Origin of the sequence: Streptomyces sp. NPDC021019 (assembly GCF_044333295.1) — a bacterium.
Taxonomy (GTDB): domain Bacteria; phylum Actinomycetota; class Actinomycetes; order Streptomycetales; family Streptomycetaceae; genus Streptomyces.
Window position 1 is genome coordinate 2,159,263 of sequence record NZ_JBIRQR010000001.1, and the last position, 54,776, is coordinate 2,214,038.

54 protein-coding genes, 5 tRNA genes and 1 pseudogene (1 of these 60 running past the window's edge) are annotated in these 54,776 nt (G+C 70.4%); 35 read left to right on the plus strand and 25 right to left on the minus strand.

What is annotated here, in order from left to right; translation table 11 throughout:
- Window positions 1-184: 184 nt before the first annotated feature.
- Window positions 185-441, plus strand: a pseudogene (locus ACH4RG_RS09925) (NAD(P)-dependent alcohol dehydrogenase); the annotation flags it as partial.
- 30 nt (window positions 442-471) lie between these two features.
- On the opposite strand, the gene ACH4RG_RS09930 reads toward ACH4RG_RS09925, so the two are convergent.
- A complete protein-coding gene (locus ACH4RG_RS09930) occupies window positions 472-1,059 on the minus strand; it encodes a TetR/AcrR family transcriptional regulator (protein ID WP_397924072.1) in 588 nt (195 codons plus the stop codon).
- Between the two features lie 145 nt (window positions 1,060-1,204).
- Between ACH4RG_RS09930 and ACH4RG_RS09935 the strand changes: the two genes are divergently transcribed.
- The 3 genes from ACH4RG_RS09935 (at window position 1,205) to ACH4RG_RS09945 (ending at window position 3,535) form a co-directional block, all read left to right on the plus strand.
- A complete protein-coding gene (locus ACH4RG_RS09935; RefSeq protein WP_397928795.1) occupies window positions 1,205-2,086 on the plus strand; it encodes an NAD(P)-dependent oxidoreductase in 882 nt (293 codons plus the stop codon).
- 139 nt (window positions 2,087-2,225) lie between these two features.
- Window positions 2,226-3,098 carry a GyrI-like domain-containing protein gene (locus tag ACH4RG_RS09940; protein WP_398539339.1) on the plus strand — a complete coding sequence of 291 codons (873 nt, stop codon included), beginning with the start codon at window positions 2,226-2,228 and terminating at the stop codon, window positions 3,096-3,098.
- Window positions 3,099-3,292: 194 nt separating this feature from the next.
- Window positions 3,293-3,535: a hypothetical protein gene (locus tag ACH4RG_RS09945; protein WP_018960109.1), complete on the plus strand. Its 243-nt coding sequence runs from the start codon at window positions 3,293-3,295 to the stop codon at window positions 3,533-3,535.
- Between the two features lie 85 nt (window positions 3,536-3,620).
- Here ACH4RG_RS09945 and ACH4RG_RS09950 read toward each other — a convergent pair whose 3' ends face one another.
- Entirely contained in the window at window positions 3,621-3,890 is a 270-nt protein-coding gene (locus ACH4RG_RS09950; RefSeq protein WP_398539340.1) for a DUF397 domain-containing protein, read from the minus strand.
- Window positions 3,887-4,723 (minus strand): Scr1 family TA system antitoxin-like transcriptional regulator, encoded by an 837-nt coding sequence (locus tag ACH4RG_RS09955; protein WP_398539341.1) that lies wholly within the window; start codon window positions 4,721-4,723, stop codon window positions 3,887-3,889. Before ACH4RG_RS09955 ends, ACH4RG_RS09950 begins: the two co-directional genes overlap by 4 nt.
- 113 nt (window positions 4,724-4,836) lie before the next feature.
- Here ACH4RG_RS09955 and ACH4RG_RS09960 point away from each other — a divergent pair, with 113 nt between their 5' ends.
- Together ACH4RG_RS09960 and ACH4RG_RS09965 are read left to right on the plus strand one after the other, a co-directional pair.
- Entirely contained in the window at window positions 4,837-5,250 is a 414-nt protein-coding gene (locus tag ACH4RG_RS09960) for an ATP-binding protein (RefSeq protein ID WP_398539342.1), read from the plus strand.
- 75 nt (window positions 5,251-5,325) lie between these two features.
- Window positions 5,326-6,309 carry an NAD(P)/FAD-dependent oxidoreductase gene (locus ACH4RG_RS09965; protein ID WP_397928785.1) on the plus strand — a complete coding sequence of 328 codons (984 nt, stop codon included), beginning with the start codon at window positions 5,326-5,328 and terminating at the stop codon, window positions 6,307-6,309.
- Window positions 6,310-6,319: 10 nt separating this feature from the next.
- Here ACH4RG_RS09965 and ACH4RG_RS09970 read toward each other — a convergent pair whose 3' ends face one another.
- Window positions 6,320-6,490 carry a hypothetical protein gene (locus ACH4RG_RS09970; RefSeq protein ID WP_361326252.1) on the minus strand — a complete coding sequence of 57 codons (171 nt, stop codon included), beginning with the start codon at window positions 6,488-6,490 and terminating at the stop codon, window positions 6,320-6,322.
- Between the two features lie 341 nt (window positions 6,491-6,831).
- Between ACH4RG_RS09970 and ACH4RG_RS09975 the strand changes: the two genes are divergently transcribed.
- The gene (locus ACH4RG_RS09975) at window positions 6,832-7,098 is read left to right on the plus strand and encodes a GlsB/YeaQ/YmgE family stress response membrane protein (RefSeq protein ID WP_397924060.1); all 267 of its coding nucleotides are present in this window, start codon (window positions 6,832-6,834) and stop codon (window positions 7,096-7,098) included.
- Between the two features lie 142 nt (window positions 7,099-7,240).
- The gene (locus ACH4RG_RS09980; RefSeq protein ID WP_397924058.1) at window positions 7,241-8,764 is read left to right on the plus strand and encodes a catalase; all 1,524 of its coding nucleotides are present in this window, start codon (window positions 7,241-7,243) and stop codon (window positions 8,762-8,764) included.
- 153 nt (window positions 8,765-8,917) lie between these two features.
- Here ACH4RG_RS09980 and ACH4RG_RS09985 read toward each other — a convergent pair whose 3' ends face one another.
- On the minus strand, window positions 8,918-9,391 hold the full coding sequence (locus ACH4RG_RS09985; protein ID WP_398539343.1) for an NUDIX hydrolase: 474 nt from the start codon (window positions 9,389-9,391) through the stop codon (window positions 8,918-8,920).
- Window positions 9,392-9,631: 240 nt separating this feature from the next.
- Here ACH4RG_RS09985 and ACH4RG_RS09990 point away from each other — a divergent pair, with 240 nt between their 5' ends.
- Complete coding sequence (locus ACH4RG_RS09990) at window positions 9,632-10,246, plus strand: GNAT family N-acetyltransferase (RefSeq protein ID WP_397924054.1); 615 nt, start codon at window positions 9,632-9,634, stop codon at window positions 10,244-10,246.
- Between the two features lie 137 nt (window positions 10,247-10,383).
- Here the strand turns inward: ACH4RG_RS09990 and ACH4RG_RS09995 are convergent, their stop codons facing one another.
- Both ACH4RG_RS09995 and ACH4RG_RS10000 read right to left on the minus strand, forming a co-directional pair.
- Complete coding sequence (locus tag ACH4RG_RS09995) at window positions 10,384-10,839, minus strand: hypothetical protein (protein WP_398539344.1); 456 nt, start codon at window positions 10,837-10,839, stop codon at window positions 10,384-10,386.
- A 163-nt stretch (window positions 10,840-11,002) separates the two neighbouring features.
- The gene (locus ACH4RG_RS10000) at window positions 11,003-11,575 is read right to left on the minus strand and encodes an MSMEG_1061 family FMN-dependent PPOX-type flavoprotein (RefSeq protein ID WP_397924050.1); all 573 of its coding nucleotides are present in this window, start codon (window positions 11,573-11,575) and stop codon (window positions 11,003-11,005) included.
- 248 nt (window positions 11,576-11,823) lie between these two features.
- Here ACH4RG_RS10000 and ACH4RG_RS10005 point away from each other — a divergent pair, with 248 nt between their 5' ends.
- The 4 genes from ACH4RG_RS10005 (at window position 11,824) to ACH4RG_RS10020 (ending at window position 16,044) form a co-directional block, all read left to right on the plus strand.
- Entirely contained in the window at window positions 11,824-12,891 is a 1,068-nt protein-coding gene (locus ACH4RG_RS10005; RefSeq protein WP_397928776.1) for a FecCD family ABC transporter permease, read from the plus strand.
- On the plus strand, window positions 12,888-13,976 hold the full coding sequence (locus tag ACH4RG_RS10010; RefSeq protein ID WP_397924046.1) for a FecCD family ABC transporter permease: 1,089 nt from the start codon (window positions 12,888-12,890) through the stop codon (window positions 13,974-13,976). The genes ACH4RG_RS10005 and ACH4RG_RS10010 overlap by 4 nt, the downstream gene beginning before the upstream one ends.
- 106 nt (window positions 13,977-14,082) lie before the next feature.
- Window positions 14,083-14,934 carry an ABC transporter ATP-binding protein gene (locus ACH4RG_RS10015; RefSeq protein WP_397928965.1) on the plus strand — a complete coding sequence of 284 codons (852 nt, stop codon included), beginning with the start codon at window positions 14,083-14,085 and terminating at the stop codon, window positions 14,932-14,934.
- 81 nt (window positions 14,935-15,015) lie between these two features.
- The gene (locus tag ACH4RG_RS10020; protein WP_397924044.1) at window positions 15,016-16,044 is read left to right on the plus strand and encodes an iron-siderophore ABC transporter substrate-binding protein; all 1,029 of its coding nucleotides are present in this window, start codon (window positions 15,016-15,018) and stop codon (window positions 16,042-16,044) included.
- Between the two features lie 116 nt (window positions 16,045-16,160).
- Here ACH4RG_RS10020 and ACH4RG_RS10025 read toward each other — a convergent pair whose 3' ends face one another.
- The 3 genes from ACH4RG_RS10025 to ACH4RG_RS10035 all read right to left on the minus strand — a co-directional run bounded on the left by ACH4RG_RS10025 (window position 16,161) and on the right by ACH4RG_RS10035 (window position 19,296).
- Window positions 16,161-16,781: a YceI family protein gene (locus ACH4RG_RS10025; protein WP_397924042.1), complete on the minus strand. Its 621-nt coding sequence runs from the start codon at window positions 16,779-16,781 to the stop codon at window positions 16,161-16,163.
- A 333-nt stretch (window positions 16,782-17,114) separates the two neighbouring features.
- Window positions 17,115-18,278, minus strand: a complete 1,164-nt coding sequence (locus ACH4RG_RS10030) for a DNA gyrase subunit B (RefSeq protein ID WP_398539345.1) — start codon at window positions 18,276-18,278, stop codon at window positions 17,115-17,117.
- Window positions 18,279-18,789: 511 nt separating this feature from the next.
- A complete protein-coding gene (locus tag ACH4RG_RS10035; protein WP_397924038.1) occupies window positions 18,790-19,296 on the minus strand; it encodes a DinB family protein in 507 nt (168 codons plus the stop codon).
- 239 nt (window positions 19,297-19,535) lie between these two features.
- Between ACH4RG_RS10035 and ACH4RG_RS10040 the strand changes: the two genes are divergently transcribed.
- Window positions 19,536-20,060 carry a hypothetical protein gene (locus ACH4RG_RS10040; RefSeq protein ID WP_397924313.1) on the plus strand — a complete coding sequence of 175 codons (525 nt, stop codon included), beginning with the start codon at window positions 19,536-19,538 and terminating at the stop codon, window positions 20,058-20,060.
- Between the two features lie 78 nt (window positions 20,061-20,138).
- Here ACH4RG_RS10040 and ACH4RG_RS10045 read toward each other — a convergent pair whose 3' ends face one another.
- Window positions 20,139-20,816 (minus strand): peptidoglycan-binding domain-containing protein, encoded by a 678-nt coding sequence (locus ACH4RG_RS10045; RefSeq protein ID WP_397924036.1) that lies wholly within the window; start codon window positions 20,814-20,816, stop codon window positions 20,139-20,141.
- A 155-nt stretch (window positions 20,817-20,971) separates the two neighbouring features.
- The gene (locus ACH4RG_RS10050) at window positions 20,972-22,183 is read right to left on the minus strand and encodes a glycoside hydrolase family 64 protein (RefSeq protein WP_397924311.1); all 1,212 of its coding nucleotides are present in this window, start codon (window positions 22,181-22,183) and stop codon (window positions 20,972-20,974) included.
- Window positions 22,184-22,569: 386 nt separating this feature from the next.
- Between ACH4RG_RS10050 and ACH4RG_RS10055 the strand changes: the two genes are divergently transcribed.
- From ACH4RG_RS10055 to ACH4RG_RS10065, 3 genes are all read left to right on the plus strand, one after another.
- Entirely contained in the window at window positions 22,570-26,439 is a 3,870-nt protein-coding gene (locus ACH4RG_RS10055) for an endo-alpha-N-acetylgalactosaminidase family protein (RefSeq protein ID WP_398539346.1), read from the plus strand.
- A gap of 263 nt (window positions 26,440-26,702) precedes the next feature.
- Entirely contained in the window at window positions 26,703-28,286 is a 1,584-nt protein-coding gene (locus ACH4RG_RS10060; protein WP_397928766.1) for an acyl-CoA carboxylase subunit beta, read from the plus strand.
- A 71-nt stretch (window positions 28,287-28,357) separates the two neighbouring features.
- Window positions 28,358-28,561: an acyl-CoA carboxylase subunit epsilon gene (locus ACH4RG_RS10065; protein ID WP_030076048.1), complete on the plus strand. Its 204-nt coding sequence runs from the start codon at window positions 28,358-28,360 to the stop codon at window positions 28,559-28,561.
- Window positions 28,562-28,631: 70 nt separating this feature from the next.
- Here ACH4RG_RS10065 and ACH4RG_RS10070 read toward each other — a convergent pair whose 3' ends face one another.
- The 8 genes from ACH4RG_RS10070 to ACH4RG_RS10105 form a co-directional block, all read right to left on the minus strand.
- Window positions 28,632-29,213, minus strand: coding sequence for an ATP/GTP-binding protein (locus tag ACH4RG_RS10070; protein ID WP_014048542.1), 582 nt, complete (start codon window positions 29,211-29,213; stop codon window positions 28,632-28,634).
- Window positions 29,194-29,844, minus strand: coding sequence for a DUF742 domain-containing protein (locus ACH4RG_RS10075; protein ID WP_397924030.1), 651 nt, complete (start codon window positions 29,842-29,844; stop codon window positions 29,194-29,196). The genes ACH4RG_RS10070 and ACH4RG_RS10075 overlap by 20 nt, the downstream gene beginning before the upstream one ends.
- Before the next feature lie 89 nt (window positions 29,845-29,933).
- A complete protein-coding gene (locus tag ACH4RG_RS10080) occupies window positions 29,934-30,347 on the minus strand; it encodes a roadblock/LC7 domain-containing protein (RefSeq protein WP_006127847.1) in 414 nt (137 codons plus the stop codon).
- Between the two features lie 10 nt (window positions 30,348-30,357).
- A complete protein-coding gene (locus tag ACH4RG_RS10085) occupies window positions 30,358-33,594 on the minus strand; it encodes a nitrate- and nitrite sensing domain-containing protein (protein ID WP_397924028.1) in 3,237 nt (1,078 codons plus the stop codon).
- 361 nt (window positions 33,595-33,955) lie between these two features.
- On the minus strand, window positions 33,956-34,537 hold the full coding sequence (locus ACH4RG_RS10090; protein ID WP_397924026.1) for a GTP-binding protein: 582 nt from the start codon (window positions 34,535-34,537) through the stop codon (window positions 33,956-33,958).
- Window positions 34,518-34,925 (minus strand): DUF742 domain-containing protein, encoded by a 408-nt coding sequence (locus tag ACH4RG_RS10095; RefSeq protein WP_003966010.1) that lies wholly within the window; start codon window positions 34,923-34,925, stop codon window positions 34,518-34,520. The genes ACH4RG_RS10090 and ACH4RG_RS10095 overlap by 20 nt, the downstream gene beginning before the upstream one ends.
- Before the next feature lie 135 nt (window positions 34,926-35,060).
- Complete coding sequence (locus ACH4RG_RS10100) at window positions 35,061-35,474, minus strand: roadblock/LC7 domain-containing protein (RefSeq protein WP_006127850.1); 414 nt, start codon at window positions 35,472-35,474, stop codon at window positions 35,061-35,063.
- A gap of 9 nt (window positions 35,475-35,483) precedes the next feature.
- The gene (locus ACH4RG_RS10105) at window positions 35,484-39,287 is read right to left on the minus strand and encodes a nitrate- and nitrite sensing domain-containing protein (RefSeq protein WP_398539347.1); all 3,804 of its coding nucleotides are present in this window, start codon (window positions 39,285-39,287) and stop codon (window positions 35,484-35,486) included.
- A 584-nt stretch (window positions 39,288-39,871) separates the two neighbouring features.
- On the opposite strand from ACH4RG_RS10105, the gene ACH4RG_RS10110 reads away from it, so the two are divergent.
- The 9 genes from ACH4RG_RS10110 (at window position 39,872) to ACH4RG_RS10150 (ending at window position 43,809) form a co-directional block, all read left to right on the plus strand.
- Window positions 39,872-40,054 carry a hypothetical protein gene (locus ACH4RG_RS10110; protein WP_361326304.1) on the plus strand — a complete coding sequence of 61 codons (183 nt, stop codon included), beginning with the start codon at window positions 39,872-39,874 and terminating at the stop codon, window positions 40,052-40,054.
- Between the two features lie 94 nt (window positions 40,055-40,148).
- A complete protein-coding gene (locus ACH4RG_RS10115) occupies window positions 40,149-40,934 on the plus strand; it encodes a fumarylacetoacetate hydrolase family protein (protein ID WP_215104283.1) in 786 nt (261 codons plus the stop codon).
- Window positions 40,927-42,411: a glutamate--tRNA ligase gene (gene gltX, locus ACH4RG_RS10120; RefSeq protein WP_398539348.1), complete on the plus strand. Its 1,485-nt coding sequence runs from the start codon at window positions 40,927-40,929 to the stop codon at window positions 42,409-42,411. The genes ACH4RG_RS10115 and gltX overlap by 8 nt, the downstream gene beginning before the upstream one ends.
- A gap of 97 nt (window positions 42,412-42,508) precedes the next feature.
- The gene (locus ACH4RG_RS10125) at window positions 42,509-43,228 is read left to right on the plus strand and encodes an HAD family hydrolase (protein ID WP_397924020.1); all 720 of its coding nucleotides are present in this window, start codon (window positions 42,509-42,511) and stop codon (window positions 43,226-43,228) included.
- Between the two features lie 88 nt (window positions 43,229-43,316).
- Window positions 43,317-43,388, plus strand: a tRNA-Gln gene (locus tag ACH4RG_RS10130).
- Window positions 43,389-43,426: 38 nt separating this feature from the next.
- Window positions 43,427-43,499: transfer RNA gene (locus ACH4RG_RS10135), tRNA-Glu, on the plus strand.
- 60 nt (window positions 43,500-43,559) lie between these two features.
- Window positions 43,560-43,632: transfer RNA gene (locus ACH4RG_RS10140), tRNA-Glu, on the plus strand.
- A 12-nt stretch (window positions 43,633-43,644) separates the two neighbouring features.
- Window positions 43,645-43,716, plus strand: a tRNA-Gln gene (locus ACH4RG_RS10145).
- Between the two features lie 20 nt (window positions 43,717-43,736).
- Window positions 43,737-43,809 (plus strand) — tRNA-Glu (locus ACH4RG_RS10150).
- A 206-nt stretch (window positions 43,810-44,015) separates the two neighbouring features.
- On the opposite strand, the gene ndgR is transcribed toward ACH4RG_RS10150, so the two are convergent.
- Complete coding sequence (gene ndgR, locus ACH4RG_RS10155; protein ID WP_003966003.1) at window positions 44,016-44,732, minus strand: IclR family transcriptional regulator NdgR; 717 nt, start codon at window positions 44,730-44,732, stop codon at window positions 44,016-44,018.
- 174 nt (window positions 44,733-44,906) lie between these two features.
- Between ndgR and leuC the strand changes: the two genes are divergently transcribed.
- The 4 genes from leuC to ACH4RG_RS10175 all read left to right on the plus strand — a co-directional run bounded on the left by leuC (window position 44,907) and on the right by ACH4RG_RS10175 (window position 48,079).
- A complete protein-coding gene (gene leuC, locus ACH4RG_RS10160; RefSeq protein ID WP_397924018.1) occupies window positions 44,907-46,334 on the plus strand; it encodes a 3-isopropylmalate dehydratase large subunit in 1,428 nt (475 codons plus the stop codon).
- A 2-nt stretch (window positions 46,335-46,336) separates the two neighbouring features.
- Complete coding sequence (leuD, locus tag ACH4RG_RS10165) at window positions 46,337-46,930, plus strand: 3-isopropylmalate dehydratase small subunit (RefSeq protein WP_397924016.1); 594 nt, start codon at window positions 46,337-46,339, stop codon at window positions 46,928-46,930.
- 104 nt (window positions 46,931-47,034) lie between these two features.
- Window positions 47,035-47,262, plus strand: a complete 228-nt coding sequence (locus tag ACH4RG_RS10170) for a hypothetical protein (protein WP_026291031.1) — start codon at window positions 47,035-47,037, stop codon at window positions 47,260-47,262.
- Window positions 47,263-47,404: 142 nt separating this feature from the next.
- Window positions 47,405-48,079, plus strand: coding sequence for an HU family DNA-binding protein (locus tag ACH4RG_RS10175; protein WP_397924014.1), 675 nt, complete (start codon window positions 47,405-47,407; stop codon window positions 48,077-48,079).
- 112 nt (window positions 48,080-48,191) lie between these two features.
- On the opposite strand, the gene ACH4RG_RS10180 is transcribed toward ACH4RG_RS10175, so the two are convergent.
- Window positions 48,192-48,395 (minus strand): hypothetical protein, encoded by a 204-nt coding sequence (locus ACH4RG_RS10180; RefSeq protein ID WP_397924013.1) that lies wholly within the window; start codon window positions 48,393-48,395, stop codon window positions 48,192-48,194.
- 10 nt (window positions 48,396-48,405) lie between these two features.
- On the minus strand, window positions 48,406-49,092 hold the full coding sequence (gene cofC / locus ACH4RG_RS10185; RefSeq protein ID WP_397924309.1) for a 2-phospho-L-lactate guanylyltransferase: 687 nt from the start codon (window positions 49,090-49,092) through the stop codon (window positions 48,406-48,408).
- Between the two features lie 147 nt (window positions 49,093-49,239).
- Between cofC and ACH4RG_RS10190 the strand changes: the two genes are divergently transcribed.
- The 3 genes from ACH4RG_RS10190 to ACH4RG_RS10200 are packed head-to-tail and all read left to right on the plus strand — an operon-like array spanning window position 49,240 to window position 52,209.
- Complete coding sequence (locus ACH4RG_RS10190; RefSeq protein WP_397924011.1) at window positions 49,240-49,992, plus strand: lysophospholipid acyltransferase family protein; 753 nt, start codon at window positions 49,240-49,242, stop codon at window positions 49,990-49,992.
- On the plus strand, window positions 49,989-50,999 hold the full coding sequence (locus ACH4RG_RS10195; protein WP_215104298.1) for an NAD(P)H-dependent glycerol-3-phosphate dehydrogenase: 1,011 nt from the start codon (window positions 49,989-49,991) through the stop codon (window positions 50,997-50,999). The genes ACH4RG_RS10190 and ACH4RG_RS10195 overlap by 4 nt, the downstream gene beginning before the upstream one ends.
- A gap of 34 nt (window positions 51,000-51,033) precedes the next feature.
- Window positions 51,034-52,209 carry a D-alanine--D-alanine ligase family protein gene (locus ACH4RG_RS10200; protein ID WP_397924009.1) on the plus strand — a complete coding sequence of 392 codons (1,176 nt, stop codon included), beginning with the start codon at window positions 51,034-51,036 and terminating at the stop codon, window positions 52,207-52,209.
- A gap of 19 nt (window positions 52,210-52,228) precedes the next feature.
- Here ACH4RG_RS10200 and ACH4RG_RS10205 read toward each other — a convergent pair whose 3' ends face one another.
- Window positions 52,229-52,717 carry a DUF3515 domain-containing protein gene (locus ACH4RG_RS10205; RefSeq protein ID WP_397924007.1) on the minus strand — a complete coding sequence of 163 codons (489 nt, stop codon included), beginning with the start codon at window positions 52,715-52,717 and terminating at the stop codon, window positions 52,229-52,231.
- A gap of 20 nt (window positions 52,718-52,737) precedes the next feature.
- Entirely contained in the window at window positions 52,738-52,971 is a 234-nt protein-coding gene (locus ACH4RG_RS10210; protein WP_397924005.1) for an Lrp/AsnC family transcriptional regulator, read from the minus strand.
- A gap of 219 nt (window positions 52,972-53,190) precedes the next feature.
- On the opposite strand from ACH4RG_RS10210, the gene ACH4RG_RS10215 reads away from it, so the two are divergent.
- Both ACH4RG_RS10215 and thiD read left to right on the plus strand, forming a co-directional pair.
- The gene (locus tag ACH4RG_RS10215; protein WP_018960758.1) at window positions 53,191-54,171 is read left to right on the plus strand and encodes a thiamine-phosphate kinase; all 981 of its coding nucleotides are present in this window, start codon (window positions 53,191-53,193) and stop codon (window positions 54,169-54,171) included.
- A 36-nt stretch (window positions 54,172-54,207) separates the two neighbouring features.
- A protein-coding gene (thiD, locus tag ACH4RG_RS10220) for a bifunctional hydroxymethylpyrimidine kinase/phosphomethylpyrimidine kinase (RefSeq protein WP_397928750.1) crosses the window boundary here: on the plus strand, window positions 54,208-54,776 show its 5' portion. The gene runs 253 nt beyond the window's last position; 569 of the gene's 822 nt are visible here — the first part of the coding sequence; it begins with the start codon at window positions 54,208-54,210; its stop codon lies off the right edge, out of view.

Consider the following 54,776-nt stretch of genomic DNA (forward strand, 5'->3'; position numbering starts at 1 on the left):
AGCCCCCCCAGTGGGCGGGGGCCCGGGGGGCGGGGGGGGGGGGGGGGGGGGGGCCCCGGGGGGGGGGGGGGGGGGGGGGGGGGGGGCGGGGGGGGGGGGGGGGGGGGGCCCCCGCGGGCCCCCCCCCACCCCCCTTCCCCGTTCCCGGCGCCCCGCCGCCGGGCCAGGCCACGGGTCAGGTCGCGGCACCCTCAGCCTCCTCGGGCGCCTGGGCCCCGTCACTGTCGAGGTCATGGACCTGCTCATCGGCCGCAGGAAGCTCAGCGCCGCGGGGAGCGGAGGGCGCCGGGCGACAGGCGAGAGGCTCCAGTTCTGCGCCCACGACGGCATCGCCGCCGACGTCGAGGCCTCCCGTCCTCGCAGGTGGACACGGCACTCGACCGCCTCCGGCGAAACGACGTCCGCTACCGAATCGTGCTCGACCCGTGCGACCTGGACTGAGAAGACGGCCGGAGCTGTACCGGTCAGGCCTCAGCGGCCGGGTGCGTCGACCTCGTACGACCTGACCAGCCGGGCCAGCTGCCGGCCCGCCGCCAGGAGGGGTTCCTCGGTCCGGTTGACCTGGGCGGTGACCTCGGCGCCCTCCATGGCGCTGATGACCGTGGTCGCCAGCTCGCGGGCGTCCTCCGCCGGGAATCCGCAACCCAGCAACTTGTCGTGGACGAGCCGCTCCCAGCCGTTCAGCGCGTCGGCGCAGACCTGCTGGAGCTCCGAGTCGGTCCCGAGCGTTTCCAGGGCCGCCGCCGTCACCGGGCAGCCGTCGACCCACCCCGACTCCTTGAGCCCGGCGGCCAACTGGCGGGTGCAGGAGAGCACCGCCTCCGCCGGGTCGGGTTCGCTGTCCAGGGCTTCCTTCAGGAGTGTCGCGAACTCCTGCGCGCTGTACCGGATCGCGGCGACCGCGACGGCCTCCTTGCCGCCCGGGAAGAAGTGGTAGATCGAGCCGAGCGTGGCCTGCGACTCCGCGGCGATCTGCTTGATGCCGGTGCCGACGTAACCCTGCCGCTGGAGGAGGCGCGCGGTCGCCACGACGATCCGGTCCCGGGTGCTGGTCTGCATGCCGTCACTGTAGCGGGCGCTAAGTAGAGCGTTCGTTCTAGAGCTGTGCTAGCTTTTCGGCGTGCTCTGAATAGAGCGATCGTTTTAGTCGGGGGGAGAGGTCTGCTCTGGCTCTCTGCCCCGACCGACTTGTCGGAGGCAGGCAATGAACAGCGCACGGAACGCGGTCACCGTCATCGGACTGGGCCCCATGGGCCGGGCGATGGCCGCGGCCTTGCTCGACCGCGGATACGCGGTCACCGTCTGGAACCGCACCGCGTCCCGCGCGGGCGACCTGGTGACCCGAGGGGCGACCCTCGCACAGAGCCCCGCCGACGCCGTCGCGGCGAACGAGGTGGCCATCATCAGCCTCACGGATTACGCCGCGGTCGACGCCGTGCTGGAGCCCGCGACGCAGGCCCTGGACGGCCGGGTCCTGATCAACCTCACCTCCGCCACGCCCGAGGAGGCCCGCGCCGGAGCCCACTGGGCGGCCGGGCACGGTGCCGTACAGCTCACCGGCGGTGTCAACTCGTCGCCCACGGGGATCGGGCAGCCCGAGTCGTACGCCTTCTACGGCGGGCCGCGCGAGGCGTTCGACCGGCACCGGCCGGTGCTCGAAGCGCTGACGGGCCGGGTCGACCACAAGGGCGAGGACCCGGGGCTCGCCGCGCTCCACTACCAGATCGGCATGGCCGTGTTCTGGACCTCGCTGCTGAGCTTCTGGCAGGCGATCGCCCTCGCCCGCGCGAACGGTCTGACAGCGGCCGACATCCTGCCCAGCACCGCAGAAACGGCGAACTCGCTCTCGGAGACCTTCGCCTTCTACGCCGAGCGCATCGACGCCGGAGTCCACCTGGGTGACGTCGACCGCCTGGCCATGGGGCTGGCGAGCGCCGAGCACGTCCTGCACACCAGCGCCGACGCGGGCGTCGACACGGTCCTCCCGGCCGCCGTCGTCGACCTGTTCCGGCGGGGTGTGGCGGCGGGGCGCGGCGCGGACAGCTGCTCAGCTCTGGTGGAGCTGATGGCGAAGCCCGGGAAGTAGCCCTGCGCCGGACCCGAGCGACCTGACCGACCCGACCGACCCGACCGACCCGACCGACCCGACCGACGCGGGCACGGACGGTCGGGTCCGGCACCCTGGTTCCTTCCTACGGTGAACGAGCAAGGGAAGGAGTCAGCGGTTGCTGGAACGACTGAACGACGCGATGGAGTACATCGAGGCACGCCTCGGAGAGCGCATCGAGGCGGCGGAGCTGGCCCGTATCGCGATGACGTCGGAGTACCACTTCCGCCGGATGTTCTCCGCACTCGCGGGGCTCCCGCTGTCGGAGTACATCCGTCGCCGCCGCATGACGGTCGCGGGAGCCGAGGTGCTCGGCGACCCCGACCGGACGCTGCTGGACGTGGCGGTGCGGTACGGCTACGACACGGGGGAGGGCTTCGCACGGGCCTTCCGGGCGGTGCACGGCATCGGCCCCGGCGAGGCACGGCGAAGCGGCGCGGTTCTGCGGTCCCAGCAACGGCTGACCTTCCGGCTCGTCGTCGAAGGGAGTACGGCCATGCAGTACAAGCTGGTGGAGAAGGACGCGTTCCGGGTGGTGGGCAGGAAGGCCCGCGTTCCCCTCATCCACGAGGGGCCGAATCCGGCCATCGCGGAGTTCATCCGGGGGATCGGCCGGGAGGAGCTGGACCGCATCGAGGCCCTCTCCGACCAGGACCCGGCCGGGATCGTCGGGGTGAGCGACCAGCTCGACCCGAGCCGCGCGGAGGGCACCGAACTCGACTACTACCACGGGGCGGTGAGCGGCGCGGAGCCTCCGGAGGACCTGGACGCCCTGGCCGTACCGGCAGGGACCTGGGCGGTCTTCGAGAGCGAGGGCGAGTTCCCGCAGGCCCTCCAGTACCTCTGGCGGGACGTGTTCACCCAGTGGTTCCCGTCGAACCCGTACGCCTCCCGGCCCGGCCCGGAGATCCTGCGGGTGCGGCTGACGGAGGAGGGGAAGCGGGCGGAGGCGGAGCTGTGGATCCCGGTGGAGCGGACCTCCGAGGGCTGAGCGAGCCGCACGAAATATGCGGCACGGCAGAGGTTTACGGCCATGGGGCATATGCGATGCCTTATTGGTCCAGACCTATTGTGTGGCGGGGCTCCGCTCGCTAGCTTTTCCCTGGCGGCGCGCGCTGATCGGCTCGGTTCTACCCATTCGCTGACGCACGGTCATGTGCGTTGACTGGAAACGGAGTTAACGGCATGCGTAGACGTATCACCACCATCGCGGTCACTGCTGTGGCGGCGGCCGCGATGGCTCTCGGCACTGCCTCCACCGCCTCCGCGGTGGGCTCGGGCTACACGATCCGTGGCCACTACGAGTCGCAGGCGGCCTGCCAGGCCGCCGGGGCGGCCGGCGCCGCCAACCACATCTGGAGCCCCCTGTTCATCTGCAAGCCGTTCGCGGCCAAGCCGAGCGTGTACGAGCTGTGGGTGCGCTACTGATCCCGCAGCGCACAGACGGGACCGCCCCGCTTCCGGCCGCGTTGGCGGCCGGGGCGGGGCGGGCTCTTTCGTGTGCGGGTACGGCTCAGGCGGCCGCGCTGCCGTGGACGAAGGCGCTCCAGGCGGCGGGCTCGACGGTGAGGACGGGGCCGTCGGTCACCTTGGAGTCGCGGATGTGGACGGCGGCGGGGTGGGCGGCGACCTCTACGCAGTCTCCGCCCTGGTCGCTGCTGTAGCTGGACTTGCGCCAGTGGTAGGCGATCTCTACGCAGTTGCCGCCCTGGTCGCTGCTGTAGCTCGACTTGAACCAGTGGAGGGCGGCGGAACGGGAGACGGGGAGGGCTGCGCGGTTCATGTCTCTCCAAGCAGGGCTGCGAGCAGTGCGTCCAGTAGCCGGGCGCTTTCCTCGGCGGTCAGCGCCTGCGTTCGCAGCATCCCATATTTCTGCATGAGCGAGCTGACGTCGGCCGGATCGTCGTACAGCTCCGCCCGCAGGTGCATCTCGACGTATGCGAGCTGATCGTGATCGGGGGTCTCCAGCAGGACCAGCGGTCCCGCGAGCCCCGCGTGCTTCGGCGTCTTCCGCGGCATGATCTGGATGCTGACGAAGGGCAGATCCATGCAGCGTCGCAGGTGGAGGAGTTGCTCGCGCGTGACCTGGGGATCGCCCAACTCCGCGTACAGGATGCTCTCCTTCAGGATGAAGTGGAGGATGGGGCGGGGCTTGCGCTCCAGGATGCGCTGCCGATCGAGTCGGGTCGTTACCCGCTTCTCGATTTCCTCCTCTTCGAGTGGCGGGTAGTGACTGGAGAAGACCAGTCGCGCGTACGCCTCCGTCTGTAGCAGCCCCGGGATGAGCTGGGATTCATACGAGAACAGGCTCACCGCGCCCTGCTCGTACTGCACGAAGTCCTTGACCAGTGCCTGATACCGCTCCTTCTTCGGCACCCGCTCCACGGCGACCTTCAGCGCCCCTTTGGTATCCAGAAGTTCATCGAGTTGAACGGCCAGGTCCAGCTGGAGGGCCCGCCGTCCCTGCTCGATCGAGGCGATCGTGTCCTCACCCACCCCGAGGTGTTCGGCGAGGGTGGCCTGTGTCAGCCCGGCGAGCTTGCGGAAGTGGCGCAACTGCGCGCCGATCAACTGCCATGAAGTGACTCGCCTGATGCTGTGTGTTCCCGGTTGCATGACGTGCCTATCCCCCCATTGACCCTGCTGTCTACCCGTCAGAACCCGTACAAAAGCTTTTGTACGTCTCTCGGCTCTGCTGAAGCCTAGTAACAGCGTGTGAGCGTGGAAGCATGAACGAGACAACTCAACTCCCCTACTACCGCGCCGCCTTCTACTGCCGTGAGCGCAGGTCGATCCCGGTCGTACGCAAGTTCACCCGCAAGGCGCTGGTCGAGTGGGAGTGCGAGAAGCGCACGGACGATGTGCTGCTCTGCGTAACCGAGCTGGCGACCAACGCCCTGCGTCACGGTGTCCCGTCGGGGCGTGGCTTCAAGGTCCATATCTACCTGGAGCGGATCGAGAACGCGCTCCGCGTCGAGCTGCACGACAGTGGTGACGGCGAGGTGTGCCCGGCGGGCGAGCTGCCGGGGGCCGACGACGAAGGCGGGCGCGGGCTGCTGCTGGTCGCGGCGCTGGCGGACAAATGGGGGGTGGGGGAGCGGAACCCCGGCAAGATCGTGTGGTGCGAGTTCGACCTCTCCTGACTTGCCGTTTCGGCAAGGATGTTTGTCGTTTCGGCCCCGTGCGCGCACTCTCTTCATCAACGGGAGGTGATCCGCATGGAGAGCAGGAGCGACGACATGAAGCAGCAGCGGTACGACGTGGTGATCGTGGGCGGCGGAGCGGCCGGCCTGAGCGGGGCGCTGGCCCTGGCGCGGGCCCGGCGCTCGGTCCTGGTGATCGACGCGGGCGAGCCCCGTAACGCGCCCGCGTCCCATGTGCACAACTACCTGGGCCGCGAGTCGACCCCGCCCGGCGAGCTGCTGGCGATCGGCCGGGGCGAGGCCGCCGGGTACGGGGCGGAGATCGTCGCGGGCCGGGTGGCCTCGGCCGAGCGGCTGCCGGGGGAGCGAGGCTTCCGGGTGGCCACGGAGGACGGCCGGAGCGTCGAGGCGCGCAGGCTGCTGGTCACGACGGGGCTCGTCGACGAGCTGCCGCCCGTGCCCGGCCTGGCGGAGCGCTGGGGGCGCGAGGTGCTGCACTGCCCGTACTGCCACGGCCACGAGGTGGCGGGCCGCCCCATCGGCGTGCTCGCCACCGGGGCCCTCGCCGTGCACCAGGCGCTGATGTGGCGGCAGTGGAGCGAGGACGTCACCCTCTTCCGCCACACGGGCCCGGAGCCGACGGACGAGGAGTACGAGGAGCTGGCGGCCCGGGGCGTGGCCGTGGTGGACGGCGAGGTGACGGGTCTGGAGGTGGCGGACGACCGGTTCACCGGCGTACGGCTGGCCGGCGGCCGCGTGATCCCGCGCGAGGCTCTGGTGGTCCAGGCCCGCTTCGTCGCGCGTTCGGCCGTACTGGAATCGCTGGGGCTGCTTCCGGTCGCGCAGGAGATGGGCGGCGAGGTGATCGGCACGTACATCCCCTCCGGTCCGACCGGCGCGACGGAGGTCCCCGGAGTCTGGGCGGCGGGCAATGTCACCCGCCTCGCCGAGCAGGTCATCGGATCCGCCGCGGCCGGCCTAGTGGCGGCAGGGGCGCTCAACGGCGACCTGATCGCCGAGGACACCCGTGACGCGGTGGAGGCGCGGCGGCGCGGCTGAGCGGGCGCCGCTACGAGATCAGGGCCCCGAGGAGGTCGCGGGCCCACCCGAAGAACGTGTGCACCAGCACCGCCAGCAGCACCAGAACCCCCAGGATCACGGCGGTGACCCAGGAGCAACTGCCCCCGGGGCCCGCCGATGGCTCGTCCCGCCCGCCCAGCTCCGCATCGAACAGATCCATGGTTCCGTCCCCATCCCGCCCCGTCACCCGAGACCGGTGACCGGAGCCCCCCGGCTCCGTGGGTGAAGACTCGCACGGTCGGGAGCGGCCTGAGCAGGCGGTGCCGTACTCGGATGCGGGAGGGGAAAGTACTCAGTCGGCTCGACCGCTCTCGATGCTCACGCCCGTCTCGGTCCACGTCCGTGCCGTGCCCGTCCGGCGTAACGCAGGCAGGTCAATCGTGGAGCCCCTGGGGTGATGGGCGGGGCCCGGTGGATGTGTGAATTCCGGTTGAGGGGATACGCGGAGGGGCCCGGCACCACGAGGGTGCACGGGCGTCGGCAACGTAGAAGGAGATTTCCGTGGGCATCATCGCCTGGATCCTCATCGGCCTTTTCGCGGGGCTCATCGCCAAGGCGCTGACGCCCGGCAGGGACCCCGGCGGCTGCCTCATCACGATGGTCATCGGCATCGTGGGCGGGCTGCTCGGCGGCTGGCTGGGCAAGGTGATCTTCGGCGTCGACTCGATCGACGGATTCTTCAGCCTCTCGACGTGGATCGCCGCAGTCGTCGGCTCGGTGATCGTCCTGCTCGTCTACCGACTGGTCGCGGGACAGCGATCGCGCTGACGCGGCGCGGAGGACCGGCGGAGGCGACTTCTCGACGAGTCAATTCGTCCACGTTTGCCTACATTGGCAGAGGGCAGCAGGGCAGCCGTAGCAGGAGCATCGCCGACACGTCTGCGGAAGACGAACAAGAGGAAACGACGACATGACCGACACCTCGCGCAAGCCGACCACCTCCGACTCCGGCGCCCCGGTGGAGAGCGACGAGCATTCGCTCACCGTCGGCCCGGGCGGGCCGATCCTGCTCCAGGACTCCTACCTGATCGAGCAGATGGCCCAGTTCAACCGCGAACGCATCCCCGAGCGCCAGCCGCACGCCAAGGGAAGCGGCGCCTTCGGCACGTTCGAGGTGACCGCGGACGTCTCCCGGTACACGAAGGCAGCGCTCTTCCAGCCCGGCACCACGACCGACTTGGTCATCAGGTTCTCCACCGTCGCGGGGGAGCGGGGAAGCCCGGACACCTGGCGGGACCCGCGCGGCTTCGCGGTGAAGTTCTACACCAGCGAAGGCAACTACGACATGGTGGGCAACAACACCCCCGTGTTCTTCGTGAAGGACCCGATGAAGTTCCAGCACTTCATCCGGTCCCAGAAACGCCGCGCGGACAACAACCTCCGCGACCACGACATGCAGTGGGACTTCTGGACCCTCTCGCCCGAGTCGGCCCACCAGGTCACCTGGCTGATGGGCGACCGGGGCATTCCGCGGACCTGGCGCCACATGAACGGTTACACCTCGCACACGTACATGTGGATCAACGCCGAGGGCAAGCGGTTCTGGGTGAAGTACCACTTCAAGACCGACCAGGGCATCGAGACGTTCACGCAGCACGAGGCCGACCAGATGGCCGCCGCGGACACGGACTACCACACGCGCGACCTCTTCGAGCACATCCGCGACGGGGAGTTCCCGAGCTGGACGCTGAAGGTCCAGATCATGCCGTACGAGGACGCGAAGGACTACCGGTTCAACCCGTTCGACCTGACCAAGGTGTGGCCGCACGGCGACTACCCGCTGATCGAGGTCGGCCGGATGACGCTGGACCGCAATCCCACGGACAACCACGCCGAGATCGAGCAGGCGGCCTTCCAGCCGAACAACTTCGTCCCCGGCATCGGCCCGAGCCCGGACCGCATGCTGCTGGCCCGGCTGTTCAGCTACGCGGACTCGCACCGCTATCGCATCGGCGGCAACTACCAGCAGCTCCCGGTCAACGCCCCCGTCGTCCCGGTGCACACGTACTCCAAGGACGGGGCGATGGCGTACCGGAAGACCACCGACCCGGTCTACGCCCCGAACTCCAAGGGGGGCCCGGCGGCCGACACGGAGCGGTACGGCACCCCGCCGAGCTGGTACGCCGACGGTGACATCACCCGGGCCGCCTACGTCGATCACGCCGAGGACGACGACTGGGGGCAGGCGGGCACCATGGTCCGTGAGGTCCTGGACGACGCTGCGCGGGACCGGCTGGTGGACAACATCGTCGGCCACCTGCTGAACGGGGTGACCGAACCGGTGCTGAAGCGGGCGTTCCAGTACTGGACGAACGTGGACGCCACCCTGGGCAAGCGCGTCGAACAGGGCGTGCGCGCGAAGGCGGGCGAGAAGGACCCCAAGGCGGCGGAGCAGAGCAACCCCGCACGCTCCTCGATGCAGCGCAAGGCCTGAGTCGGGCCCGGCCGGCCGTTCGGCGAGCCCCCCGCCCCGTCGGACCTGCGGGCGGGGGCCTCGCCGTTCACTTCCCGGACCGGGGGCGGAGCGCTCGGGGCGCAGGCGCAGCGGCCCGCCAATGTGCTCCGGCCCCTCTCCCCACGGCATCGTTCAGTGCTGGATCGGGCCGCCGACCGGAACGGGCGCGACGTGCCCGGAGGGCGGAAGGGTCCGCGCCAGGGCCAGCCCGACGTCCACCAGCGACGACCGGTGCAGCCGGGCGACCTCGGGCAACGGGGTCCAGACCGACGCGGCGGTGTCGCCGTTCGGCTCGGGCCGCAGTCGGCCGCCGGTGACGCGTACGCGGTAGAAGACACCGACGTTCTGCAGCTCGGGCGCACCGGGCCGACGGCGTTCGGCCGCCGGAACCACCCGTGAGTCCACGCCGAGCAGGCGCTCGACCACGGCCTCCAGACCGGTTTCCTCGGCGACTTCCCGGATCACCGCGTCGTACGGGTCCTCCGCGTGCTCGACCCCGCCGCCCGGGAGGGTCCACGTCCGCTCGCCGCCCGGAACCACGGCGAGCGCGAGCAGCACCCGCCCGTCCTCGATGCACACCGCGTACGCGGCCAGTCGTCGATCCATGCGGGGAGGCTATGCCTCGGCGGGCACGGTCGGCCATGGCCGGTCCGGCTCCGGGCGTCCGTCGTCCAGCGGGCCCACCTGGATCCCGCCCAGTACCAGGAGAAGGCGGGCCACGTTCCGGCCCGCGCGGGCGGTGCAGCGAGACGGGGCATCGGCGGCGTACGCAGGGACGCACAGGCCTGGCCGCACGCCCGTCGTTCTTGCCACCCCCCTCACCGCTCAAGATCATCGCCGTGCAGAATGACCTGTATGTCGATAAAGAACACGCCTCAGGCGGCCACGCTCGACGATGCCCCGTCGATCAGCCGCACCCTGGCCCGCGCTTTCGCCGACGATCCGATGATGGGGTGGTTCTTCCCCGGCGGGGCCTCGCGCGAGCCCGACCTGGTCCGTTACTTCACCACGATCTTCACCCGGCAGTACGGCCGCCACGGGGTGTGCGAGCGCACCGCGTCGGCGGCCGCGTTCTGGGTGGCGCCGGAGGGGCAGGAGAAGGCCGTTCCCGACGCCGGGACCGTCGCGGAGCTGGAGGAGATCCTGGGCGACCGGGCGCCCCAGTTCCGGGAGGCCGTCCAGGCCGCCGCCCAGCAGGGTCCGAAGGAACCGCACTGGTACCTCGCGGTCGTCGGCGCGGACCCGGCCGCCCGGGGCCAGGGCCACGGGGCGGCGCTGCTGCGTTCCGGGCTGGCCAAGGCGGACGCGGCGGGCCTGCCGGTCTACCTGGAGTCCTCCAAGCCGGACAACCTGCCCTTCTACGAGCACTTCGGCTTCACCGTTCTCGGCGAGGCGGCACTGCCCGGCGGCGGCCCGGTGCTGTGGGTGATGCGGCGCGAACCCGTCTCCGCCGGCCGATAGCCGGACGACGGCAGCGAGAAGCCCCGGGATTCGCCTCGGGGCTCCTCGCCGTGTGGCGCTGGACCGGGTGATCTCGGCCGAGGCCCCGTCCGCCGGCAGCCATGTCGCCCTCTACGTCAGGCGCGTTGCCCTCTACGTCAGGCGCGAGCGCTGTGCCAGGACGTGCACCCGTAGCTCTTGCTCCCCTTCATGACGCATCCGCGGACCTTGAGCTTCGCATTCTCCTTGAGGTTCTTCGTCTTCTGCTTCTTGGCGGGAGCCGTCTTCCCCGCCGTGCTGATGTCGATGACGATCTTGCCGGTGGATACCTGCTTCACCTGGCCGCGAATGGCATACCCGTCCCTGACGAAATCGTTCAGGTACAGCGTGTCGCCGAGGTGGCTGCCCGGCGCGAGGTCGTTGGACCAGAACACGGTGCCGATGTCCTCGACGCCGTGATAGAGCCTGAGGAGCCGGTCGTTCTTGTCCTTGAGGCCTTCGCTCTTCCATGTGAGCTTGGGAGCCGCGTGGGCGGCGGGGGCGGTGAGGGCGAAGCCCGACAGTGCTGCGACGGTCACGGCGGTCACGGCGGTGGCACGTCGGGTGGCCTTCATTTTCCGCATGCTGTTCCTCTCGTGCTCCAGGGGAATTCACCCCTGCGCCGAGGCGCTCAAGTCCCCTCCCCGCACAGGGGTGTTGAGTGTGAGTTTGCCAAAACTTTACGTACGGGGCAACGGTGACATGCCGTACCGGCTCACCCGGCCGCGACCGCGGACCTCACTCTCCGTCGAGAGGCGCCCCCGCCCACGTCTCGGGCGCCCACACCCCCGACCGCTTCAGCGACGCCGGGCAGTGGCGGAAGATCTCGTCGATCTCGACGACCAGGGCGAGCTTCGGGCGCCGGCCCTTCACCGTCATCGCGTCGAAGAACGGGGCGTCCGTGACGATGTGGGCCCGCCCGTTGACGCGAAGGACGTCCATCGCACCGGGTATCAGGTAGAGCAGGCCCACGCGCGGGTTCGCCAGGATGTTGTGGAAGCTGTCCGCACGGCGGTTGCCCGGGCGGTCGGGGAGGGCGATGGTGCCCGGGTCCAGGACGTGGGTGAAGCCAGGGGCGCCGCCGCGCGGGGTGGCGTCGCAGTTGCCGGCCGTGTCCGACGTGGCCATGGTGCACAGCGGCGAGCGGGCCAGCAGGTCCAGGTCGTCCTCGGTGAGCCGGTCGTGGACCTTGTCGATGACGATCGGGTGCGGGGTCCCCAGGAGCTCGCGCAGCTCGTCCGCAGAGCCCAGGGGCACGGCCCCGGCCAGCGGACCGGTGGCGGGGGCGGCGGGGTCGGCGGCGTACGGCAAGGAAGTGCTCCGGGTCTCGTGGGGTGCGGCAGCGCACGGTCGAACAGGCGCTGTTAGGGTGACCTTACTTTGGGCCCCCCCGTGTTCCCCGTCCGGGGTGGACCGGGCGATGGGGGCGGCCCTCGCGCCAAGGCGTGCGCGGGTGGGGAGCGTCCCCCGCGTGCCCGCGCCGACGACGCGGCCGACGAGCCAAGGGTTGAGGAACGAACAGTGCACCACCGCATTCCGGCCGCCCCGGTGGCCGGGCCGTGAGCCGCCCGGCCCTCCTGGCGAAGGAGAAGCCGTCGGGCGGCGGCAAGGAGACGCGGCGAAAGCGCAGTCGGCCCGTACTCACGCTCGGGCTGCTCGCCGCCCTCGCCGTGCTCTTCCTCACCGTCGTCGCCAGCCTCGCCGTCGGGTCCGGCGACGTGCCCTTCCGGGACGTCGTCGACGGGGTCCTCGACCCGGACGTCTCCGACAAGGGTCAGCTCATCGTCCAGGAGGTCCGCATCCCGCGCACCGTCGCCGGGCTGCTGGCGGGTGCCGCACTCGGCCTCGCGGGCACGGTGATGCAGGGCGTCGCCCGCAACCCCCTCGCCGACCCCCAGCTCCTCGGCATCAACGCGGGCGCGTCCGTGGCCGTGGTGTGCTCGATCACCCTGCTCGGGTTCACGGTCGCCACCCAGTTCATCTGGTTCGGCTTCCTCGGCGCGCTGCTCGCCGCCCTCCTCGTCTACGGGGTCGGCTCGCTCGGGCGGGAAGGCGCCACGCCGGTGAAACTGGCGCTCGCCGGGGCCGCGACCAGCGCCGTGCTCACCTCGGTGACCAGCGCGATCCTCCTCCAGGACCGGGGCAGCTACGACCAGTTCCGGTTCTGGCAGCTCGGCGCGCTGACCGCCCGGTCCTCCGAGGTGCTGTGGCAGGTCTCGCCGTTCATCGCGGCAGGCACCGTCCTCGCACTGGCCCTCGGACCGCAGCTCAACGCCCTCTCCCTCGGCGACGACCTGGCCCGCGGCCTCGGCCAGCGGGTGGGGACCATCCGCATGGTGTCCGCCCTCGCCGTGGTGATCCTCTGCGGCGCGGCCACCGTCGTCGCCGGGCCCATCGGCTTCGTCGGGCTCGCCGTGCCGCACGCCGCCCGGCTCATCACCGGCCCCGACTACCGCTGGGTGCTCCCGTACAGCGTGGTGCTCGCCCCGGTCATGCTCCTCGTCGCCGACATCGTCGGCCGGGTCATCGCCCGCCCCGGAGAGGTCCAGGTCGGCGTGATCACGGCCGCGATCGGCTGCATCCCGTTCATCTGGCTGGTCCGGCGCAGGAAGCTGGTGGAACTGTGAGCCGACCGACCCCCGTCGCCGAGGACGCCGCCCGCGCGGACAAGGAGCGGCTCGCCGACGCCGTACGCCAGGTGTCCGCCGTACGCGGCCGGAGCCTCCGGCGCTCCGTCCTCGTCGGCGCCGCCCTGCTGGCCGCCCTTGTCGTCATGTTCGGCGTCTCGCTCGGCTTCGGCGACATGATGATGCCGATCGGGAAGGTCGTCGCCACCCTGTTCGGCGGCGGCGACGGCGGATCGCGGTTCGTCGTCCTGGAACTGCGGCTGCCTCGGGCCCTCCTCGCGATTCTCGTCGGCGCGGGATTCGGCCTCTCCGGAGCCGTCTTCCAGACCGTCCTGCGCAACCCGCTCGCCAGCCCCGACCTCATCGGCATCAGCGCCGGGGCCAGCGCGGTCGCCGTCACCGCCGCCCTGCTCTTCCAGGTCAGCGGGCTCGCCCTCTCCGCGAGCGCCCTCACCGGTTCGCTGGTCGCCGGGGCGGCCATCTACCTGCTCGCCTGGCGGCAGGGAATCGCCGGCCAACGCCTGGTCCTCGTCGGGATCGGCGTCGGCATGGGTCTCTCCAGCACCGTCTGGTACGTGATGGCCCGCTCCGACGTCACCGACGCGCAGGAGGCGTTCCGCTGGCTCGCGGGCAGCCTCAACGGCCGTTCCTGGGGCCAGGTGTGGCCACTGCTCGTCGCCCTCGGCGTCCTCGTCCCGCTCACCGTCCTCGCCGCCCACGCGCTGCGCCCCCTCCAGCTCGGGGACGACGCCGCCGCCGGGCTCGGCGCGAAGGTCGAGGGCGGGCGGCTCGCGCTGCTGGGCTGCGCCACCGCGCTCGCCGGGGTCGCGACCGCCGCCGCCGGACCCGTCGGGTTCGTGGCGTTCGTCGCCGCCCCGATCGCCCGCCGCCTGGTCCCGGGCCGGGGCGCGGCCCTGCCCCAGGCGGCCCTGACCGGGGCGCTGCTGGTCCTGGTCGCCGACTTCGCGGCGCAGCACGCGCTGCCCTCCGTGCAGTTGCCGGTGGGCGTGGTCACGAGCATCATCGGCGCCCCGTATCTGCTCCTGCTCCTGGCGCGCGCCAACCGAGTGGGCGGCGGAGGCTGAGGTGACGGCGTATCAGAAGGACATGGCGGCGAATCAGCGGGACATGGCGGCGTATCAGAAGGACATGGCGGCGGAGCAGCGGGACATGGCGGCGTATCAGAAGGACATGGCGGCGCACCGACAGGACGACGAAAGGCGTGGCCCCCTCGTGGCCGATCACACTCTGGAAGCCCGGGACGTCCGGCTCGGCTACGGCGAACGCGAGATCGTCCCGGGCCTGAGCGTGGCGGTGCCGCCCGGCCGGATCACCGTCATCGTCGGCCCCAACGCCTGTGGGAAGTCGACGCTGTTGCGGGCGATGGCCCGGCTGCTGGCCCCGACCGCCGGGGCGGTGCTCCTGAACGGCCGGTCCATCCAGGAGATGCCGACCAAGGAGGTCGCCGCCGTGCTCGGGATCCTGCCGCAGAGCCCCACGGCCCCGGAGGGCATCACCGTCTCCGATCTGGTCGGACGCGGCCGCTACCCGCACCAGGGCTGGTTCCGCCGCTGGAGCGCCGAGGACGACGAGGCGGTCGCGCGGGCCCTGTTGTCGACGGATGTCCTCGAACTCGCCGACCGTTCCGTGGACGAGCTGTCGGGCGGTCAGCGCCAGCGGGTGTGGATCGCGATGGCGCTCGCCCAGCGCACCGACATCCTGCTGCTCGACGAGCCGACGACCTTCCTGGACGCCAGCCACCAGCTGGACGTCCTGGACCTGCTCACCGACCTCAACCTTGAGCAGGGCGTCACCATGGTGGCCGTACTGCACGACCTGAACCTGGCCTGCCGGTACGCGGACCACATGATCGCCATGAAGGCGGGGCGGATCGTCGCGGAGGGCCGGCCGGTCGACATCGTGACGGAGGAGCTGGTCGGCGAGGTCTTCGGGATGCGCTGCTCGGTGATCGAGGACCCGGCGTCGGCCACCCCGATGGTCGTGCCGCTGGGCCGCCACCATGTGAAGGGCCCGGCCGCCTGAGGCGCGGCACCCGGGTGGTCGTTCCCAGGACGGGCCCACCCGATGGCACCGTTGTCATTAGGTGAGGCTAACCTAAAGGGCATGAATGCTTCCGCTCCCCGGACCCGGCGCCCCCGCCGTACCCCCCTCCTCGCGGTCGGCGCTGTCGCCGCCCTGCTCGTCGGTCTCTCGGCCTGTGGCTCGTCGGACGGTTCCGACGGCTCCGCCTCCTCCGCATCCGAAGGGGCCTCCGCGGGCGCCTTCCCCGCCAAGGTGGCGACGAAGTTCGGCGAGGTCACCGTCGACAAGCAGCCCAAGCGCATCGTCGCGCTCGGCTGGGGCGACGCGGAGACCGTGCTCGCGCTCGGCGGCCAGCCGGTCGGAGCCAGCGACTGGCTGCCGTTCGGCGGCGAGGGCGTCGGCCCGTGGGCCAAGGGCATGTACGACGAGAAGCCCGAGCTGATCGGCACGATGGAGCCGGAGTTCGAGAAGATCGCCTCGCTCCAGCCGGACCTGATCCTGGACACCAAGTCCAGCGGCGACCAGACGCGTTACGACACCCTGAAGAAGATCGCCCCGACCGTCGGCGTGCCGAAGGGCGGCGACCAGTACAAGATCTCGTGGGAGCGGCAGACCACGATGATCGCCGCCGCCATGGGCGTGCCGGAGAAGGGCGAGAAGCTGATCGCGGAGACCGAGAGGAAGTTCGAGGCCGCCGCGGAGGCCCACCCCGAGTTCAAGGGCAAGACCATCACGGTCGGCTCGCGTACCTCCGAGGGCTTCGGTGTCTACGTGGGTGGCACCGGGCGCGTCGACTTCGTCGAGCGGCTCGGCTTCGAGAACAACCCGAAGGCGGAGGCCCAGGCCGGCGAGGGCTTCTCCGTGTCCGTCTCCAAGGAGAACCTGGATCTGCTCGACGCCGACCTCACGGTCATGGCGCCGATCGGCATTCCGGCCACCGACATCAGCGGCGACCCGCTGTACAAGGCGGTCCCGTCGGTCAAGGCGGGCAACGACATCGTCTTCGACGACCAGGACATCTCGCAGGCGTTCGCCACGGACTCGGTCCTGTCCGTCTCGTACGCGCTGGAGAAGGTCGTCCCGCTCTTCGCGGAGAAGGTCGCGGAGTAGGTCGCGGAGCAGTACAGAACGCCCCGCGCGCCCCGTCCCCGGGAGAACCGGGTGCGGGGCGCTGCTGTGTACCGGGCGGACGCGCTCGGCGGCCGGTCGTGTCGGGCCGCCGGGCGTCAGGCCGCGGGAGCCGCGGCCTTGATCGCGGAGATGTCGAAGGTCAGCTTCACCTTGTCGCTCACCATCACGCCGCCGGTCTCCAGCGCCGCGTTCCAGGTCAGGCCCCAGTCGGAGCGCAGGATGTCCGCGCTGCCCTCGAAGCCGACGCGCTCGTTGCCGTAGACGTCGGTGGCGGAGCCGTTGAACTCCAGGTCGATGGAGAGGGGGCGCGTGACGTCCTTGATGGTCAGGTCGCCGGTGATCCGGTACGCCTCGCCGCCCAGCTGCTCGGCCTTCGTCGAGCGGAACGTCATCAGGGGGAACTTCTCGGCGTCGAAGAAGTCGCCGCTGACCAGGTGACCATCGCGGTCGGCGATGCCGGTGTCGATGCTGGCGATCTTCACGTCGATGGAAGCGGCGGAGTTCGCCGGGTCCGTGCCGTCCACCACCAGGGTGCCCTCGTGCTCGCCGAAGGAGCCGCGCACGTTCGTGACCATCGCGTGGCGCACGGTGAAGCCGATGCTGCTGTGCGAGGGGTCGATGGTGTACGTGCCGGTCAGGGCGGCCAGCGCCGGGTCCACCGCGGGAGCCTCGGTGACGGTGGGGGCGGCGGTCGACTTGCGGGTGAACAGAGCCATGGCTCCTCCTCGGGGATGCGCTACGGGGGACGGATCGAGCGGTGCCGAAGGTGTTGTTCAACCTTCAACGAGTTCGACTGTAACCCCACCTAGTTCAAAATTCAACATCTGAGGTCCGGGCGTCCGCGGGCCCGGCCCGGCCGGTGGCTCGTCCCCGACCAGTGGCTCGTCCCCGGCCAGCTGTCCCGCCCGGCGGGCGCGGCCCGCTGTCACGACCTGCGTCGACCGCGTGCTCGGCTGAGCGCCGCACCGGCCGGACAGGTCGCCTGCGGCGCTCAGCTGCCTTCAGGCACGCGGAGCCGTTCGCGCTGCCGCGCACGGCTCTGCAGCTGTTCAGTCCCGGTGACCGGTCCGGAGGATCCGGTCGACGATCTGCGCGGCGCGCTGCGGCTGCTCGTCGAACCAACGGCCGAGGTGTTCGCGGACAGCCTCCCCGACACAGCCGCGCACCTCGGTGTTGCCCAGCAACTCGCGTGTGGCGCCGAGGTATTCGGGGTGGTCGAGTTTCACCGACACGACTGCCGTGAGGCCGTCGCCGATCCGGTCGGCCCGGGGAGCGCCGTCCCCTGCCGGCAGCCCTCGTCCACGCGCGTACGCGGTGACCGCCGCCGCCACTCCGTCCCGGAAGCCGTCCACGTGCGTGCCGCCCTGGCGAGTGGCCCGGCTGTTGGTGAAGCCGCGTACGTCCTCCGGGCGGGAGCCGCTCCACAGCAGGGCCACCTCCATCGTCCCCGCCATCCGCGGATCCTCGTGTTCGAAGCCGATGACGTCCGGAGGGAGGAAGGTCCCGGCCTCCGCGTCGAGGGCGGCCACGAAGTCCCGCACGCCGTCCGGAAACCGGAAGCTGACCGCCCGGGCCCCGCCCGCCGGGCGCTCGTCGGTCAACGAGATCCCCAGACCCCGGTTGAGGAAGGACACCTGCCGGAAACGCTCCGCCAACACGGCGAACGAGCACCGCGTCGTCTCGAAGAGCTCCGCGTCGGGCCAGAAGGCGATGACCGTCCCGCTTCCGGCCGTCAACCCCGTGGCGACGGGTCGGGCGCCCGCGACACCGCGCGCGTACTCCTGGACCCGACGCGTCCCCCCGTGCCGCACCTCGGCCGTCAGCCTGCTCGACAGAACGTTGGGCACGAAGAGCCCCGCACGGTCGACGGGGCTCACGTGCGCGATGCGCCGACCACCGCGTTCGGCGGCGGGCATACGGGTCAGCAGCGCTTCGAGACCGCCGCCGCTGTCCCCGCCGGCCCCGAAGGGAACCTCGGGTCCGTCGTCGGCGACCCGCACCCCGCCGTCGTACGTCAGCGTGACATCGACGGAGCCGCCTTCGCGGCCGGCCAGGACACGGTTCACGGACCAGCCCACGACCTGGAACACCAACTCGTGCAGCCCGCGTTCGCCCGTCGAGCCAACCCACATACCGGGCCGCTTCCGAACGGCTTCCCGCCCCTCCAGCGCCTCGATCCCGACACCGCCGTACCCCATCCTCTTCCTGCTCACGAAGACCCCTCCCCTGGTGCTCGGTAGATGTCCGCAGCCTATGCGGGATCCATGAAAGCGCCAGGTCAGAGATGTTTTGGCGAAGCTGTGAGCGGGTGGGTGGGAGCATGCCGGGAAGCAGTCGGCCAGGCGGGCCGCGGACCGCGCCCGGAACGCGGCCGCGGCCCGCCGAAGCCGCGTACGCCCTCACCCCGGGCGCCCCTGAGGCCTCTCGTTCCATCTTTCGGCGGACGGACGGGCGGGCGGGCGGGCGGGCGGGCGGACGGGCGGACGGGCGGACGGGCGGGCATCGAAGCTCGACCCGGCGGGCCACCGGGCGCGCATCAACCGCCGTCAGAGGCACCCTGCCGTACGAACCGCCGCCAGAGGCACCGTGCTGTACGCGACGAGGCACGGCAAGCTCATGGTTGGCTGTGAGGCGACGGCTCTGGTCCCCTCCGTCAACGAGTGGCTGCATGCAGTCCGCATACGTCTGCCGTTCGCGAAACAGCTGGGCTCGGGCGGCGCGCAACTATCTGCCGATGGAACCGTCGGCCTGCTCGCGGAGGATGTCGGCGTGACCCGCGTGGCGAGCCGTCTCTTCGATCATGTGTATCAGGACCCATCGCATCGATCGCACGACGGCCGCCTTGCCAGCCGATCGAGCGCACGGCTGACTCAAGTCGTCACAGTGCTCGATGATCTCGTTGGACCGCTCGATGGCGCGGTGATAGGCGGCGAGGAGACCGGCCGCGCTGTCCGTCTCGGCGAGATCCATGCCGAAGTCCGGATGCTCCATATCGGCACCCTCGAAGGCCCAGGCGAACCAGTAGGACTCCACCGCGGTCAGGTGCTTGACCAGGCCGAGAACGCTGGTCCCCGAAGACACGCCGGGTGTACGTGCCTGCCTGTCGTCAAGGCCCTGCGCCTTCGAGGTCACCGCGTCGCGGACGTAGTCCAAGAAGGCGAGCAGCGTCGCCTTCTCGTCGGAGCCACTGTCGGGCGGGCCCACGTCGCGGCGTTGTCGCATCTCTGTCATCGGGGGACATTAACGTGATCCACCGGCTCGTCGCCCGAGTATCCGGTCGGCCGGAGCGGGCGGCTGTGACACTCGGTCGCGGCGACGCGGGGCTCGCCATCCCCAGAAGCCCACCAGAGGCTGCGGCGCCGCGCCCTCTGGCGGACGCGCGTAGAACTCGGGCACTATCTCCCTGCCCGGCGTGCGCGGTCCCGTGCCCGCAAGCCCACTGATTTGTCATGAGCAGGAGGAATATCTCCATGGTGACCCGTCCGCGACTCCGCTCCGCCCTCACCGCCCTGGCCCTCGTCCTCGGCGCCCTCTTCGCGCCCGGCATCGGCGCTCTCGGCAGTGGCGCCACCGAGGCGCACGCCGTGACCAAACTGACCCACGCGCAGGCGGCCTCCCGGTTCAGCTCGTCCGGGATCACCTGGTCGTCCTCCGGCGGCTGCTCCAACCGGAACGTCCCCACGTGCACGTCCTTCGACCAGCTGAACCTGGCGAGCGCCCAGGGCGCGCAGACCCTCAAGAGCGCCACCGGCTGCGCGCTCAGGATCACCGGCGGCACGGAGACCGGGCATGCCGGCGGAACGTACTCCCACTGGAACGGCTACAAGCTCGACTTCGCCAAGAGCACCTGTCTGAACAACTACGTCACCGGCACCTTCACCTACATCGGCACGCGGGGCGACGGCGCGCGCCAGTACCGGTCCGGCTCCGGCAACATCTACGCGGACGAGGGCCACCACTGGGACGTGACGTACTACAACTGCGGCGGCTGCTGACGGCGGACGCCCAGGGGCCGCCCCGCACCGGGGCGGCCCCCACCGCCTCTCGGGGCCGGGTCTTCCCGCCTTCCGGGCCTACGGGATCGGGTCCGCGTCCGGGCCCTCCTGCTCCAGCAGGCCCCGGGCGAAGTCCTCCCACTGCGCGTACCGGTCCGGGTGCGCGGACCGCTGGACCGCCTGGCACACGTCACCGGGCTCCATCGACTCCCAGCCGTCGATCTGGAGCAGCCCCGGATTGGCGCTGGGCGAGGGCAGCCCGTAGAAGGACTTCGACGCGGTCGGCACATGGGTGATCTGCGCCGGCGTGCCCCAGCCCATGCTGGGACGCTGCTGGAAGACGCCGAGCGAGTCATGGTCGACCGGGGACGTGTAGTTGACGAACTTGGACTCCTGCATGGCCGTCATCAGTGCGATGACCTGGGCCTCCTCGGAAAGCTCCGCCCCCTTCCCGACGCCGATGACCGTCCGGGCGTGGGCGAGCTGCTCCGGGCCGAGGTCGGCCGCGGCGGCGAAGAACACCCGCAGCTCGCTGTCCGGGGCCGACCTGAGCAGCTGCGCGGTGGCGGTGTCCACCCGGCCGGACGCGGGCAGGCCGTAGCTCTGCTGGAAGGCGCGCAGGCCGTGCGCGCCGGGAGCCTGCGGGGCGGGGGACGGCGGTGGAGCTGGGTCGGCGTGCGCCGGAGCCGCTGCGGTGAGCAGGAATCCGGCGGCGACCGCCGCGAGCACGCGGCGGGGGAGTCGGTTCGTTCGCATACGGAACCGTCCCGGGACGGTGGGGCGAAGTCAAGAACGCCACACACCGTGTCAATTGATGGTGTATCGGATGGCCCGCACGTGCCGGTCGGGCATGCGTGCGCCCCCGCCCGAAGCGACAAGGGGCGGGGGCGCACGCGCCTACCGGGCGGGCGTCAGGAGCCCACGCTCACCGTGAAGCGGCGCGGGTTCCCGTCGTGCGCCGCGCCCGAGACGTCCGGCTCGCCGTCCGGGCGGACGTCGTCGTAGGGGAACGCGTAACCGATCGGGCTGTTCGCGTGGACCACCCGGGACCAGTGGTTGGTGACCGTTCCCTTGTAGTAGTCCGCCGTCGATGTGCCGTTCGGCTGGCTCGGGTGGCTCAGCATGATCGAGCGGTTGAAGCCCGCCGCCAGCCGGGCCAGGATCGCCTTCTTGTCGTCGGAGTCGCCCGGGTTGTTGGTGAACGGGCCGTGGTTGCAGGTGAAGATGTCCCTCGTCTGCGGCTTGACGAAGGTGTGACCGCCCTCGAAGGTCAACGTGTCGCCGCTGACCCGCCCGGCCAGTGTGCCCCGGCCGCCCTGGAGGTCGATGCGCAGGTCCTCGGAGCGGTACTTCTCCCAGACCTCGTCGATCTGCGCGGTGAACAGGTCCCGGAACGGCATCTCGGCGGGCCGGTCGAAGTACGGGGCCATGATGTTCTGTGGCGAGACGACCCGCAGGACGCCGCCGTCGTCGCTCCGGGTGATCAGCTTGTCCCACGGCTGCCCGTCGGCGGCGGCCTGGGCGGTGAGGTCGTCCGCGATCCGCTGCACCGCGCCCTCCGGGTGCGGCGCGACGACGTGGGTCCCGTCGCCCTCCAGCGTGATCCCGATCGGAAGGGCGGTGATCAGGTCCACGTAGCTGATGTTGGAGTACAGCTGCTCCGTGTTGAACGTGAACTCGCAGAACGACCAGGTGCGCCCGTAGTTGGGGTCCGTGGGCGTCGCGAAGGCGGGCTCCACCAGCGAGGGGCCGGGGTTGAGGTAGAAGTCCAGCTTGTCGTCGCGGACGAAGTAGACCCGCGCCCCGTACATCTGCGGCAGGGTCAGCACGACCGGGCCCGCGCCCGCGCCCTTGAGCGGGATCGCGCAGTCGACGGGCAGCGGCGTCTGCGGGGCGCCGGGCGAATCGGGGCGGTAGACGCCGCCGTCCGGCTTGAGCAGCACCCAGCGGTCGGTGCCCAGCTCGTGGCCGGTCACGTACGCGTGCACCGTGCCCGGCAACGACTTGTTCTCCAGCGCCAGTTCGCAGGTCGCGGGGGCCGCCGAGGCGCGGGGGCTCAGCGCGGTGCCCCAGGCGGGGTACGTGAGCGCCGCGGCCGAGGCGGCGGCGCCGGTCAGGAACATTCGGCGTGAAATCACGAAGGTACTCCCGAGGTGGTGGGGGGCCGCAGGCGGGCGGTGGGGGGGGACGCGGGGAGGGACAGGACCGTGGGGGTGCCTGCGGTGCGCACCACTCTCGCGAGGCCCGGAACGAGCGTCAAGACTTGCGACTGAGAGCGCTCTCAAAAATGCCGAGTCTTCACAACTCGACGCCCGGAAGCGGTACTTGCCGGAACCGAGCGGGTGCGAACCGTGACCGTCCGGGGCGTCGACGGCCAAGAGGTGAACGAGTTGCCGACCTGCCCCGCACCGTCCTGACTTGGACTAACGCACCGGGGTTGTTGGACGGAGTCGGCCCCCGGGGCCGCAGTTCGTTGACGGTGTCCGGACACGGCGACTACTCAGGGGCCATGTCGCCAAGATTCCCTCGCCCCGGCCTGGTCGCCGCGGCCTCAGCAGCCGTCCTGGCGCTCGTGGGGACCGCCCTCCCCGCCGCAGCCGCCGATCCGTCCCCCGCCCCGGCCGGGACGGGGGAGTCCGCCGGCTCCTCCGTCATCGGATCCGACCGGCTCGCCGTCGCCGTCGCCGACGACTTCCCGCGCGTCCTGTCGTACACCGACCGGGCGAGCGGCGAGCAGCTGCTCGGCAGCGTCCGGCCGGTCACCGCCGTCACCCTCAACGGGACCGCCCGTCCGGTGAAGCTCCAGGGCAAGCCGAAGATCACCCGCTCCGCCGCCCGCTACACGCTCGCCTTCGACTCCCTGCCGGGCGTCGAGATCGACGCCTCGCTCACCGTCTCCGGGCGGGCCACCACGTTCAGGGTGACCGCCGTCCGCGACACCGCGGCGTTCCGGGTCGGGACCATCGACATCCCCGGGCACGACCTGATCTCGGTCGGCTCCGCCGAGGCCGGGGCCGCCACCGCGTTCACGAAGCTCGACCCGGACTCCACCCGCACCGCCGACGTCTTCGCGAGGATCACCGGGGAGACCAAGCCCGACTCCGCGCCCGTCGGGGCCAGTTACGCGATCCTCAACAACGGCTCGCTCGCCGCGGCGATCGAGTCCAACTCCTCGTACGACAAGCCCGCAGGGGCCACCGGGGGCGACGACGCCCGCTTCTGGCACCAGGCGCGCACCGAGGAGGGCGGCGGCGTCCGGGTCGGCGTCTGGTCCGGCCAGTGGACCTACCGGGGCGAGGGCGCGCCGAAGCCCGAGAGCGGCGAGAACCTGCCGTGGGCCAAGGTCGTCGTCACCCCCGACGCCAACGGGGACAAGGCCGTCGACTGGCAGGACGGCGCCGTCGCCTTCCGCTCCATCGGCGTCACCGCGCCCGGCAGCGAGGACACCGCGAAGCGGGTCGTCACCCACATCCCGTTCAACTTCGCCAGCCAGGCCACCCACCCGTTCCTGCGCACCCTGGACGACGTCAAGCGGATCTCGAAGACCACCGACGGCCTCGGCCAGCTCGCCGTCCTCAAGGGGTACGGCTCCGAGGGCCACGACTCCGCCCACCCGGACTACGGCGGCAACTACAACAAGCGGGCCGGCGGGCTGAAGGACCTCAACACCCTGCTGAAGCAGGGGAAGAAGTGGGGCGCCGACTTCGGCGTCCACGTGAACGCCACCGAGTCCTACCCGGAGGCCAACGCCTTCTCCGAGCAGCTCGTCGACAGGACGAAGCCCGGTTGGAACTGGCTCAACCAGAGCTACTACATCGACCAGCGCCGCGACATCAACAGCGGAGACCTGGAAAAGCGCTTCCAGCAACTGCGCGACGAGACCGACGAGAACCTCGACTTCCTCTACATCGACGTCTACTACAGCCACGGCTGGATCGCCGACAAGACGATCCAGGCCGTACAGAAGCAGGGCTGGACCGTCGGCACCGAGTGGGCCGACAAGTTCGAGCGCGCCTCGCTCTGGTCCCACTGGGCCAACGACCTCAACTACGGCGGGGCCACCAACAAGGGCCTGAACTCGCAGATCATCCGGTTCATCCGTAACGGCGAGAAGGACGTCTGGAACAACCACCCGGTCCTCGGCCAGACCGCCCTGGAGGACTTCGAGGGCTGGACCGGTGAGACCGACTGGAACGCCTTCACCGCCAACATCTGGCAGAAGAACCTGCCCGCGAAGTACCTCCAGCAGCAGCGGATCACCCGCTGGGACGGCAACGACATCACCTTCACCGGCGGGGTGCGCGGCACGGTCGAGGACGGGAAGCGGACCTTCTACGACCAGGGCCGCAAGGTGCTCAGCGGCACCGACTACCTGCTGCCGTGGGACGGCGGCAAGAAGCTCTACCACTACAGCGAGACCGGTGCCACCAGCAGCTGGGAGGTTCCCGGCAAGGGCCCGTACACCGTGTACGGGCTGTCCGACAACGGCCGGAAGAAGGTCGCCACCGTCCGCCCGGCGAACGGGAGGATCACCCTCACCGCCACCGCCGGACAGGCCTACGTCCTCTACCCCGACCGGGCGCCGAAGGAGGCGTCGGCCGACTGGGGGAAGGGGACCGGGCTGAAGGACCCCGGCTTCAACAGCCGTGAGCTGAAGGGCTGGACGAAGACCGGCACCGTCGTCCGCGACACCGATGAGCAGGGCCGCAACAGCGCCGAGCTCTCCGGCTCGGGCCCGGCCGCGCTCTCCCAGACCGTCACCGGACTCAAGCCCGGCAGGCGCTACACCGCCTCGGCCCTGATCGAGGTCGAGCCCGGCGCGAGCCGGCGCACGGTGTTGAGCGCGGGGGGGAAGGCGGTGACCGTCGAACGCTCCACGGCCGAGGACTTCGTCGCCGCCTCCGACTGGCACGGCACCTACTTCCAGCGCGCCAAGGTCAACTTCACCGCCCCCGCGAACGGTCGCACCACCCTGCGCATCGAGGCGGCGGCCGGATCCACGGCGCGGGTCCGCGCCGATGACGTGCGGATCGTCGGGAACGCCCCCGCGACCCGCACCGGCACGGTGGCGTACGAGGACTTCGAGGCCGTCGACCAGGGCTGGGGCCCCTTCCTCAAGGGCGACGCGGGCGGTTCCACCGACCCCCGCACCAGCATCTCGCAGCTCCACGCCCCGTACACCCAGTCCGGCTGGAACGGGAAGCTCATCGACGACGTACTCGGCGGGAAGGAGTCCCTCAAGGCCCACGAGGAGAACACCGGGCTCGTCTACCGCACCGCCCCCTGGACCGTCCCGATGAAGGACGGACACCGGTACGAGGTCGCGTTCGACTACCAGTCCAGCCACGCCGGGGCCTACAGCTGGGTGGAGGGCTACGACCGGGCCGCCGACGGCGAGGCCTCCTCGACCGAGACCCGCGCCACGCCGATCGGCCGACAGCACACCACCGGGAAGTTCAGCCGGACGCTCACCGCGGGCTGCGGCGACACCTGGACCGGGCTGCGCAAGCTGCCCGGAGCACCCGAGGGCGCGGACTTCGTGCTCGACGGCTTCACCGTGACCGACCTCGGACCGGCCCCCGCCGGACAGGAGGCCGTCTGCGGCACGCTCGACGTGGCGGCCGCCGCCGAGACCCTGGAGCCGGGAGCCCCGAACACGGTGAAGGCGACCTTCGGCAACGACGAGGCCGGCGCCGCCACCGGCGTGAAGCTCGCACTGACCGTGCCCGAGGGCTGGACGGCCGAACCCGTGGGCACGGTCGCCTTCGACTCGGTCGCCCCGGGCGCGAAGGCCACCGGCAGCTGGCGGGTCACCCCGCCGGTCGACGCCCCCTACGACACGTACGCGCTGGACGCGAAGGCCACGTACACCGTCGGGGGAGCGGCCAGGGCGCTCGGCGCGGGAACCTCCGTCCGTACGCTTCCGCCGCCGCCCATCGCGGACAGCTGGGCCGGCGACCTCGACTGGACGGCCGCGCAGAACGGCTGGGGTCCGGTCGAACGCGACCGCTCCAACGGGGAGTCCGGGGCTGGTGACGGTGGCCCCCTGAAGATCGGCGGCGTCGCCTACGCCAAGGGTCTGGGCACCCACGCCCCGTCGAGGATCCGCTACTACCTGGGCGGGAAGTGCACCTCCTTCACCGCCGAGGTGGGCGTGGACGACGTCCAGACCACCCGGGGCAGTGTGCGGTTCTCGGTCACCGCCGACTCCACGGAGAAGGTGGCGTCACCGGTACTGGGGGCGGCTGATCCCGCTTGGAAGCTCACCGCCGACGTCACCGGCGCGAAGTACGTCGAGCTGGTCGTCCAGGACGGCGGCGACGGCAACGGCAACGACCACGCGGATTGGGGCGATGCCCGCTTCCACTGCGGAGGCTGACCGCCGCTCGCCCGGCACCCGGGCACCGTGGACGGCAGAGGACATGTGCCGCGTCATACTGAGGGGGCCTTCGCGGGCCCCCTCAGAACATGTAACCCACGGCACACCCTCCGTTTGTGGAGTCTTCACAACCGAAAGTGGCGTTTCGCTGGGGGATCGCGTGCACGGTGAGGCGGTTCTGTTCACTCCCACCACGAAACCGGGCAGGAGACTGTACGGAGTCGACGGCATGTTTTCTGGGTCGGTGTTCGTAGGGTCAGTACATGACCGTTGTGGACGAAACCCAGGGCGAGCCGAACGACGCCCGAGGCCGGGTGGCCGAACTGCTGGCCCTGCGCGAGCAGGCGCGGCGCGGACCGAGCGAGCGGGCGACCGAGGCGCAGCACGCCAAGGGGAAGCTGACCGCTCGGGAGCGGATCGAGCTGCTGGTCGACCCGGGTTCGTTCAAGGAGGTCGAGCAGCTGCGCCGGCACCGGGCGACCGGTTTCGGCCTGGAGGCGAAGAAGCCGTACACCGACGGTGTCATCACCGGCTGGGGCACGGTCGAGGGTCGCACGGTCTTCGTCTACGCGCACGACTTCCGGATCTTCGGCGGGGCGCTGGGCGAGGCGCACGCCACGAAGATCCACAAGATCATGGACATGGCCATCTCGGCCGGTGCTCCGCTGGTGTCGCTGAACGACGGCGCCGGAGCCCGTATCCAGGAGGGCGTCTCGGCGCTCGCGGGCTACGGCGGCATCTTCCAGCGCAACACCCGGGCGTCCGGGGTGATCCCGCAGATCAGCGTGATGCTCGGCCCGTGTGCCGGCGGCGCGGCCTACAGTCCGGCGCTGACCGACTTCGTGTTCATGGTCCGTGAGACCTCACAGATGTTCATCACCGGACCGGACGTCGTGAAGGCGGTGACCGGCGAGGAGATCACCCAGAACGGACTCGGCGGCGCGGACGTGCACGCCGAGACCTCGGGCGTCGCGCACTTCGCGTACGACGACGAGGAGACCTGCATCGCCGAGGTCCGCTACCTCATCGGGATGCTGCCCTCCAACAACCGCGAGAACCCGCCGACCGTCGAGAGCGACGACCCCGCCGACCGGCGCGGCGACGTCCTGCTGGACCTCGTCCCGGCCGACGGCAACCGCCCGTACGACATGCACAAGGTGATCGAGGAGCTCGTCGACGACGGCGACTACCTGGAGATCCACGAGCGCTGGGCCCGCAACATCATCTGCGCGATGGCCCGCCTGGACGGCCAGGTCGTCGGCATCGTCGCCAACCAGCCGCAGGCGCTGGCCGGTGTGCTGGACATCGAGGCCTCCGAGAAGGCGGCACGGTTCGTCCAGATGTGCGATGCCTTCAACATTCCGATCATCACTCTTCTGGACGTCCCCGGCTTCCTGCCGGGCGTGGACCAGGAGCACGGTGGGATCATCCGCCACGGAGCGAAGCTGCTCTACGCCTACTGCAACGCCACCGTGCCGCGGATCTCGCTGATCCTGCGGAAGGCCTACGGAGGCGCGTACATCGTCATGGACTCCCAGTCCATCGGGGCCGACCTCACCTACGCCTGGCCCACGAACGAGATCGCGGTGATGGGCGCCGAGGGCGCGGCCAACGTCATCTTCCGCCGGCAGATCGCCGAAGCCGAGGACCCCGAAGCCATGCGCACCCGCATGGTCAAGGAGTACAAGGCCGAGCTGATGCACCCCTACTACGCGGCCGAGCGCGGTCTCGTCGACGACGTCATCGATCCCGCCGAGACCCGCGAGGTGCTCGTCGCCTCGCTCGCCATGCTCCGCAACAAGCACGCCGACCTGCCGTCCCGCAAGCACGGCAACCCCCCGCAGTAGTCCTCCTCCGCAGCGGCGCGGTCCGCCGCACGGTCCACGACATCCTGCCGAGAAGACGGAGACACCCCACCATGAGCCTGACGTCCGCCGAGTCCGTCCTGCGCGTCGAGAAGGGGCACGCCGACCCCGAGGAGCTGGCGGCCATCACCGCCGTCCTGATGGCCCGCGCCGCCGCCCAGCCCGCCGCCCCCGCCCACCGCGGCCGTGACACCGCCGGCTGGCGGCGTCTGGAGCGCACGCCCGGCTTCCGCGCCCCGCACAGCTGGCAGGGCTGACCCCTCGAGGACCGTACGAAGAAGGGCCCCGCACTCCTCGGAGTGCGGGGCCCTTCCACGTACGGCAGACCTAGCGCAGCCGCGCCATCAGGGCGTGCTCGACCAGCGTGATGAGCGCGCTCTTGGCGTCCGCGCGGTGGCGGGCGTCCGTCGTCAGGATCGGGGTGTCCGGCCCGATCTGGAGTGCTTCGCGTACTTCGTCGGGGGTGTAGGGCTGGTGTCCGTCGAAGCCGTTGAGGGCGATGACGAAGGGGAGGCCGCTGTTCTCGAAGTAGTCGACGGCGGGGAAGCAGTCGGCGAGGCGGCGGGTGTCGACGAGGACGACGGCGCCGATCGCTCCGCGGACCAGGTCGTCCCACATGAACCAGAAGCGGTCCTGGCCGGGTGTGCCGAAGAGGTACAGGATCAGGTCCTGGTCCAGGGTGATGCGGCCGAAGTCCATGGCCACCGTCGTGGTGGTCTTGTCCCCGGTGTGGGTCAGATCGTCGATGCCCGCCGAGGCGGACGTCATCACGGCTTCGGTGCGCAGCGGGTTGATCTCCGAAACGGCACCGACAAACGTGGTCTTACCCACGCCGAAGCCCCCTGCCACCACGATCTTCGCCGAGGTAGTGGAGCGGGCCGCTCCGCCGCTAGAGCTTGCGAAGTCCACTGAGCACCCTTTCGAGCAGTGTCACATCTGGCTGGCCGCCGGCGGCCTCGTCGCCGCCGGGCTGATGGATAGCGACGAGTCCGGCCTCGGCCAGGTCGGCGACGAGGATCCGGGCAACGCCGAGGGGGATCGAGCACAGGGCCGAGATCTCGGCCACCGACTTGATCTCGATGCAGAGCCGACAGATCCGCTGGTGCTCGGGCAACTGCCCTTGCAGCCGGGACAGATCGGCCGTGGTGCTGACCAGCGCCTCGATGGCGAGCTGGTAACGCGGTCGGGTCCGGCCGCCGGTCATGGCGTACGGACGGACCAGCGGGTTGTGCGCGGCGGGCTGGGCGGGCTCGGGAGCCCGCCGCTGCTGCACCGGCTGACTGCGCGGCTGCTGGGGTGCGCCGTACCGCTGGGGCTGCTGCGGTTGCTGCGGCCACCCCGCCCCCGGCTGCTGCGGGGGCCACTCGGACCCCTGCGCGCCGTGAGCGTCCTGCTGCTGGTGGTGCGGCTCCTGGTATGGCTGGTACTGGCCTGGGCCCTGTGCACCAGGTGCGGCAGGGAAGCCGAAACGGTTGTCACCGTGCTCACCCGGAACCCTCTGGTCACCGTTGTAGGGGTGCCCGCCTGTGGGTGCTGCCACGTTTCCTCCTCCGACTGCCGGTCACCGATCCCAGTGGGCTGCGCCACCGCACTTTAAGGCGCGGTGGCGAGAAACGCACTGTCTGTCTGCTAGTTAAGAAGACTTCCCTGGAGTTCGGCGCGGAGGTCCGGAGTCAGGACACTGCCCGCGCGGTCCACGAGAAGGGCCATTTCGTACCCAACCAGGCCGATATCGGCGTCCGGGTGGGCCAGAACGGCGAGTGAGGATCCGTCGGAAATGGACATGATGAAGAGGAATCCACGCTCCATCTCCACAACGGTCTGATTCACGGCGCCGCCCTCGAAGATCCGCGAGGCGCCCGCGGTCAGCGACGTCAGACCGGAGGCGACGGCCGCCAGCTGGTCGGCGCGGTCGCGCGGGAAACCCTCGGACATCGCCAGCAGGAGTCCGTCGGCGGAGACCACCACCGTGTGCGACACCCCGGGGGTGTTGTCCACGAAATTGGTGATCAACCAGTTGAGATTCTGCGCCGCCTGGCTCATCGGGCTCACACTAACGCTCCTGGTTGTAGGTGGTACTGGTGTCCGAACCCTCGCTGCGTCCCCGCTGGATCCCCCGCCGCAGGTTGCTCAACCTGCCGCGGACGTCCTCGGGCGCGCGGGAGACCTGTGGGCCGCCCTGCTGGGTCTGCTCCGCCGTGCCCTCGACCAAGTTGGCCTTGGGCACGCGCCGGGGGAGGCCGGAGGGGGTGATTCCGCCGGCCTTCGGCTCACGGAGCTTCTCGGCCCGCTCCCAGCGCTCGTCGTTCGTCGAGCGCCAGTCGTCGGTGCCGTCCTCGTCCGTCTGCGGGTCCTGCCGCCGTTCCTGCTGCGGCGGGGGCCCCGGAGTCGGATCGGGCTGGTCGTTGGCGCGGCCGCCGGGGCCGGGCTGCCAGTGCTGCTGAGCGCCGCGGCGCGGCAGACCGGCTTCGGTCAGCTCGTGGCCGACGTTCGGGGTGGGCCCCGGACGGTCGAAGCCTACGCGCTCCGACGGCTCCGCGGGGGTGCTCGGAACAGATTCCGATTCGGCGGGAGCGATCGGCTCATAAGTGTTCTGGAAACCACTCTGAACAGGCCAATCATCCTGGTGGGACTGGTCCGGCGAAGCCGCGTACGGGTCGGCGTACTGACCCTGCTGACCCGGCTGATCGGCATATGCCGATTCCGGATAACCGTCTCCGGGGTGCTGCTGCGCCTGCTGATCCCGCTGGTGCGCGTAACCGTCCCCGGCACCGTACTGCTGCTGGTACATCTCCTGGTACGGCTGCTGCGCCTGCTGCTGCCCGAACTGGTCCTGGCCGTAGCGATCGTCGGCGTAACCCTGTGGCTGCTGACCGCCGTGCGGGTCGCCCGCGTACGGCTCCCGCGCGTAGCCCTGCTGTTCCAGGGAGTTGTCACCGAACGGGCCGCCCGGGACCGCCTGGGCCTCCAGGGCCGCCCTGCGCTCCTCGCGCATCAGCGAGCGGTTGACCGGGTCCAGCTGACCCGGGTCCGCCGGGGCCTCGTAGCGCGAGTCGTCGAAGCCGAGCTCCGCCGCCGTGCGCATCGGGGCCTGCTGCGGTGCCGGCTCGAAGGCCTGCTGCTGCTCGGGGATGATCGAGGAGACGGTGAAGTCGTCCTGGCCGGAGCCGGGTTCGCCACCGCCACCGTGGGTGATGGCGTCCGGCAGCATGACCAGCGAGGTGGTCCCGGCCTGCTCGCCCGAGGGGCGCAGCTGGACCCGGATCCCGTGCCGGTCGGCCAGCCGGCCGACCACGAACAGGCCCATGCGCTGCGACACGGCGGCGTCCACGGTCGGCGGGTTGGCCAGCTTGTGGTTGATGTCGGCGAAGTCCTCGGCGGTGAGGCCGATGCCCTTGTCGTGGATCTCGACCATGACGCGGCCGTCGGGCAGCCGGGTCGCGGTGACCTTGACCTTCGTCTGCGGCGAGGAGAACGTGGTGGCGTTCTCCAGCAGCTCGGCCAGGAGGTGCACCAGGTCGGTGACGGCCTGGCCGTGGATCTCGCTCTCCGGTACGCCCGTGAGCTGGATGCGCTCGTAGGACTCCACCTCGGAGGAGGCGGCCCGCAGGACGTCCACCAGCGGAACCGGCTGGTTCCAGCGGCGGCCGGGCTCCTCGCCCGCGAGGACGAGGAGGTTCTCGCCGTTTCGGCGCATACGGGTGGCCAGGTGGTCCAGCTTGAAGAGGCTCTCCAGCTGGTCCGGATCGGCCTCGTTGTTCTCCAGGTCGGTGATGAGGGTCAGCTGGCCCTCGATGAGCGACTGGTTGCGGCGCGAGAGGTTCGTGAAGATCGCGTTGACGTTGCCCCGCAGCATGGCCTGCTCGGCGGCGAGCCGGACGGCCTCGCGGTGCACCTGGTCGAAGGCGCGGGCGACCTCGCCGATCTCGTCCTGCGTGGTGATCGGGATCGGCTGCACCCGGGTGTCGACCCGGCCCGGGTCGGTGCGGGAGAGCTGGTCGACGAGGGAGGGCAGCCGCTGCTCGGCGATGGAGAAGGCGGCGGTACGCAGCTGACGCATGGAGCGGCTCATCTGGCGGGCCATGAGCCCGGCCAGGATGAAGGCGGTCAGCAGCGCGATGACGACGATGAGGCCGTTGACGATGGCGTCGGTCTTGGCGTCGGAGGAGATGCTCGCGGCCTCGTCCACCGCCTTGGTGACCAGCTCGTCCTCGACGGTGGCGTACCCCTCGAACTTCGCGGTCGCCGCGGCCATCCAGGTCGCGGGCGTGATGCCCTTGGCCGCCAGCTCCTCGGGGTCCTGCCCCCGGCCGATCTCCCGGGCCATGCCGTCGAAGACCGAGCCGTCGATGCTCGGCGGGGCCACGAACGGCTCGCCCGCGGCCTCGGCCTGCTCCTTGGCCGCCTTGAGCTGCTTGGCGCCGTCGGCGGCCTTGCCGGCCATGACCTGCTTGAGCCGGTCGACGTCCGCCTGGGTGCCCCCGGAATTGAACTCGCCCAGCGCGATCTGTTCCAGGTAGTTGTACGAGCCGAACGCCTTGACCTGTTCGTCGTACGTGCTCGGCTTCTTGCTCGGGCGCACCAGAAGGTGCGTGCCGATCGAGCGCTGAAGCGATTCTGCAGCCTTGGACAGCTCGATCGCGTAGACCGTACGGCCGTAGCTGGTGATGTTGCCGGTGCCGAGGCCCAGCTCGTTGGCGAACTGCATGAGCGAGTGCTGGACCTCGGTGTAACCCTCTTCGGTCTTCACCGGGTCGAGGGCACCCGCGTAGGCGGCCTTGCGAAGCTCGGGGAGTTTGGGCTCCTCGGCCTTGAAGAGCTTCAGACGGCGCTCCAGGCCCGGCTTCGCGGGCATCCCCTGCACCGCGGCGTCGAACTTCCGCGCGGCCTCGTCCGTGGTGGCCCGGGTCTGCTCGACCACATCGGCGTCGCGGTCGCCCGAGAGCAGCGGCTCGGCGGTGAGGTCCCGCTCGTTGAGGAGCGCCTGTCCGTAGTCGGACGCGGCGCGCACGACGACCGCGATCTTCTCGGCGTCCTGCGCCTCGCTCCAGGTGTCGATGGAGCCCTTCACCTGAAAGCCGCCCATGACGAGGCCGACCAGCACCGGGATCAGGAGGATCGCGTTCAGCCGGGTGGCCACCCGCCAGTTGCGGGGGGACATCCGGCTGGTGCTGCCATCACCGGTGGGCTCCGTGCCGGGCCCGTCCGCAGGGGAGGACACAGCGCGCGACGGCGGGGTGAAGTTGCCCCGCTCGGGCTGCGCCGCGGAGCCCTCGTTGCTTCGCCTCACTCGACCAACAACCTCTCGGCGTCGGCACCTACGCTGTGCCGGATTATTCGTTCAGGGCGGTCCTACTGGGGAGTTCGTCGAATTGCAGCACGGGGACCGGTCCCGTTCCAAACAGTCGGAATCAGCGATTCCGAGTGGCCCAGACCTCAGATAAAACGGGCATAAAGAACGAGCCCCGCCAAAAGACGGGGCTCATGTGAGCGCAGTGGCACCGAATGGATGCGTCGGGTGGCGGCGTGGAGTCAATTCTCTCTCGAAACGTTATGAACACGGGGGCGGATCGTGTCAAACGACACAGGCCGCCCCCGCGTGACTACTGCAACTTCCGTATGCCGATATCGACTTGCGCCTGGTGGGAGAACTACTTCAGGCGTGCCATCAGCGCGTGCTCGACCAGGGTGATCAGGCCGCTCTTGGCGTCGGCCCGGTGCCGGGCGTCCGTCGTGATGATGGGTGCGTCCGGCCCGATCTGGAGTGCTTCGCGTACTTCGTCGGGGGTGTAGGGCTGGTGTCCGTCGAAGCCGTTGAGGGCGATGACGAAGGGGAGGCCGCTGTTCTCGAAGTAGTCGACGGCGGGGAAGCAGTCGGCGAGGCGGCGGGTGTCGACGAGGACGACGGCGCCGATGGCTCCGCGGACCAGGTCGTCCCACATGAACCAGAAGCGGTCCTGGCCGGGTGTGCCGAAGAGGTACAGGATCAGGTCCTGGTCCAGGGTGATGCGGCCGAAGTCCATGGCCACCGTCGTGGTGGTCTTGTCCCCGGTGTGGGTCAGATCGTCGATGCCCGCCGAGGCGGACGTCATCACGGCTTCGGTGCGCAGCGGGTTGATCTCCGAAACGGCACCGACAAACGTGGTCTTACCCACGCCGAAGCCCCCTGCCACCACGATCTTCGCCGAGGTAGTGGAGCGGCCCGTACCGCCGCTAGAGCTTGCGAAGTCCACTGAGCACCCTTTCGAGCAGTGTCACATCCGGCGCGCCGCCGGCCTCTCCGTTGCCCGGCTGGTGGATGGCCACCATGCCGGCTTCCGCCAGGTCCGCCACCAGGATCCGGGCGACGCCGAGCGGCATCGACAGCAGTGCCGACACCTCCGCCACCGACTTGACCTCACGGCAGAGGTGGCAGATCCGCTGGTGCTCGGGGAGCAGCGTCCCCAGATGCGCGGGGTCTGCCGTCGTGCTGACCAGTGCCTCTATCGCGAGCTGGTAGCGCGGCCGGGTCCGGCCGCCGGTCATGGCATAAGGACGAACCAGCGGCTGGTCGCCTTCCCCGTCGTACGACGCGTGGTGCAGTGCGCCGTACGGATCGGGTGAGGCGGGTGGCGGGGTCATGAATCCTCCGGGCGTGACAGCAGGTTCTCGGCTTGCCGTCTGCAAGGGGCCGGTGAGGGGACTAAAGCGGCCTGACGGGTGAGGGTTATGGGCATTACCTGGGGGGATCGTGTCGTGAATCCGCTGGAGGGCCGCCTAGTGGAGCAGACTTCCTTGGAGTTCGGCGCGGAGGTCGGGCGTGAGGACGGTGCCCGCACGGTCGACCAGGAGGGCCATTTCGTACCCGACCAGACCGATGTCGGCGTCCGGGTGGGCCAGAACGGCCAGTGACGAACCGTCGGAGATGGACATGAGGAAGAGGAATCCCCTCTCCATCTCCACAACCGTCTGACTGACGGCGCCGCCCTCGAAGATCCGGGACGCCCCCGCGGTCAGCGAGGTGAGACCGGACGCGACCGCCGCGAGCTGGTCGGCGCGGTCGCGCGGGAAACCTTCGGACATCGCCAGCAGCAGGCCATCCGCGGAGACCACCACCGTGTGGGAGACACCTGGGGTGTTGTCCACGAAGTTGGTGATCAGCCAGTTCAGATTCTGCGCGGCCTGACTCATGGGGCTCAACTAACGCTCCTGCTGGTGAGTGGGGCCGAGATGGATACTGCCGGTCTGCGGGCCGTTGTTGGCCTGCCGACCCTGCTGGATGCCCCGGCGGAGATTGGTCAGACGACCGCGCACGTCATCGGGCGCGCGCGAAACCTGTGGTCCGGACTGGTGATTCTGCTGCTGTGCGGTCCCCGGAACCAAATTGGCGCGGGGAACACGGCGGGGCAGCCCGGAAGTGGTGACCCCGCCGGCGGCGGGCTTCTTGACCCGTTCGGCCTGGCGTACGAGCTCGTCGTTGGGCGAGGCCCGCCACGAGCTGGTGACCGCGGGGTCGGCCGCACCACGCCGAGGCATGGGCGGGACCGGCACATCGGAGGAGTCCGGAGCGGTCGGCGCCTGCGGTTCGGCGGACGGCTGCTGGCCGCCCTGGCCGGGACCGTGGAACCAGTTCGTCTCCAGGGTGTCGTACAGCGGCGTACGGCCGTCCCCGGGACCGGCCGGCGGCAGGGCCTCCGGCTGCTGGGGCTGGAGCGGCAGCGCCGGACGGTACGGCGGAGCCTCGCCCGCCGGGGAGGCGGACGGCAGCGGCGCGCCGAAGTCATTGCCCTCCGAACCGCGCTGACGCGGCGCGGGCAGCTGCTGACCCCGGTCGTACTGCCCCTGGCCGAGCTGGTTCTGGTCCGGCTGCTGCGGGACACCGAAATCGGGCCGCGCGAACTGCGCGGTGCTCGCCGGGTCCTGGCCCTGCGGAGCGCCCTGCGGGTACGACCGGTCCTGGGGAGCACCTGGCGACGAGAAGTCGGGCCGGGCGAACTCGGAGGTGACCCCGGGGCCTTGGCGGTCGTCCGACGGCCGCTGGTCCAGCGGGGCGTCGAACGACCGGTCCTGGCCGAGGTCCGCCGGACGGGCGAACTGCCCGGTCGCGTCGTGCTCCTCGTGTCCGCGCGGCGTGTCCGCGCCCCAGCTGGTGGTCGCCGGACGCTGCGGCTGCGGGTTGCCCCCGGGCAGCTCGGCACGCGGTCCACCGGGCGGAGGCAGTTGACGGCCGGGGCCGCCGGGCTGCTGGAAGCCGCCCTGGGCGGAGCCGCTCTGCTCCTGACGGCCCTGGGGCTGCTGTGCTCCGGGGCCCTGCTGGTTCTGCTGGTTCGACTGGCTCTGCCAGCCCGACGGGTTCTGCTGGTTCGGCGGTGCGAACTGACCCGGGCGCCCGTTCTGCCCGGGGGAGGGCGGAGCGCCGTGCCCGAACAGGTTGGTCGCGTCACCCCGGCCCGGGGCCTCGCCCTGCGGGCCGCCCTGGCCGCCGCGGGCGCCGAGCCGGGCGCTGTTGCCGAAGGCGCCGGAGAGGCCGCCGCCCTGGCGCTGGGGCGCCGGACCCTGACCGGGGAAGTCCTGGCCCGGTCCGCCGTTGTTCGGCTGGCCGCCGCCCTGGGGGCCCTGCGGACGGCCGGCACCGGTGTCCCGGGCCGGCAGTGCCGCCCGGGGACCCGCGCCCGCGCCGACCTGGCCGCGCTGCGCGCCCGGTCCGCCGCCGAGGCTCTTGGCGCCCGGACCGGCCGGTCCGCCGCCCAGGCCCGCGCGCTGACCGCTGCCGGCGCCGTTCCCGTTGCCCGCGAGCAGACCGCCCGGAGCGCCGGGCTGCTGTCCGGGGCCCTGCTTGGACGGGGGCTGCTTGCCGCCGTGCGCGACGTCGACGGGCAGCATGACCAGTGCGGTCGTACCGCCGGAGTCGGAGGGACGCAGCTGGATCCGGATGCCGTGACGCAGCGACAGCCGGCCGACCACGAACAGACCCATGCGGCGGGAGACGGAGACGTCCACGGTGGGCGGCTGCGCGAGCCGCTCGTTGATCGCGGCGAGGTCCTCGGGGGAGAGGCCGATGCCGGTGTCGTGGATCTCGACGAGGACCCGCCCGTCGGGCAGCGCGTGACCGGTGACCTTGACCTTCGTCTGCGGCGAGGAGAACGACGTCGCGTTCTCCAGCAGCTCGGCGAGCAGGTGCACGAGGTCGTTGACGACCCGACCCGCGACCTCGGTGGCGGGCACCGCGGACAGCTCGATGCGCTCGTACTGCTCCACCTCGGAGGCGGCGGCGCGGAGCACGTCGACCAGCGGGACGGGCCGGGTCCACCGGCGTCCCGGCTCCTCGCCGGCGAGGACGAGGAGGTTCTCGCCGTTGCGGCGCATACGGGTCGCGAGGTGGTCGAGCTTGAAGAGCGAGGACAGCTGGTCCGGGTCGGCCTCGCGGGACTCCAGCTCGGAGATGAGCGAGAGCTGGCGCTGGATGAGGCCCTGCGAGCGGCGCGAGAGGTTGGTGAACATCGCGTTGACGTTGCCCCGGAGGAGGGCCTGCTCGGCGGCGAGGCGGACGGCCTCGCGGTGCACGTCGTCGAAGGCCGCGGCCACCTGGCCGATCTCGTCCCGGGAGTGCACGCCGACCGACTCGACGGAGGTGTCGACGTCCTGCGGGTCGGTCTCGGAGAGCTGCTTGACGAGCTCGGGCAGCCGGTCCTGGGCGACCCGGGTGGCGGTGTCCTGCAGACGCCGCAGCGAACGGATCATGGAGCGGGCGACCACGAAGGCGCCGACGAGTGAGACGCCGAGCACGATGAGGATGACCGCACCGTTGATGATCGCCTCGCGCTGGGAGGCCTGGCGCAGCTCGCGGGCCTTGGCCTCCATGTCGCTGAGGAGGGTGGCCTCGATCGTCTCCATGGCCTTGATCTTGATGGTGCTCTGGTCGTACCAGTCCAGGTACGACCGGACCTGCTTGCCCTCGATCCCGTTCGTGGTGTCCAGGATCCGCTTGGCGTACATGTTCCCGGCGTTGATCTCCGGGTTGCCGTTGTCCAGGGGCGCCATGAGCTCCTCGGCGCTCTCCCCGGTCGTCCCGTAGATCGTCTTGAACGAGGTGAGGGCCCGGGACTCCTTGGCGAGGGCGTTGGAGCCGAACTGCCGGTCGTTCGGGTTGAGGTGCGGCTCCTTGACCGAACCGCCCGGCAGGGCCGCGGCGATGACCGCGCGCTGGACCGAGGCGTACTCCTTGGCGGAGGAGAACGCCGCCAGGGCCCGGGTCCGCTTGATCATGTCCGGGTTGCTGGTCGCCTGCGCCATGTCCTGCGAGAGGCTCAGCAGCGAGGTGATCAGCTGGTTGTACTGGTCGATGGTGTTGAGGCTCGGCGCGCCCTCTTCGTACGCCGTCTTGCGGATCGTACGGATGGTGCCGAGCTGGGAGGCGATCTGCGAGATGCTCGCGTGGATGCTGTCGAGCGCCTCGTCGCCCTCGGAGTCACCGATCGAGTCGGTCTCGTCGAGGAAGGCGTCCTTGGCCCGGTCGGTCTTGTCCCGGGGCCCGGTGACCTTGTAGTCGGTGGGCTTGGACTTGTTGGACAGCGGACCGGCCGACTGGTCGCGCTCCACCTGCAGCGCCTGGGCGAGCGAGGTCGCCTGCTTGGTCATCTTGGTCAGCAGCTGCATGTGCTGCAGCTGCTGGCTGTCGTTCATGGACTCGTTGATCCTCAGACCGCCCAGGCTGGTCGCGGCGACCACGGGGAGGGCGAGGAGCGAGACCAGTCGCGTGCTGATGCGCCAGTTACGGAGCGCTATGCGCGAACCCGTGTCGACCGGGCCGCGCGGTTGTGCGGGCGTGTTCGGCTCCGCGCCGCCGCTCGTCGTGGAGCCCGAGCGCTGTGCGCGGTCGCTGTTGTCGCCGGCAGCGGCCGGCCCGGGGTTCTGGGCGTGCTGGGGCGAGGAACCGCGGTCGGTCCCGCCGCGCGGCTCCTGTTCCGCCGGAGCGCTGCCATCCCTCTTGAAACGTCCCTGCACTAGCGTCGCAACCTCTGGACCAGGCGTCCCGCCCGCGTGTGCGGACAAGAACGGTGTCGGCGTCGTGGGGCGCTGGACGCGCCCCATGGGTGGTCGTATGAGTGACCGGCGTACTTCCCCCTCCCGCCGCCACTCGGCGCTGCGTTGCGCCCCTGCGCGCCGGCCTGAAACCCGCGGCGGTGCGTGGAATTCCAACACAGTGCAGGATCTCCAACAAGGGCCATGTACCGGGCTGTGACCTGCGTGACACCTTGTGATGGGGAGGTGACAAGCAGTGGAGAGTGATCGTGGGTAAAGCGGACTATTGCGGAGAACTCGCCTGAGGGAGGGGGGTGTCCCAGACGCGATGATCAGGAGCGGAATGGTGGATTCAGTGGTGCATTGTCCGTTTTGTGGATCCAGGTCAACTGTCCGCAATGGGTCAATTGTCGATTAGTTCGTGAGCAAACTCACATGATGATCGCCGCCTCATCCCGGCTCCGGCGGGGAATCGGATGTTTAGCCTGACGCTTTACAGGGATGGCGAATCCGACAAGCCGGCGCCGCGACGAGCGACGCCCTCACCGACAGGGTCCTGACGGCAGATGAAGACGACGACGATGTTCCGCAACATTGCCAACCCCCGGCGCACCACGCTGGCGCACCTCAAGGACGCCGAAGCGCTGCGGACGCCCCCTCAGCCGGAGCACGCCGCCGACCTGCCGACCGTGACGGCCAACCCGCGCCGCACCATCCTGATGGAAGCCCCGGTCACGGCCGCCCAGTAGCGGCCCCGCAATGCGCGCGGCTGTCCCCTCTCATCGGCGTTAGCCTGGAGCGTCAGTCTTCAGTCAGCCAGCAAGTGAGGGGCGACAGCATCCCGTGCGCATCGCCAGGTTCTCCATCGACGGCAATGTCGCCTTCGGCGCCGTCGAGGGGCAGGGCACCGTGGAATCCGGTGACCTCGTCCTCGACATCATCAAGGGCATTCCGTACGCCGACTTCGAGCTCTCGGGCACCAAGGTCCCGCTGAACAAGGTCCGGCTGCTGCCGCCCGTGCTCCCCAACAAGGTCGTGGCCATCGGCCGCAACTACGCGGAGCACGCCGCCGAACTCGGCCACGAGGTCCCCGACGCGCCGATCACCTTCTTCAAGCCCACCACCTCGGTGATCGGCTCCGGCGACGCGATCGAGTACCCCTCCTTCTCCAACGAGCTGCACCACGAGGCCGAGCTGGCCGTGGTCATCGGCCGCATGTGCCGCGAGGTCCCCCGCGAGCGCGTCAAGGACGTCATCCTCGGCTACACCTGCGCCAACGACGTCACCGCCCGCGATGTGCAGCAGCGCGAGAAGCAGTGGGCCCGCGCCAAGGGCTTCGACACCTCCTGCCCGCTGGGCCCCTGGGTGGAGACCGAGGTGGACCCCCACGACCTCACCATCCAGGCGACGGTCAACGGCGAGCAGCGACAGCTCGGCCGCACCAGCGACATGGTCCGCTCCATCGAGGACCTGATCGTCCACATCACGGAGGCCATGACGTTGCTCCCGGGCGACGTGATCCTCACGGGCACCCCCGCAGGGGTCGGCCCCCTGCACGTCGGCGACGAGGTCGCCGTCACCATCGAAGGCATCGGCACTCTCACCAACAAGGTGATCAAGCGTGGCTAACGCACCAGCGGCACCCGTCCGCGTACGTTTCTGTCCCTCCCCGACCGGCAACCCGCACGTGGGCCTGGTCCGGACGGCGCTCTTCAACTGGGCCTTCGCCCGGCACCACCGGGGCACCCTGGTCTTCCGGATCGAGGACACCGACGCGGCGCGCGACTCCGAGGAGTCCTACCAGCAGCTGCTCGACTCGATGCGCTGGCTGGGCCTGGACTGGGACGAGGGCCCCGAGATCGGCGGCCCGCACGCCCCCTACCGCCAGTCGCAGCGGATGGACCTGTACAAGGACGTCGCCGAGAAGCTGCTCGCCGCCGGGTACGCCTACCCCTGCTACTGCACCACCGAGGAGCTGGACACCCGCCGCGACGCCGCCCGCGCGGCAGGCAAGCCGTCGGGCTACGACGGCCACTGCCGCGACCTCACCACCGAGCAGAAGACCGCGTACGAGGCCGAGGGCCGTTCCTCGATCGTCCGCTTCCGGATGCCCGACGAGGCCATCACCTTCACCGACCTGGTCCGCGGTGACATCACCGTCCAGCCGGAGAACGTCCCGGACTACGGCATCGTCCGCGCCAACGGGGCCCCGCTCTACACGCTGGTCAACCCGGTCGACGACGCGCTGATGGAGATCACCCACGTCCTGCGCGGCGAGGACCTGCTCTCCTCCACCCCGCGCCAGATCGCCCTGTACCGGGCGCTCAACGAGCTGGGCATCGCCAAGGACACCCCCGCCTTCGGCCACCTGCCGTACGTCATGGGCGAGGGCAACAAGAAGCTCTCCAAGCGCGACCCGCAGGCTTCGCTCAACCTCTACCGGGAGCGCGGCTTCCTCCCCGAGGGCCTGCTGAACTACCTCTCGCTGCTGGGCTGGTCGATCGCCGAGGACCGCGACATCTTCTCGGTGGACGAGCTGATCGCGGCGTTCGACATCAAGGACGTCAACGCCAACCCGGCCCGCTTCGACCTCAAGAAGTGCGAGCACGTCAACGCCGAGCACATCCGCATGCTGGACGTGAAGGCCTTCACCGAGGCCTGCGGCCCCTGGCTCCGGGCGCCCTTCGCCCCCTGGGCCCCGGAGGCGTTCGACGCGGAGAAGTGGACGCGGATCGCCCCGTACGCCCAGACCCGGGTCACGGTGCTCTCCGACATCACGGACAACGTCGACTTCCTCTTCCTCGACGAGCCGGTGGAGGACGAGGCGTCCTGGACCAAGGCGATGAAGGGCGACCCGGTGGCCCTGCTCACCACGGCCCGCGCCAACCTGGAAGCGGCCGACTGGAGCGACCCGGAGTCCCTGAAGAACGCCGTCCTCACCGCCGGCGAGGCCCACGGCCTCAAGCTCGGCAAGGCTCAGGCCCCGGTCCGCGTCGCCGTCACCGGCCGCACCGTCGGCCTGCCGCTCTTCGAGTCCCTGGAGATCCTGGGTCGCGACAAGAGCCTGGCACGTGTGGACGCCGCGCTGGCGAAGCTGACCGCGTAGGCGACAGGACATCCCGAGGAGGGCCGCGGCCGACCGCTGCGGCCCTCCTCGGCTTTTCCGCCTCCACAGCCCCTGGGGTGCGGCTACCGTGAGATCCATGCCGATCCGCGCCGTGCTCTGGGACATCGACGACACGATCTTCGACTACGCGGGCGCCGACCACACCGGGATGCGGCGGCACCTGGGGAGCGTGGGGCTGCCCGAGGCCTACGCGTCGGTCGACGAGGCCCTCGTCGCCTGGAAGGCGATCACCGCCGTGCACTGGGCGCGCGTCGCCGCGGGGGAGACGGACTTCCTCGGGCAGCGGCGGGACCGGGTTCGCGAGTTCCTCTCGCGGGCCATGGAGGACGCCGAGGCCGACGACTGGTTCGCCGGCCACCTGACGCACTACGAGGCCGCCTGGCGGCTCTTCCCGGACGTGCTGCCGGTTCTCGACCGGCTGGCCCCCGGCTACCGGCACGCGATCCTCTCCAACTCCAGCACCCGCAACCAGCACCACAAGCTCACCACGCTCGGCGTCCGCGACCGGTTCGAGTCGATGGTCTGCGCCGTGGAGCTGGGGATCTCCAAGCCGGAGGCCGGCGCCTTCCACGCGGCCTGCGAGGCGCTCGCGCTGGAACCGCACGAGGTGGCGTACGTGGGCGACGAGCCCGACATCGACGCCGCCGGGGCCGTGGCCGCCGGGCTGACGGGCATCTGGCTCGACCGGCGGGGGAGGGGCGGGAGACCGGATCTCGTGACGATCACCGGGCTCGACCAGCTGCCCGGTCTGCTGGCGGGCAATACCCGTTTTGGAGCGCCGGACACCTTCGGGTAATGTTCTTTCTGCGCCGCCCGAGCGGGCCGAAAAGTCCGGCCGGGAAGCGCAGACAGAGATGAAGCCCCCACCAGGGGTTGCGTTTCAGTGGGCTATGGTGTAATTGGCAACACTACGGTTTCTGGTACCGTCATTCTAGGTTCGAGTCCTGGTAGCCCAGCGCAAGACCAAGCAGTACGAGCACGATCAGCAGGACACGCCCCCGTTGTGTAGCGGCCTAGCACGCTGCCCTCTCACGGCAGTAGCGCCGGTTCGAATCCGGTCGGGGGTACAGATCCTTCCCGCGAGAACACCTGGGTCGCACCCACGTTTTCGATGCAGGATCGCTAGGGCCCCCGTTGTGTAGCGGCCTAGCACGCTGCCCTCTCACGGCAGTAGCGCCGGTTCGAATCCGGTCGGGGGTACTTGTCACACCATGGGCTATGGTGTAATTGGCAACACTACGGTTTCTGGTACCGTCATTCTAGGTTCGAGTCCTGGTAGCCCAGCGCAAGTCAGCAGTAAACGCGCCCCCGTTGTGTAGCGGCCTAGCACGCTGCCCTCTCACGGCAGTAGCGCCGGTTCGAATCCGGTCGGGGGTACAACAGAGCAGTACGAGAAGGCCCTTCATTTCGGTGGAGGGCCTTCTCGCTTGTTCGGAGTGGGATGCTCCGTGCCAAGTCGCCCGCCCGGCGCTGTAGTTGCGCCTGCGGGGCTCCCCGGGGGGTGTCCCCGGAAAAGGAAAAGGGCCGCCACGACGCTGGGGCGGCCTTCGGGAGATTCGGTCGGGAGGAAGCGGTGTGCGGCGTCAGCCCGTGCGGCGCAGGGCCTCGCTCAGCCGTGCCGCCGAGTCGATGACCGCCTGGGCGTGCATCCGGCCGGGGTGGCGGGTCAGCCGCTCGATCGGCCCGGAGACCGAGACCGCGGCGACCACCCGGTTCGACGGGCCGCGTACCGGCGCCGAGACCGAGGCGACGCCCGGCTCCCGCTCGCCGATCGACTGGGCCCAGCCCCGCCGCCGTACGCCGGAGAGCGCCGTCGCCGTGAACCGGGCGCCCTGGAGGCCCCGGTGCAGGCGCTCCGGCTCCTCCCAGGCCATCAGGATCTGGGCGGAGGAACCCGCCTTCATCGTGAGGGTCGAGCCGACCGGCACCGTGTCCCGGAGTCCGGACAGCCGTTCCGCCGCCGCCACGCAGATGCGCATGTCGCCCTGCCGGCGGTAGAGCTGCGCGCTCTCGCCGGTGATGTCGCGCAGATGGGTGAGCACCGGTCCGGCCGTGGCCAGCAGGCGGTCCTCGCCCGCCGCGGCTGCCAGTTCCGACAGCCGGGGGCCGAGAATGAACCGGCCCTGCATGTCCCTCGCCACCATCCGGTGGTGTTCCAGTGCCACGGCCAGTCGATGGGCCGTGGGCCGTGCGAGCCCGGTCGCCGCGACCAGCCCGGCGAGGGTGGCCGGACCGGACTCCAGGGCGCTCAATACCAGAGCTGCCTTGTCGAGAACGCCGACGCCGCTAGAGTTGTCCATACGACGATACTCCCGTCTCACTCTGTGAAACGCAAGTTCAATTTCCGGCGGAAGTTGCGAACCTGTGGGGGCGGCCGCACAACGGCTCGTAGCCACCGCCCCGCACGGGGGTCCGGACGGAGGCGCACCGAATCTCTAGTTGGGCCGGCGAAGACGCCGGCCGGAGGGAAAGCGATGGGTAGGACACTCGCGGAGAAGGTCTGGGACGACCATGTTGTCCGGCGCGCGGAGGGCGAGCCCGACCTTCTCTTCATCGATCTGCACCTGCTGCACGAGGTGACCAGCCCGCAGGCCTTCGACGGGCTGCGCCAGGCCGGACGTCCGGTGCGGCGCCTCGACCTCACCATCGCCACGGAGGACCACAACACTCCGACCCTCGACATCGACAAGCCGATCGCGGACCCCGTCTCCCGCGCCCAGTTGGAGACCCTGCGCAAGAACTGCGCGGACTTCGGCGTACGGCTGCACCCGCTGGGCGACGTCGAGCAGGGCGTCGTGCACGTGGTGGGCCCGCAGCTGGGTCTGACCCAGCCCGGCACCACCGTGGTCTGCGGTGACTCCCACACCTCCACGCACGGCGCGTTCGGCGCGCTGGCGTTCGGCATCGGCACCAGCCAGGTGGAGCACGTCCTCGCCACCCAGACGCTGCCGCTGGCCCGTCCGAAGACCATGGCCATCACGGTCGAGGGCGAACTGCCCGACGAGGTCACCGCGAAGGACCTGATCCTGGCGATCATCGCCCGGATCGGCACCGGCGGCGGCCAGGGTTACATCCTCGAATACCGCGGCTCCGCCATCGAGAAGCTCTCGATGGAGGCCCGGATGACGATCTGCAACATGTCGATCGAGGCCGGCGCCCGTGCGGGCATGATCGCCCCGGACGCCACCACCTTCGACTACCTCGAGGGCCGCGACCACGCCCCCGTGGGCGAGGACTGGGACGCCGCCGTCGCGTACTGGAAGACCCTGCGCTCCGACGACGACGCGGTGTTCGACGCCGAGGTCGTCATCGACGCCACCGAGCTGGCCCCGTTCGTCACCTGGGGCACCAACCCCGGCCAGGGCGCGCCCCTGTCGGCCAACGTCCCCGACCCGGCTTCGTACGAGGACGCCTCGGAGCGCTTCGCCGCCGAAAAGGCCCTGGAGTACATGGGGTTGACCGCCGGGCAGCCGCTGCGCGACATCAACGTCGACACCGTCTTCGTAGGTTCGTGCACCAATGGCCGCATCGAGGACCTGCGTAACGCTGCCTCGATCCTGGACGGCCGCAAAGTCGCGAACGGCGTACGGATGCTGGTCGTCCCCGGCTCGGTCCGGGTCGCGCTCCAGGCCGTCTCCGAGGGTCTGGACAAGGTGTTCACCGAGGCCGGCGCCGAATGGCGGCACGCGGGTTGTTCGATGTGCCTCGGCATGAACCCCGACCAGCTGGCCCCCGGCGAGCGCTCCGCCTCCACCTCGAACCGCAACTTCGAGGGACGGCAGGGCAAGGGCGGCCGCACCCACCTGGTCTCGCCCCAGGTCGCCGCCGCCACCGCGGTGCTGGGCCATCTGGCCTCGCCCGCCGACCTGTCCGACGCCCGTACCCCCGCCGGAGTCCGATAGCCATGGAAGCATTCACCACGCACACCGGCCGGGCCGTTCCGCTGCGCCGCAGCAACGTCGACACCGACCAGATCATCCCCGCGCACTGGTTGAAGAAGGTCACCCGCGACGGGTTCGAGGACGGGCTCTTCGAAGCCTGGCGCAAGGACGAGGACTTCGTCCTCAACCGCCCCGAGCGCGAGGGCGCCTCGGTCCTGGTCGCCGGTCCCGACTTCGGTACGGGCTCCTCCCGCGAGCACGCGGTCTGGGCCCTGCAGAACTACGGCTTCAAGGCCGTCGTCTCCTCCCGCTTCGCCGACATCTTCCGGGGCAACTCGCTGAAGAACGGGCTGCTCACCGTGGTCCTGGAGCAGGACGTCGTCGACGCGCTCTGGGAGCTGACGGAGGCCGACCCGACCGTCGAGGTGACCGTCGACCTGGAGGCGCGCCAGGTCCGCGCCGAGGGCGTCACCGCCGACTTCGAGCTCGACGAGAACGCCCGCTGGCGACTGCTCAACGGTCTCGACGACATCAGCCTCACCCTTCAGAACGAAGCGGACATCGCCGCGTACGAGGCGGCCAGGCCCGCCTTCAAGCCGCGTACCATTGCCGTCTGAGCAGCGCTTTTCCAGGACTGCGCCCCCTGCCTCCCGGCAGGGGGCGCAGTCGCTTGTTGAGACCCCGTCGGGCGACAACTCGCCCCAGATGGCACAATCGGTGCATGGAACGCGACAGCCAACTCAAGCTCTATGGCCAAGTCGCCGACCGATTGAAGGAAGCGCACGCGAAGGTGCGTGCACTGCAAGTCCCGGAGAGCGTACGGATGGCGCTGACCCGGAAGCTGCTGGTCGTCACGGCCGCGGCGAAGCACGATCTCCCGGACGCGGCAAGGCGTCTGGACCGGATGATGAAGGACCTCGATGAGGGCCGATTCCCCGAAGGTGACTGACACGTGGAACTGCGCATCGGTCGACTTCGTTGCGGCACTAGGGTGATTAGCCCGTTTCGTGTTTGATTTGCGGTATATATCTGCCTAACGTGCGAAAAAGCTTGAACACTTTCGTTCTGGCAATGTCTCCGAAGGGGAAGACGTGAACAAGGCGCAGCTCGTAGAAGCGATTGCCGACAAGGTCGGCGGCCGTCAGCAGGCCGCAGACGCTGTCGACGCGGTACTCGACGCGATCGTCCGTGCCGTTGTCGCCGGGGACCGTGTCTCGGTCACCGGCTTCGGCTCGTTCGAGAAGGTCGACCGCCCCGCCCGGTACGCCCGCAACCCGCAGACGGGTGAGCGCGTCCGGGTCAAGAAGACCTCGGTGCCCCGCTTCCGCGCGGGCCAGGGTTTCAAGGACCTGGTGAGCGGCTCGAAGAAGCTCCCCAAGAACGACGTGGCCGTCAAGAAGGCCCCCAAGGGCAGCCTCTCGGGCGGCTCCTCCGCCGCCCGTACGACGGTGAAGGCCGCCGCCGCCAAGAAGTCGGCCGCCAAGAAGGCCACCGCGAAGAAGACCACCGCCAAGAAGGCGACTCCGGCGAAGAAGACCACCGCCGCAGCCAAGAAGGTCACCGCGAAGAAGACCACCCCGACGGCCAAGAAGGCCTCCGCGGCCGCGAAGAAGGCGACTCCGGCGAAGAAGGCCGCGACGACCGCCAAGAAGGCCTCGCCCAGCAAGACCGCGCCCGCCAAGAAGACCACGGCGAAGAAGGCGCCCGCGAAGAAGACCACGGCGCGCACGACCACGGCCAAGAAGGCCACCGCACGCAAGAAGTGAGACCGGGCACCCGCTCGCTCGTCACAACGCGCCGGGCCGGGCTCCCCTCCGGGGGAGCCCGGCCCGCGGGCTTTGCGGGGCCCCGTTCGGCCCAGGACCCGGCGAACCGCTTCTAGAACGTCTGCAGCGTCACCAGGGTGATCCGCAGGTCCGCTCCCTCACCCTCGCCCTCGATCCGCACCCGCTGCCCCGCACGCAGCAGCAGCAGACCGCCCGCGTCGAAGGCCGGGGCGTCGAAGTCCACCGGGGTGCCGTCGTCCAGCAACACGCTGCCGCTGCGGGTCTCGGGGTCGTACGTGTACGAGGTCGCCTGCATGGGCGGCAGCCTATCGGTCAAGGGGCTGGGCGGCCGCGTCCGTGATCCGCGCCGTGTGCGGCCCCACCCCCAGGGCCAGGGCGACCCGCAGATCCTCGCCCGTATCCACGTCCCGGCGCACCGATTCGACGCCGGACAGCGCTATTTCGGCCGCCCCCGACGCCAGGTGCCGGGCCCCGGACGGACCGCCGAAAGCCGGTAGGAATTCCGTGCCGCCCGCGGCGGCCAGAAATGTCGTTCCGATTCCCGCCGCGTCCCGGAGAAAAGCACGAGGAAAAGCGGAAGCAAAATCGAGCACCCGCGCCAATTCTCCGGTGCGCAGGGCCGGCAGATCCGCGTTGAGCGCGGCCACCGCGGCAGCGGGCCGCAGGGCCCGCACGGAGCGTGCGCCGTGCGCGAGCGCGGCGTTGAGCCCGGCCCCCGGAGCGTCCGGAACGATCCGTGCCCCGAGCGCGGAAAGAGCCGCCGCGGCCACGGCGTCGTCCGTGACGACCACCACATCCCGTACCAGGGAGCAGGCCAGCGCCGCGGCCACCGTGTCCTGGGCGAACGCCAGGGCCAGCCGGGGCCGCGCATCATCGCCCGCCGCTTGCCCCAGGCGGCTCTTGGCCCGGGCGAGCGGCTTCAGCGGAACGACCAGGGACCAGGGCCCGGCCGGATCGGTGTTCGTGGCGATCTCCCCCTCCGTACGCGTCAGCACTTATTCTCGCCTGCCAGTACGACAACCTGGAGGTCCGCTACCGAACGTGAGGCGTACGGTGTTCTCGACAGAGCAGGGGCCTGGGGCGAGACTTGACCGTCGGTAGCCAGGCTTCAGGTCGAAATCCCTAAGGAAGGTGTCCGAGTGTCCCGCCGCAGAATCGGCTTCTGGTACCGCCTGGCGGCGGTCATCGCCAAGCCGCCATTGGTGGTTCTGTTCAAGCGCGACTGGCGGGGGATGGAACACATTCCGGCCGAGGGCGGATTCATCACCGCCGTCAACCACAACTCCTATCTGGACCCTCTCTCCTACGGCCACTTCCAGTACAACACCGGGCGGGTGCCCCGGCTCCTGGCGAAGGCCGGTCTCTTCCGCACCCCGTTCGTCGGGATGATGCTGCGCGGCACCGGCCAGATCCCCGTCTACCGCGAGACCACCAACGCCCTGGACGCCTTCCGGGCCGCCGTCGACGCCATCGAGCGCGGCGAGTGCGTCGCCTTCTACCCCGAGGGCACCCTCACCCGCGACCCCGACATGTGGCCGATGGCCGGCAAGACCGGCGCCGCCCGGGTCGCCCTGATGACCAAGGCGCCCGTCATCCCCGTCGCCCAGTGGGGCGCCAACCTCGCGATGCCCCCCTACGCCAGGGAGAACAAGTTCCGGCTGTTCCCCCGCAAGACGCTCCAGGTGCAGGCCGGGCCGCCCGTCGACCTCAGCCGCTTCTACGGCTCGGAGCCGACCCCCGAGGTGCTCCGCGAGGTGACCGAGGTCATCATGGCGGCGGTCACCCGCGAGCTGGAGGACCTGCGCGGCGAGAAAGCGCCCGCCGAGCTCTACGATCACCGCAAAGCCCGTGCTGAACAACGGCGCAGGGCGCAGGGAAAGGGACCCACGTGACGCACCCCGTAAAAGCAGCCGTCTTCGGAACCGGCTCATGGGGTACGGCCTTCGCCGTGATCCTCGCCGACGCGGGCTGCGAGGTCACCCTCTGGGGCCGCCGCGCCGAGGTCGCCGAGACCATCAACACCACCCGCACCAACCCGGACTACCTCCCGGGCATCGCGCTCCCCGACTCCATCCACGCCACCACCGACGCCGCCGAGGCCCTGCGCGGCGCGGAGTTCGCGTTCCTCGTCGTGCCCTCCCAGACGCTGCGGGCCAACCTCGCCGACTGGGCCCCGCACCTGGAGCCCGACACCGTCCTGGTCTCCCTGATGAAGGGCGTCGAGCTGGGCACCGCCGAGCTGATGAGCGAGGTGATCGCGGACGTCACCAAGGTCTCCGCCGACCGCATCGCGGTCGTGTCGGGACCCAACCTGGCCAAGGAGATCGCCGAGCGACGCCCCGCCGCGGCCGTCGTCGCGTGCGCCGACGAGTCCGTCGCCCAGCGCCTCCAGGCCGCCTGCCACACCTCGTACTTCCGGCCTTACACCAACACCGACGTGGTCGGCTGCGAGCTCGGCGGCGCCGTGAAGAACGTCATCGGCCTCGCCGTCGGCATCGCGGACGGCATGGGCCTCGGCGACAACACGAAGGGCTCCCTCATCACCCGGGGCCTCGCCGAGACCACCCGACTGGGTCTGGCCATGGGCGCCGACCCGTTGACGTTCTCCGGACTCGCGGGCCTGGGCGACCTGGTGGCCACCTGCTCCTCGCCGCTCTCGCGCAACCACACCTTCGGCACCAACCTCGGCCGCGGCATGACGCTCCAGGAGACGATCGCCGTCACCAAGCAGACCGCCGAAGGCGTCAAGTCCTGCGAATCGGTCCTCGACCTGGCCCGTAGGCACGGGGTCGACATGCCCATCACCGAGACCGTCGTCTCGATCGTCCACGAGGGCAAGTCCCCGGTCGTCGCCGTCAAGGAGCTGATGTCGCGGAGCGCCAAGGCCGAGCGACGCTGACGTCTCCCTTACCAGCAGGTACGCTCGTCGCGATATGAGCAGCGAGAACCTCCCCCAGAGCCCTGAGCGCGCCGAGAGCCCTGTGCCGCAGCGCCGCAAGCCCCGTGTGGCTGTCGTGTTCGGCGGCCGCAGCTCCGAACACGGCATCTCGGTCGTCACGGCCGGCGCCGTCATGAAGGCCATCGACCGGGCCAAGTACGACGTCCTGCCGATCGGCATCACGACGGACGGCCGCTGGGCGCTCACCGCCGACGAGCCCGAACGCATGGCCATCACCGACCGCAAGGTCCCCGACGTGGACCGGCTCACCGAGTCCGCCGAGGGCAGCGTCGTGCTCTCCGTGGACCCCGGCAGCCGTGAGGTCCTCTACAGCGAACCCGGCTCCGTGCCCAAGGCGCTGGGCGAGGTCGACGTCGTCTTCCCCGTGCTGCACGGCCCGTACGGGGAGGACGGCACCCTCCAGGGGCTTCTCGAACTCTCCGGTGTGCCCTACGTCGGCGCGGGTGTTCTCGCCTCCGCCGTCGGCCAGGACAAGGAGTACATGAAGCGCGTCTTCCTCTCCTTCGGGCTGCCGGTCGGACCGTACGAGGTCGTCCGCCCCCGCGAGTGGGACAACGACCCCGCGGCCGCCCGCAGGCGCATCGTGGACTTCGCCGGCGAGCACGGCTGGCCGCTGTTCGTCAAGCCCGCCCGCGGCGGCTCCTCGATGGGCATCACCAAGGTCGACTCCGTCGAAGGACTCGACGAGGCGATCGAGGAGGCCCGCCGCCACGACCCGAAGTTCCTCGTCGAGTCGCTGCTGCGCGGCCGTGAGATCGAGTGCGGCGTGCTGGAGTTCGAGGACGGCCCGCGCGCCAGCGTGCCCGCCGAGATCCCGCCGGTCACCTCGCACGACTTCTACGACTTCGAGGCCAAGTACATCGACTCGGCCGCCGGACTCGTGCCCGCACCGCTCACCGAGGAGCAGACCGCCGAGGTCCAGCGGCTCGCCGTCGCCGCCTTCGACGCTGTCTCCTGCGAGGGCCTGGTGCGCGCCGACTTCTTCCTCACCGAGGACGGCACCTTCGTCATCAACGAGATCAACACCCTGCCGGGCTTCACCCCGATCTCCATGTACCCGCGCATGTGGCAGGAGAGCGGCGTCAGCTACCCGGAGCTGGTCGACCGGCTGATCCAGGCAGCGTTGAGCCGCTCCACCGGACTGCGCTGAGGAAGCCGGCGGCCGGCCCTCAGAACTTGCTCGGTACCGTCTTCGAGACGGGGCCGGCGAACGAGGCCAGCGGCGTGATGTCGTGGGCGTACGTCGAGTCCAGCGTGACCTCGACGTACGCCTTGCGGTACGTGGTGGTGAACCGCGGACCGGAGTCCTCGGGCTCCTCCAGCATCCACCGCACACCGTCCGCCTCGACGCCCTCTGACTGGGGGTCGTCCATCGTGGCGGGCCGGGGGACCCCGCAGCGCAGTACGATCGCCCCGTCCCCCCAGCCGGCGGTCAGCTCCGAATCCGGGGAGGGGTCGCTGCGTTCCAGTTCGAGGATGGTCTTCGGCAGTTCCTCGTGCAGGGCCTCGCAGTACGCTGCGGCCTCCGAGGACGGCGTGGGAACCGTGATCGAGGGCCCCGCGTCGCTGAGAGAACAGCCCGCCGCGGCCAGCACGAGCACGGCAGCGGACGGACCGAGGAATATCGAGCGGCGGGAACGGCGGGCGGATGACGTCACCGGCCCAGCCTAGACGGGGGTCAGAGGTGGACGACCGGGCAGGTCAGGGTTCGCGTGATGCCGTCCACCTGCTGCACCTTGGCGACCACCATGCGGCCGAGTTCATCGACCGTGTCGGCTCGGGCCCGCACGATCACGTCGTACGGACCGGTGACGTCCTCTGCCTGGATGACTCCCGGGATCTGGGAAATGGTCTCGGCGACGATCGACGCCTTGCCCACTTCGGTCTGGATGAGGATGTACGCCTGTACCACGGAACCTCCAGGGCGGCCACGAGGATCATGTGGGGGAAAGGGACGCCACGTTATCGCGTCGGCGCGGGCCACGGGGAGACCTACGGGACGGATGACGTCCACAGCGTGGCGTACAGAGCGCAGAAGTTGACGTATCTCTTGACGGTACCGACAGCACAGACGGCTCGCGACCGGGGGCCCGGACGGGTGTCCGGGGCGATAAAGGAGAGGTGAGACTCGGTGAAGGGAACCGTGGGCGAGTTGGGGGAGTTCGGGCTCATCAGAGAGCTCACGTCCCGGCTCACCACCACTCCGGCGGTACGGCTGGGGCCCGGCGACGACGCCGCGGTCGTGGCCGCCCCCGACCGCAGGGTCGTGGCCAGTACGGACATCCTGCTGGAGGGCCGGCACTTCCGGCGTGACTGGTCGACGGCGTACGACGTCGGCCGCAAGGCCGCCGCCCAGAACCTCGCCGACATCGCGGCCATGGGCGCCGTGCCCACCGCGCTGCTCCTCGGCCTCGTCGTCCCCGCCGACCTCCCCGTCACCTGGGCCGCCGAGCTGATGGACGGGCTGCGCGACGAGTGCCAGGTGGCGGGCGCCGCCGTGGTCGGCGGCGATGTGGTCGGCGGCGACACGATCACCGTCGCGATCACCGCCCTCGGCGACCTTCGCAACCACGAGCCGGTCACCCGGGGCGGCGCCCGCCCCGGCGACGTCGTCGCGGTCACCGGCTGGCTCGGCTGGTCCGCCGCCGGGTACGCCGTGCTCTCCCGCGGCTTCCGCTCGCCCCGCGCCTTCGTCGAGGCCCACCGCCGCCCCGAACCGCCCTACCACGCCGGCCCCGCGGCCGCCGGGCTCGGCGCCACCGCGATGACCGACGTCAGCGACGGCCTCGTCGCGGACCTCGGGCACATCGCGGAGTCCAGCAAGGTCCGCATCGACCTGCGCTCGGGCCTCATCGACATCCCCTCGCAGATGTCCGACATCGGCCAGGCCGTCGGCGTCGACCCGCTCCAGTGGGTGCTGACCGGGGGAGAGGACCACGCGATCGTGGCGACCTTCCCGCCGGACGTGAAGCTGCCCGCCCGCTGGAAGGTGATCGGCGAGGTCCTCAACCCCTCCGCTTTGCCCCAGGTCACCGTCGACGGCGCGCCCTGGACCAGCAAGGGCGGCTGGGACCACTTCGGCTCCATCGAGGACACCCCGCCCCGCCCGTGAGCCGGGGGCCCGCACGCGGGTATTAGATTGCTGCGTATGCCCATACGTACCGCTGTACCGCCCTGTGTGCTCACCGTCGCCGGATCGGACTCCGGCGGCGGTGCGGGGATCCAGGCCGATCTGAAGACGATGCTCGCGCTCGGCGTGCACGGCATGAGCGTGCTCACCGCGGTCACCGCACAGAACTCCCTCGGCGTCCAGGGCGCGTGGGAGCTACCGGTGGACGCCGTACGCGCCCAGTACCGCAGCGTCGTCGACGACATCGGCGTCCGGGCCGTGAAGACCGGAATGCTTTCCTCCGCCGCCCTCGTGGAGACCGTCGCCGAACTCCTCGCCACCACCGACGCCCCCGTCGTCGTCGACCCGGTCGGCGTCTCCAAGCACGGCGACGCGCTGCTCGCCGCCGAAGCCCTCGATTCCGTACGGACGAAGCTGCTGCCCGTCGCCACCGTCGCCACCCCGAACCTCGACGAAGTGGCCCAGCTCACCGGGGTCACGGTCACCGACGAGAGCGGGATGCGCCGGGCCGCCGGGGAGATCCTCGCCTTCGGGCCGCGCTGGGTCGTGATCAAGGGCGGCCACCTGCCCGGTGAGGCGGTGGACCT

What these genes read in the sequence shown, in the direction of transcription:
- ACH4RG_RS09930 (WP_397924072.1), bottom strand. Translation starts at nt 1,059, where the DNA reads ATGCAGACCAGCACCCGGGACCGGATCGTCGTGGCGACCGCGCGCCTC.
- ACH4RG_RS09935 (WP_397928795.1), top strand. Translation starts at nt 1,205, where the DNA reads ATGAACAGCGCACGGAACGCGGTCACCGTCATCGGACTGGGCCCCATG.
- ACH4RG_RS09945 (WP_018960109.1), top strand. Translation starts at nt 3,293, where the DNA reads ATGCGTAGACGTATCACCACCATCGCGGTCACTGCTGTGGCGGCGGCC.
- ACH4RG_RS09950 (WP_398539340.1), bottom strand. Translation starts at nt 3,890, where the DNA reads ATGAACCGCGCAGCCCTCCCCGTCTCCCGTTCCGCCGCCCTCCACTGG.
- ACH4RG_RS09955 (WP_398539341.1), bottom strand. Translation starts at nt 4,723, where the DNA reads ATGCAACCGGGAACACACAGCATCAGGCGAGTCACTTCATGGCAGTTG.
- ACH4RG_RS09960 (WP_398539342.1), top strand. Translation starts at nt 4,837, where the DNA reads ATGAACGAGACAACTCAACTCCCCTACTACCGCGCCGCCTTCTACTGC.
- ACH4RG_RS09965 (WP_397928785.1), top strand. Translation starts at nt 5,326, where the DNA reads ATGGAGAGCAGGAGCGACGACATGAAGCAGCAGCGGTACGACGTGGTG.
- ACH4RG_RS09970 (WP_361326252.1), bottom strand. Translation starts at nt 6,490, where the DNA reads ATGGATCTGTTCGATGCGGAGCTGGGCGGGCGGGACGAGCCATCGGCG.
- ACH4RG_RS09980 (WP_397924058.1), top strand. Translation starts at nt 7,241, where the DNA reads ATGACCGACACCTCGCGCAAGCCGACCACCTCCGACTCCGGCGCCCCG.
- ACH4RG_RS09985 (WP_398539343.1), bottom strand. Translation starts at nt 9,391, where the DNA reads ATGGATCGACGACTGGCCGCGTACGCGGTGTGCATCGAGGACGGGCGG.
- ACH4RG_RS09990 (WP_397924054.1), top strand. Translation starts at nt 9,632, where the DNA reads ATGACCTGTATGTCGATAAAGAACACGCCTCAGGCGGCCACGCTCGAC.
- ACH4RG_RS09995 (WP_398539344.1), bottom strand. Translation starts at nt 10,839, where the DNA reads ATGAAGGCCACCCGACGTGCCACCGCCGTGACCGCCGTGACCGTCGCA.
- ACH4RG_RS10015 (WP_397928965.1), top strand. Translation starts at nt 14,083, where the DNA reads ATGGCGGCGCACCGACAGGACGACGAAAGGCGTGGCCCCCTCGTGGCC.
- ACH4RG_RS10020 (WP_397924044.1), top strand. Translation starts at nt 15,016, where the DNA reads ATGAATGCTTCCGCTCCCCGGACCCGGCGCCCCCGCCGTACCCCCCTC.
- ACH4RG_RS10025 (WP_397924042.1), bottom strand. Translation starts at nt 16,781, where the DNA reads ATGGCTCTGTTCACCCGCAAGTCGACCGCCGCCCCCACCGTCACCGAG.
- ACH4RG_RS10035 (WP_397924038.1), bottom strand. Translation starts at nt 19,296, where the DNA reads ATGACAGAGATGCGACAACGCCGCGACGTGGGCCCGCCCGACAGTGGC.
- ACH4RG_RS10040 (WP_397924313.1), top strand. Translation starts at nt 19,536, where the DNA reads ATGGTGACCCGTCCGCGACTCCGCTCCGCCCTCACCGCCCTGGCCCTC.
- ACH4RG_RS10045 (WP_397924036.1), bottom strand. Translation starts at nt 20,816, where the DNA reads ATGCGAACGAACCGACTCCCCCGCCGCGTGCTCGCGGCGGTCGCCGCC.
- ACH4RG_RS10050 (WP_397924311.1), bottom strand. Translation starts at nt 22,183, where the DNA reads ATGTTCCTGACCGGCGCCGCCGCCTCGGCCGCGGCGCTCACGTACCCC.
- ACH4RG_RS10055 (WP_398539346.1), top strand. Translation starts at nt 22,570, where the DNA reads ATGTCGCCAAGATTCCCTCGCCCCGGCCTGGTCGCCGCGGCCTCAGCA.
- ACH4RG_RS10060 (WP_397928766.1), top strand. Translation starts at nt 26,703, where the DNA reads ATGACCGTTGTGGACGAAACCCAGGGCGAGCCGAACGACGCCCGAGGC.
- ACH4RG_RS10065 (WP_030076048.1), top strand. Translation starts at nt 28,358, where the DNA reads ATGAGCCTGACGTCCGCCGAGTCCGTCCTGCGCGTCGAGAAGGGGCAC.
- ACH4RG_RS10080 (WP_006127847.1), bottom strand. Translation starts at nt 30,347, where the DNA reads ATGAGCCAGGCGGCGCAGAATCTCAACTGGTTGATCACCAATTTCGTG.
- ACH4RG_RS10095 (WP_003966010.1), bottom strand. Translation starts at nt 34,925, where the DNA reads ATGACCCCGCCACCCGCCTCACCCGATCCGTACGGCGCACTGCACCAC.
- ACH4RG_RS10100 (WP_006127850.1), bottom strand. Translation starts at nt 35,474, where the DNA reads ATGAGTCAGGCCGCGCAGAATCTGAACTGGCTGATCACCAACTTCGTG.
- ACH4RG_RS10110 (WP_361326304.1), top strand. Translation starts at nt 39,872, where the DNA reads ATGAAGACGACGACGATGTTCCGCAACATTGCCAACCCCCGGCGCACC.
- ACH4RG_RS10125 (WP_397924020.1), top strand. Translation starts at nt 42,509, where the DNA reads ATGCCGATCCGCGCCGTGCTCTGGGACATCGACGACACGATCTTCGAC.
- ndgR (WP_003966003.1), bottom strand. Translation starts at nt 44,732, where the DNA reads ATGGACAACTCTAGCGGCGTCGGCGTTCTCGACAAGGCAGCTCTGGTA.
- leuC (WP_397924018.1), top strand. Translation starts at nt 44,907, where the DNA reads ATGGGTAGGACACTCGCGGAGAAGGTCTGGGACGACCATGTTGTCCGG.
- leuD (WP_397924016.1), top strand. Translation starts at nt 46,337, where the DNA reads ATGGAAGCATTCACCACGCACACCGGCCGGGCCGTTCCGCTGCGCCGC.
- ACH4RG_RS10170 (WP_026291031.1), top strand. Translation starts at nt 47,035, where the DNA reads ATGGAACGCGACAGCCAACTCAAGCTCTATGGCCAAGTCGCCGACCGA.
- ACH4RG_RS10180 (WP_397924013.1), bottom strand. Translation starts at nt 48,395, where the DNA reads ATGCAGGCGACCTCGTACACGTACGACCCCGAGACCCGCAGCGGCAGC.
- ACH4RG_RS10200 (WP_397924009.1), top strand. Translation starts at nt 51,034, where the DNA reads ATGAGCAGCGAGAACCTCCCCCAGAGCCCTGAGCGCGCCGAGAGCCCT.